The sequence below is a fragment of the Streptomyces sp. NPDC059900 genome, assembly GCF_050270335.1.
Taxonomy (GTDB): Bacteria; Actinomycetota; Actinomycetes; order Streptomycetales; family Streptomycetaceae; genus Streptomyces.
This window is the reverse complement of sequence record NZ_JBNNJZ010000013.1, coordinates 1-52,384: the sequence shown is the minus strand read 5'-3', so window position 1 is coordinate 52,384 and position 52,384 is coordinate 1. Positions and strand designations below refer to the sequence as shown.

Here is a 52,384-nt window from a genome sequence, read left to right as displayed (position 1 = left end):
GCGCGGCGTTCGACTCAGAGGTGTACTCGCCCTCGACGGGCGCCTCGGACTCGGTGGTGTACTGCTCGACGTCAACAACCTCGGTCTCTTCGACCGGCTGCTCAACGGTGGTCTCGGCCACGATTCTCCTCAGATTTCTTTACGTCTTTGGGGGTGGCCGGAACTACTGCGCGACCTGGGTGATCTCGAACGGGACCGGCTGCTGAGCGCCGTGCGGGTGCTGGTCGCCCGCGTAGACCTTCAGCTTCGAGAGCATCTGACGGCCCAGGGTGTTCTTGGGGATCATGCCCTTGATGGCCTTCTCGACGGCCTTCTCGGGGTTCTTCTCAAGAAGCTCGTCGTAACGGACGGAACGCAGACCACCCGGGTAACCGGAGTGGCGGTACGCCATCTTCTGAGTCTTCTTGTTGCCGGACAGGTGAACCTTGTCGGCGTTGATGATGATGACGAAGTCGCCCATGTCCATGTGGGGCGCGTAAATCGCCTTGTGCTTGCCGCGCAGGAGGTTGGCGGCAGTGGTCGCCAGACGGCCCAGGACGATGTCCTGAGCGTCGATGACGTGCCACTGGCGGGTCACGTCGCCGGGCTTGGGGCTGTACGTACGCACTTCGTAGCCTTCGCTTCTTCAGTGGATGGGGTCCAGACACACGGCACCCAGGAAGCGATCATGCAGCTGGGGCTCACAATGCCGGGGACGCTGCCCGTATGCGAGCCACTGGTAACTGCTCCAGGGAACCTACGTATGGGCCCTTCGCGTGAGAACGACGATGCCGATACGCATAACAAACGTCGAGACTACCCGCGCCGCACCGTACGGGTCAAAACGCGGCCCGGGAGACCGGCACCGGCGCCTCCCCCACCACAGGTGTGTCCGCTTTCTCCGGGGTGGTCCCGCCCGTCCTGACGCAGCTCCGGGCGACCGTGAAGGCCAGCACACAGAGCGTGACGCAGTCCCGGTAGGCCCGCGTGGCGCCCGGCTCGAGCCAGGGCCAGTCGAACCCCGGGACCTGCGGCAGGAGCGCAAGCCAGAACCACGGCCGCAGGGTCACCGCACCGGGCTCTCCGGCCCCGGCGAGCAGCAGCGGCACGACGACAAGGAGGTAGTGGTCGTACGAAGGCCTGGACACCAGGAAGGCCGCCAGCATCAGCATCGCGGCCGTCTCGACGACCCGCGCAGACTGCGCACCCCCGCTCCCCCACCGCCGCCAGGCACACCACACGCCCGCGGCGGCGGCCACGAGGGCCAGCAGCGTCGCCGCCCCCTGCGGCACCCCGAGCCGCGGCAGCACAGCCGCGGGCGAGGCCTCATAGAGCCGTACGAAGCTGTCGTCGCCCCGCAGCAGGAACGGCAGCGTCCGCGTGAAGAACCCCGCCGGGTCCGGCATGACGACCGCCACCCCGGCCGATACCGCCGCGGGCACGAGCACCGCACTCCCGAGCGCCCGCCACCGCCGCGCGAAGACGAAGAGCAGCACCACCGGCGCGAGCAGCGGTTTCACGGCGACGGCGGCTCCGATCACCAGACCGGCGGCCACCCACTTCCCCCGGCACACGAGGAGCAGCGCGAGCGGCAGCGCGGCCGCCGACGCCACCGTCCAGTTGCCGAGCTCGACGAGGTGCACGAACGGCGCGAAGCCCAGGGCGAGCGCGAGCAGCCCGAGCGCCGCGAACCGGCTGCGCCACGAAACCGCGTGGATCCGCAGGGCGCACCCCCACCCGAAGACCAGCGAGGCCGTGACCCCGGTCGGCATGAGCCACCGCACGACGGACTCCGGAAGCAGCGCCTGCGGCACCGCGGCGAGCACGGCCCCCGGCAGATAGAGGAAGTGCCGGTCGGCATAGGGCGAGCGGCCCTCCAGCCAGGCCTCGGCGGCCCGCACCACGATGGCGTTGTCCATCCCGCCGCCCGAGTGCCGCAGCCCCACCCGGACGACCGTGGCGAGCAGCACGAGACCGAGCGCCGCCCAGGCATGCCAGGTGGCCGGCCGCAGCCACCACCCGTTAACAGCTACTTTGCCGGTATTCATGCGAATCAGGCTAGGTCGAGACCCTCTCCTGGCCCCCGCTCAACATCCCCGACTCCCCGTCTAAGATGCGGCGCATGAGCTTTGGGCAAGGGGGACCTCAGTGGGGTCCAGGGGATTCGCGTACGCCTGACTGGGCGGCGCTCGCCGAGGCGTCCGAATCGCGCACCCGGCGCCGCAAATGGCTGATGATCGGCGGCGGCGCGCTCGCCACCGTCGTCGTCGCGGCCGCGGTCGCCGTCGGCGTCGTCTCCGCGAACAGCGACAACTCCTCCGCCTCGAACAAACCGGCGAGCGAGCTGCCCTCGACCGCGGACATCCCCGGCGCCAGCGAGAAGCCGGGCCCCTCCTTCGAGGAGACGACGCCGCCGCCCCCGCCGGACCCCAAGGAGTTCATCTCCAGCGCCAAGAAGGACAAGGCGCCGCTCAGCGCCGACACGCTCTTCCCCGGCAAGACGCTGACCTCGGGCGAGCGCGTCTACAAGAAGGGCGACACGGACAGCACGAAGAAGTGCGCGAGCGTCACCCAGCCCGCGCTCGGCACGATCCTCACGAAGAACGACTGCACGCGGCTCTACCGCGCCAGTTACGTGCGGGACAACATCGCCGTGACGGTCGGCGTCGCCGTCTTCGACACGGAGGCCCAGGCCAAGAAGGTGAACGACCAGGCGAAGAAGGGCCTGGTCATCTCACTGCCCGGCAAGGGCGTGCCCAGCTTCTGCCGCACGGCGGTCTGCCGCGGCACGTACAACGCCTACGGCCGCTACGCCTACTTCACGACCTCCGGCTTCACCAGCGACAAGGACGTCACGGAGAAGGAGCGCAAGGTCTACACGGTCGGCGACGACCTGGGCCGCTTCGCCTTCGGCCAGATCCACCGGCGGGGCGAGGCCCAGGCTTCCGCCGCGGCCAACGCCCCCGAGTAGTCCGGCAGTCGGGAGTCCGGCGGCCGGGGCTCAGCAGCACCCGGCGCCGGGCAGCGTCCGCTTGTTGCGCGCTTCCTTGCTGCGCGCGGCCAGCAACTCGTCGGCGGGATAGCCGACTTCCTCCAGCGTGAGCCCGTGCGGCCGTACGACGTGCACGGCGGAGTCCCGCACTCCCGCGGCAAGGACCTTCGCGGGCCACTCCACGGGCCGGTGCCCGTCGCCCACGAACAGCATGGCGCCGACCAGCGAGCGCACCATGTTGTGGCAGAACGCGTCGGCCCGCACGGTCGCTTCGAGAATCCCGTCGGACCGCCGCTCCCAGTGCAACTCCTGGAGCGTACGAATGGTCGTGGCGCCCTCGCGCTTCTTGCAGTAGGCCGCGAAATCGTGCTCACCGAGCAGCTTCTCGGCAGCCGCGTTCATGGCGTCGAGATCCAACTCCCAGTCGTGCCAAAGGACATGACTGCGCAGCAGCGGGTCGACGCCGCCGGGGTGGTCGGTCACGCGGTAGGCGTAGCGCCGCCACACGGCCGCGAACCGCGCGTTGAACCCCGCGGGAGCCTCGGCCACCTTCCAGACCCGCACATCGTGCGGCAGCCGCCCCGCGAGCCTGCGCAGCAGCTTGTCGCTGTGCTCGGCCCACACGCCCTCGGGCAGATCGACGTGGGCGACCTGCCCCCGCGCGTGCACCCCGCTGTCGGTCCGTCCGGCGACGGTCAGCTCGTACGTCTCCTGCGACCGCGTCACGGTCCGCAGCGCGCTCTCGATCTCCCCCTGGACGGTCCGCTGCCCCTGCTTCTGCTTGGCCCAGCCGGAGAAGTCCTTGCCGTCGTACGAAAGGTCAAGCCGCACCCGCACGAACCCGGGCTCTACTTCATCGCTCACAGAACAGATCCTCTCAGGAGGCCGCCCATGCGAAAGCGGGCCCGCCCCGAAGGGCGGACCCGCTCACAGCAAGGCAGAGCCTCAGGCGTCCTTGGACTCCTCGGCAGCGTCCTCAGCCGGCTTCGCGTCCTCGACGGGCGCGTCGTCCTTCTTGAGGGCGTCTTCCTTGACGGCACGCTTCGTGGCCGCCTCGGCCTCACCGGTGGCAGCCTGCGCCACGGTCAGGGCCTCCACCAGCTCGATGACAGCCATGGGCGCGTTGTCGCCACGGCGGTTACCGATCTTGGTGATACGGGTGTAGCCACCCGGGCGGTTCTCGTAGCGCGGGCCGATCTCCGTGAAGAGCGTGTGCACGATGCTCTTGTCGGTGATGACGGACAGCACCTGGCGGCGGTTGTGAAGGTCGCCCTTCTTCGCCTTGGTGACCAGACGCTCCGCGTAGGGACGCAGACGACGGGCCTTCGCCTCGGTGGTGGTGATGCGGCCGTGCTCGAAGAGCTGCTTGGCGAGGTTCGCCAGCAGAAGCTTCTCGTGCGCGGCGCTGCCGCCCATACGGGCACCCTTGGTGGGCTTCGGCATGGTGTTTCTCCTTCATCGCTGCACCGGCCGTATGAGGTACCGATGACAGTGTCCGAGCAGGCGGTCGCCCGTCGGAGACCCGCGCCCCGTAAGGGGCGCGGGGAACTGCGCGACCAGCCGAAGCCGGCCCGCAGCCAAAATCAGACCGATCAGTACTGCTCGGTCTCGACGAAGCCGGCGTCGGCATCGTCATCCGCGCCGAAGGCGTCGGCGGCAGCGGTCGGGTCGAAGCCGGGAGGCGAGTCCTTGAGCGCAAGACCCATGCCGTTGAGCTTCATCTTGACCTCGTCGATCGACTTCGCACCGAAGTTGCGGATGTCGAGCAGGTCCGCCTCGGAGCGGGCCACGAGCTCACCCACGGAGTGGATGCCCTCGCGCTTGAGGCAGTTGTACGACCGAACGGTGAGCTCGAGCTCCTCGATCGGCAGGGCGAGATCGGCGGCCAGGGCCGCGTCCGTCGGCGAGGGGCCCATGTCGATGCCCTCGGCGTCGATGTTGAGCTCGCGCGCCAGACCGAACAGCTCGACCAGGGTCTTGCCTGCGGACGCCATGGCGTCACGCGGGCGCATGGCCTGCTTGGTCTCGACGTCGACGATCAGCTTGTCGAAGTCGGTGCGCTGCTCGACACGCGTGGCCTCGACCTTGTACGTGACCTTCAGGACCGGCGAGTAGATCGAGTCGACCGGGATGCGCCCGATCTCCTGACCGACCTGCTTGTTCTGAACGGCGGAGACGTAGCCGCGACCGCGCTCGACGGTCAGCTCCATCTCCAGCTTGCCCTTGCCGTTGAGCGTGGCGAGGACCAGGTCGGGGTTGTGCACCTCGACACCGGCCGGGGGCGCGATGTCGGCGGCGGTGACCAGACCCGGGCCCTGCTTGCGCAGGTACATCACGACGGGCTCGTCGTGCTCACTGCTCACGACGAGCTGCTTGATGTTGAGGATGAGGTCGGTGACGTCTTCCTTGACGCCCGGCACGGTGGTGAACTCGTGCAGGACACCGTCGATACGGATGGACGTGACGGCCGCACCCGGGATCGAGGAGAGAAGGGTCCGACGCAGGGAGTTGCCGAGGGTGTAACCGAAGCCCGGCTCCAGCGGCTCGATCACGAACCGGGAGCGGAATTCGTCGACGACCTCTTCGGTCAACGAGGGACGCTGAGCGATCAGCATGAAGTGTTTCCTTCAGTCATGGGCACCCACTATTTGATGCCCTTGAGTACTACAAGGGTACGGGCGGTACGGCTCCGGAGAGCCGCACCGCCCGAAAATCCCTGGGTCAAGCGACGTGCGTCAGACGCGGCGACGCTTGGGGGGACGGCAGCCGTTGTGCGGCGTGGGGGTGACGTCCTGGATCGAGCCGACCTCGAGGCCGGTGGCCTGGAGGGAGCGGATCGCGGTCTCACGGCCGGAGCCGGGACCCTTGACGAAGACGTCGACCTTGCGCATGCCGTGCTCCTGGGCGCGACGCGCGGCCGACTCGGCGGCCATCTGCGCGGCGAACGGAGTCGACTTGCGCGAGCCCTTGAAGCCGACGTGGCCGGCGGAGGCCCAGCTGATCACGTTGCCCGTGGGGTCCGTGATCGAGACGATCGTGTTGTTGAACGTGCTCTTGATGTGGGCGTGCCCGTGAGCGACGTTCTTCTTTTCCTTGCGGCGCACCTTCTTGGCAGCGCCCTGACGACCCTTGGGGGGCATCTATTAACTCCTACGCGAGGTGGTCGGTCCTGCAGCGACAGCTGTCGATCGACCGCTGAGGACTACTTCTTGCCCGGCTTCTTCTTACCGGCGATGGCGCGACGCGGGCCCTTACGGGTGCGGGCGTTGGTGCTGGTGCGCTGACCGCGGACGGGCAGACCACGACGGTGACGGATACCCGCGTAGCAGCCGATCTCGACCTTGCGGCGGATGTCGGCCTGGATCTCGCGACGGAGGTCACCCTCGGTCTGGATGTTGGCGTCCACGTACTCGCGGATCTTGATCAGGTCCTCTTCGGACAGATCACGAACACGGGTGTTGCGGTCCACACCGGTGGCGTCCAGCGTCTGCTGGGACAGCGTGCGGCCAATGCCGAACACGTACGTGAGGGCAACCTCAACACGCTTATCGCGCGGGAGGTCAACACCTTCAAGGCGTGCCATTCAAGGCTCCTGTTGATTTTCGGAGGTCTTCAGCAGGACCGGTCCCGGGTGCCGTACGAGGTACATCCCGGGTCCCCGGCCTCCGACCGGGGGTGTCGCCCTCCATTACCGATGGATCTGAAGAGGGACGGGTCCTGCACATGTGCTTTACGTGCGTCGCGCGAAAATCTGCGAACTGCAGTCGTGCGTCAGCCCTGGCGCTGCTTGTGGCGCGGGTTGTCGCAGATAACCATGACCCGGCCGTGACGGCGGATCACCCTGCACTTGTCGCAGATCTTCTTGACGCTCGGCTTGACCTTCATTGGGTGAGGTTCTCCGGGTCAGTGCCATCACCCCACGCGAATGGGGTGCGGGCAAGATCTACTTGTACCGGTAGACGATCCGGCCACGCGTCAGGTCGTACGGAGACAGCTCCACCACGACCCGGTCGTCAGGGAGGATGCGGATGTAGTGCATACGCATCTTGCCGCTGATGTGTGCCAGGACCTGGTGGCCGTTCTGGAGCTCAACCTTGAACATGGCGTTCGGAAGAGACTCAACGACAGTGCCCTCGATCTCGATGGCACCTTGCTTCTTGGCCACGCTTTGCCCTTCGAATCGACTACCTTGATCGACTTCGCTCACCGCATGCAGACACACGGATGCACGAGAGCCGACGCGTCAGTCTACGTCAGGCCACCCGGAAAGACGAATCGAGGAAGAATGCCCCACGACGAAGATCCTTAAGCAAGGGGTTCACTTCGCCAGCGGGTCCGGCGCAGTGGTGACCCCGTACTCCGCCAGCTTCGCCTTGCCGCAGGACCACTCTTGAACGCCCCTCTCGCGGGATCGGCGCCAGGGCGCCTCACAAGCTTCGAGCGGCTGCGCCGGACTCCGTCCGTCGGAGCTGGGCCCGGCGAGCGCGTCAGCCCAGCGGGTCCGGCGCCGCCGTAACCCCATACTCCGCCAGCTTCGCCTTGCCTCCGTCAGGAGCCGTCAGCACGATCGGGCCCTCCTCCGTCAGCGCGACGGAGTGCTCCCAGTGCGAGGACCAGGTGCCGTCGGTCGTGATGACCGTCCAGTCGTCCTCCAGGACCTCCGTGCGGGGCGTGCCGAGGGAGACCATGGGCTCGATGGCCAGGCAGAAGCCGGGGACCAGCTTGGGGCCCTTGCCGCGGCGGCGCTCGACGTAGTTCAGGAGATGCGGGTCCATGTGCATCTCGGTCCCGATGCCGTGGCCGCCGTAGTCCTCGACGATGCCGTACTTGCCGCCGCCGGGCTTCGGCTGCCGCCGGATGTACGACTCGATGGCGCGGGAGATGTCCACGAGCCGATTGCCCTGCTTCATCGCGGCGAGGCCGGCCCACATCGACTCCTCGGTCACCCGGGAGAGCTCGATCAGCTCCGGAGCGTGACCGGTGCCCACGAACGCGGTGTAGGCCGCGTCGCCGTGCCAGCCGTCGATGATGGCGCCCGCGTCGATGGAGATGATGTCGCCGTCCTTCAGGACGGTCTTCTCGTCCGGGATGCCGTGCACGACGACCTCGTTGACCGAGGTACAGATCGTCGCGGGGAAGCCGCCGTACCCCAGGAAGTTGGACTTCGCGCCGTGCTCGGCGATCACCTTGCGCGCGACGTCGTCCAGGTCCTTCGTGGTCGCGCCCGGCACCGCAGCCTCACGCGTCGCGGCGTGCACGGCTGCGACGACAAGGCCCGCCTCACGCATCTTCGCGATCTGCTCGGGGGTCTTGATCTGCACCATGGGGCTTCCGCTCTCCGTCATCCGTCCAACAACCGGCCACGTACACGAACCGACTACGTACACAACACTACGGCCGCGGTCCCCCGAGGGGCACCGCGGCCGTAGCAGCGTACTGGACTGCGCAGGGGCTACTTGTCGCCCTTGAGCGCGTCCATCGCGCGCTTGGTGACCTCGTCCACCTTGCCGAGCGCCGAGATCGTCACGACGAGGCCCTGGGCCTTGTAGTGGTCGATGATCGGCTCGGTCTCGCGGTGGTACACGTCGAGCCGCTTGCGCACGGTCTCTTCCTTGTCGTCACCGCGCTGGTAGAGCTCGCCGCCGCAGACGTCACAGACGCCCTCGGCCTTCGGCTTGCTGTACGTCACGTGGAAGACGTGGCTGGAATCGTTCCGGCAGATACGGCGGCCGGCGATGCGCTTGACCACCTCGTCCTCGGGGACCTCGAGGTCGAGCACCGCGTCGAGCTTCTGGCCGTCCGCCTTGAGCGACTCGTCCAGGGCCTCGGCCTGCGACACGTTCCGCGGGAAGCCGTCGAGCAGGAAGCCGTTCTCGGCGTCCGGCTGCTCCATGCGGTCCTTCGCCATGCCGATGGTGACCTCGTCGGGGACGAGGTTGCCGTCGTCCATGTAGGCCTTCGCCCGCTTGCCCAGCTCCGTGCCCTGGCTGATGTTGGCGCGGAACAGGTCGCCCGTGGAGATGTGCGGAATCTGCAGGTTCTTGGCGAGGAACGCGGCCTGCGTTCCCTTGCCCGCACCGGGCGGCCCGACGAGGACGATTCGCATCAGCGGAGGAACCCTTCGTAATTGCGCTGCTGGAGCTGGCTCTCGATCTGCTTCACGGTCTCCAGACCCACACCCACGATGATCAGGATGCTTGTCCCGCCGAACGGGAAGTTCTGGTTCGCGCCGAAGCCCACCAACGCCATCGTCGGTACAAGAGCGATCAGACCCAGATACAGCGAGCCCGGCCACGTGATCCGGTTGAGTACGTAGCTCAGGTACTCAGCGGTCGGACGGCCAGCCCGGATGCCCGGGATGAAGCCACCATACTTCTTCATGTTGTCCGCGACTTCCTCGGGGTTGAACGAGATAGCCACGTAGAAGAAGGCGAAGAACACGATCAACAAGAAGTACGTCGCGATGTAGATCGGGTGGTCGCCCTTGGTCAGGTTCGCCTCGATCCACTGCTTCCACCCGGAATTGCCACCCGCGAACTGGGCGACGAGAGCGGGAATGTAGAGAAGCGAAGAGGCGAAGATCACAGGGATGATGCCCGCCTGATTGACCTTCAGCGGAATGTACGTCGAAGTACCGCCATAGGAACGGCGGCCGATCATGCGCTTCGCGTACTGGACGGGAATGCGGCGCTGAGCCTGCTCCACGAAGACGACCAGAGCGACCATGACGAGACCGACCGCGATGACCGTGCCGAACTCGATCCAGCCACCGGCGAGCGAGCCCTGCTCCTTGATGGCCCACAGGGCGCCGGGGAAGGTGGCCGCGATCGAGATGAACATCAGGATCGACATGCCGTTGCCGATGCCGCGGTCGGTGATGAGCTCACCGAGCCACATGACGCAGGCCGTGCCCGCGGTCATCGTGATGACCATGGTGACGGTGACGAAGATGGACTGGTCCGGAACGATCTCGGTGGCGACGGGGCAGCCGGAGAACAGCGAGCCCGTACGAGCCGTGGCCACGAGGCCGGTCCCCTGGAGGATCGCGAGCGCGACGGTCAGATAACGCGTGTACTGCGTGATCTTCGCCGTGCCGGCCTGGCCCTCCTTCTTCAGGGCCTCGAGCCGCGGGATCACCACGGTCAGCAGCTGCAGGATGATGCTCGCCGTGATGTACGGCATGATGCCGAGCGCGAAGATCGTGATCTGCAGCAGCGCCCCGCCACTCATCATGTTGACCAGACCGAACAACCCCTGGTTGGAGTTGGCCTGGTCCATGCAGACCTGGACGTTCTTATAGCTGACGCCGGGGATCGGAATGTGCGTTCCGAGCCGGTAGATCACGATGATGCCGAGAGTGAAGAGCAGCTTCTTGCGCAGGTCGGGCGTCTTGAACGCCCGGGCGAACGCGGTGAGCACGGTGCCTCCTGCGACCCCCGCGCGCGTGCGTCAGAGGTAGTGGTCTGAGGATCGACGAATACGTATCAGTCAGAAAAACCGCACGGCAAGACCGCACGGAGCTTAGACAGTGCACGCCACCTTACCGGCGACCGTGCCCCCCTTGGAACGACCAACCGGGGATGCCCCATATGTGGGGCATCCCCGGCTGGGAATCGCTCAAGTCATCGAGGTGCCTGAAGAATTCAGACGAGCTCGGTGACGGTACCGCCGGCGGCGGTGATCTTCTCCTTGGCGGAGCCGGAGACGGCGTCGACCGTCACCTGCAGCGCCACGGTGACCTCACCCTGGCCGAGGACCTTGACGAGGCTGTTCTTGCGAACGGCACCCTTGGCGACGAGACCCTCGACGGTGACCTCGCCACCCTCGGGGTACAGCGCGCTCAGCTTGTCGAGGTTCACGACCTGGAACTCGGTCTTGAACGGGTTCTTGAAGCCCTTGAGCTTCGGGAGACGCATGTGGAGGGGCATCTGGCCACCCTCGAAGCGCTCCGGAACCTGGTAACGGGCCTTGGTGCCCTTGGTACCACGACCAGCGGTCTTACCCTTGGACGCCTCACCACGACCCACACGGGTCTTGGCGGTCTTGGCGCCCGGGGCGGGCCGGAGGTTGTGGACCTTCAGCGGGTTCTGCTCCGCCATGTCAGTCGACCTCCTCAACCGTCACGAGGTGGCGGACGGTGTGCACCATTCCGCGGAACTCGGGGCGGTCTTCCTTGACGACCACGTCGTTGACCCGCTTGAGGCCAAGCGAACGCAGCGTGTCGCGGTGGTTCTGCTTGCTGCCGATGTACGACTTCACCTGCGTGACCTTGAGCTGCGCCATTACGCACCAGCCCCGGCACGCGCACGGAGAAGAGCCGCGGGGGCGACGTCCTCGAGGGGCAGACCACGGCGAGCCGCGATCTCCTCGGGACGCTGCAGGCCCTTCAGGGCCTCCACGGTCGCGTGCACGATGTTGATCGCGTTCGACGAACCGAGCGACTTCGACAGGATGTCGTGCACGCCCGCGCACTCGAGCACGGCACGCACCGGGCCACCGGCGATAACACCGGTACCGGGGGAAGCAGGCTTGAGCAGGACGACGCCTGCGGCCTTCTCGCCCGTGATCGGGTGCGGGATGGTGCCCTGGATACGCGGAACCTTGAAGAAGTTCTTCTTGGCCTCTTCAACGCCCTTGGCGATGGCCGCGGGAACTTCCTTGGCCTTGCCGTATCCGACACCTACGGTGCCGTCACCGTCGCCCACCACGACCAGCGCGGTGAAGCTGAAGCGGCGACCACCCTTGACAACCTTGGCGACACGGTTGATCGCGACAACGCGCTCAACGTATGCGGTCTTCTCGGCGGCAGCGCCACCGTCGCGACCCTTCCGGTCCCGCCGCTCGCCGCCACCGGCACCGCTTCCGCGGCGCTGGGGTCCAGCCATTGGAATTACCTCTCTCTGTTACGTCCGCTAGCTCCGGAACCGGGGCTTAGAACTTCAGCCCGGCTTCGCGGGCGGCGTCCGCCAGAGCGGCAATGCGCCCGGCGTACTTGTTGCCACCGCGGTCGAACACGACGGCCTCGACACCCGCGGCCTTGGCACGCTCGGCAACGAGCGCGCCGACCTGCTTGGCCTGCGCGGACTTGTCGGCCTCGCCACCGCGGATCGTGGTGTCCAGGGTCGACGCCGACGCAAGGGTGTGACCCTTGAGGTCGTCGATGACCTGAGCAACGATGTTGCGGTTCGAGCGAGTCACGACGAGGCGCGGACGCTCCGCCGTACCCGACACGTTCTTGCGGATGCGGATGTGGCGGCGGGCCTTGGCGGCACGCTTGTAAGCGTCACCCTTGGCGATCTTCACACCGTATGCCATGGCTTACTTACCTGCCTTTCCGACCTTGCGCCGGATGACTTCGCCCTCGTACTTGACGCCCTTGGCCTTGTACGGGTCGGGCTTGCGCAGCTTGCGGATGTTGGCCGCAACCTCGCCGACCTTCTGCTTGTCGATGCCCTCGACCGAAAGCTTGGTCGCGGACTCCACCTTGAAGGTGATGCCCTCGGGGGCCTCGACCAGGATCGGGTGGCTGTAACCCAGCGAGAACTCCAGGTTGGAGCCCTTCGCGAGCACGCGGTAACCGACACCGCTGATCTCGAGCTTCTTCACGTAACCCGTGGTCACGCCGGTGATCATGTTCGCCACCAGCGTGCGGGACAGGCCGTGCAGGGCCTTGTTCTGACGCTCGTCGTTGGGGCGGGTGACGCTCAGGACGCCGTCCTCACCCTTAGCGATGTCGATCGGCGCGACGACGGTGTGGGAAAGGGAGCCCTTGGGACCCTTAACCGAAACCGTCCGGCCGTCGATGGTGACGTCCACGCCGGCGGGAACCGTGATGGGGAGCTTGCCAATACGCGACATTAGCTATTCCTCCGTTCCCGACTACCAGACGTAGGCGAGGACTTCCCCACCTACGCCCTTCTTGCCTGCCTGCTGGCCGGTGAGCAGACCGTGCGACGTGGAGATAACCGCCACGCCCAGGCCGCCGAGCACCTTCGGCAGGTTGGTGGACTTCGCGTAAACCCGGAGACCGGGCTTGGAGATCCGCTTGATGCCCGCAATGGAGCGCTCACGGTTCGGGCCGAACTTCAGCTCGAGAACGAGGTTCTTGCCGACCTCGGCGTCCTCGACCTTCCAGCCCGTGATGAAGCCCTCCTGCTGGAGGATCTCCGCGATGTGAGACTTGATCTTGCTGTGCGGCATCGCCACGGTGTCGTGGTACGCCGAGTTCGCGTTACGCAGACGAGTCAGCATGTCCGCGATCGGATCAGTCATGGTCATGAATTGGCCTTCGGCCTCTCTCGCCGTGGTTTCCTATCTGCGCCATCCCTCTCCCCACTCAGAGGCAGGACGGGTGCGGCGCGGGGACCTACGGCGTAGTAAGTCGGTCAGGGCGGCAGGCGCCCAACCCTCCTAGCCTAAGGCATGGAGAGGTGGGCCACCTACCGACCAGATACTTACCGAGAGCCTCCGGTAATTCCCAAGTCCCTGAGGACAGGGGGAATTACCAGGAGCTCTTGGTCACGCCCGGCAGCTCGCCACGGTGAGCCATCTCACGAAGGCAGACGCGGCACAGGCCGAACTTGCGGTACACGGAGTGCGGACGGCCACAGCGCTGGCAGCGGGTGTAGCCGCGCACACCGAACTTGGGCTTACGAGCAGCCTTGGCAATAAGAGCCTTCTTCGCCATCTCGCTTACGCCTCCTTGAACGGGAAGCCGAGGTGACGGAGAAGGGCACGGCCCTCAGCGTCGTTGGTCGCCGTGGTGACCACGGTGATGTCCATACCCCGGACGCGGTCGATCTTGTCCTGGTCGATCTCGTGGAACATGACCTGCTCCGTGAGACCGAAGGTGTAGTTGCCACGGCCGTCGAACTGCTTGGGGGACAGACCACGGAAGTCGCGGATGCGCGGCAGCGCGAGCGACAGGGTGCGGTCCAGGAACTCCCACATGCGGTCGCCACGAAGCGTGACGTGGCAGCCGATCGGCTGACCCTCGCGCAGCTTGAACTGCGCGATGGACTTCCGGGCCTTGGTGATGGCCGGCTTCTGACCCGTGATGGTGGTCAGGTCACGGACGGCACCGTCCATGAGCTTGGAGTCACGGGCGGCGTCGCCGACACCCATGTTGACCACGATCTTGATGAGGCCGGGGGTCTGCATGACGTTCTCGTACGAGAACTCTTCCTGCAGCTTGCCCGCGATCTCCTCGCGGTACTTCGTCTTCAGACGCGGAGTGGTGGTGGTCGTCATCAGATGTCCTCACCCGTCCGCTTGGCAACGCGGATCTTGTTGCCGTCATCGTCGAAGCGGAAACCGACACGCGTGACGACCTTGTTGCCGTCCTTCTCCACGACCAGCTGGACGTTGGAGACGTGGACAGGGGCTTCGGTGGTCACGATGCCGCCGGCCTGCGAACCGCTGGCGGTCGGGCCGGCCTTCGTGTGCTTCTTGACCCGGTTGACACCCTCGACCAGGACGCGCTCGTCGCGCGGGTAAGCGGCAATGACCTTGCCCTGCTTGCCCTTGTCCTTACCGGTGATGACCTGAACCAGGTCGCCCTTCTTGATCTTCATGCTTACAGCACCTCCGGCGCGAGCGAGATGATCTTCATGAACTTCTTCTCGCGCAGCTCACGGCCGACCGGGCCGAAGATACGGGTGCCGCGAGGGTCGCCGTCGTTCTTCAGAATGACGGCGGCGTTCTCGTCGAAGCGGATGTACGAGCCGTCGGGACGGCGGCGCTCCTTGACGGTGCGAACGATGACGGCCTTGACGACGTCACCCTTCTTCACGTTGCCACCGGGGATCGCGTCCTTGACGGTGGCGACGATGACGTCACCGATGCCCGCGTAGCGGCGACCCGAGCCACCGAGAACACGAATGGTGAGAATTTCCTTCGCACCCGTGTTGTCGGCGATCCGAAGTCGCGACTCCTGCTGGATCACGTCTATCTCCTGTTTGTCTGCCGGTTCCCCCGGGGCAATTCAGCGAACTGCCCCGGGAGCCTGGCGGAACGAACTCTGGGGAAAACCCCTCAGAGGTTTACTTGGCCTTCTCGAGGATCTCGACGATGCGCCAACGCTTGGTCGCCGACAGCGGACGCGTCTCCATGAGGAGGACACGGTCGCCGACGCCGGCAGCGTTCTGCTCGTCGTGCGCCTTGAGCTTGTTCGTACGGCGGATGACCTTGCCGTACAGCGCGTGCTTCACGCGGTCCTCGACAGCGACGACGACGGTCTTGTCCATCTTGTCGCTGACGACCAGGCCCTCACGGGTCTTGCGGAAACCGCGGTCGGTCTTGGTCTCAGTCACGTTGCTCTCGCTCATCAGGCGCTCTCCACCGTCTCGATGCCCAGCTCGCGCTCACGCATCAGGGTGTAGATCCGCGCGATGTCCTTGCGGACGGCCTTGAGCCGCCCGTGGTTCTCGAGCTGACCGGTCGCCGCCTGGAAGCGGAGGTTGAACAGCTCTTCCTTGGCTTCGCGAAGCTTCGCGAGAAGCTCCTCGTCGCCCAGTTCGCGCAGCTCGGACGCCTTGGTACCGGCCGACATCACGACTCACCTGCCTCGCGCCGAACAATCCGGCACTTCATCGGAAGCTTGTGAGCAGCGCGGGTAAGCGCCTCACGCGCAGTCTTCTCATTCGGGTAGGACAGCTCGAACATCACCCGTCCGGGCTTGACGTTCGCGACCCACCACTCGGGGGAACCCTTACCGGAACCCATGCGGGTCTCGGCGGGCTTCTTCGTCAGCGGACGGTCCGGGTAGATGTTGATCCAGACCTTGCCGCCACGCTTGATGTGGCGGGTCATCGCGATACGAGCCGCCTCGATCTGGCGGTTGGTCACGTACGCCGGAGTGAGGGCCTGAATCCCGTACTCGCCGAACGCAACCTGCGTACCACCCTTGCTCATACCGCTGCGCTTGGGGTGGTGCTGCTTGCGGTGCTTGACCCTACGAGGGATCAGCATGTCGGTCAGGCCTCCGTTCCGGTGCTCTCAGCCGGAGCGGCAGCTGCGGCGGGAGCGTCGGCCTTGGGGGCCTCGGCAGCCGGCGCGGACTGCTGCTGCGGCTTGCGGCCGCGGCCGCCACGCTCGCCACCACGGCCACCACGGGCCGGGCGGTCGTTGCCGCCACCACGGGCCGGGCGGTTACCCGCACGGGCCGCGGCGTTCTCGGCGCGGACCTCGGCGATGTTCTTGACGTCGCCCTTGTAGATCCAGACCTTCACGCCGATACGGCCGAAGGTCGTCTTGGCCTCGAAGAAGCCGTAGTCGACGTTCGCACGGAGGGTGTGCAGGGGCACGCGGCCCTCGCGGTAGAACTCCGAGCGGGACATCTCGGCGCCGCCGAGACGGCCACCACACTGGATCTTGATGCCCTTGGCGCCGGCCTTCATCGTCGACTGCATGCTCTTGCGCATGGCGCGACGGAAGGAGACGCGGGAGGACAGCTGCTCCGCAACGGCCTGCGCGACCAGCTGAGCGTCGACCTCGGGGTTCTTGACCTCGAGGATGTTCAGCTGAACCTGCTTGCCCGTGAGCTTCTCGAGGTCACCGCGGATGCGGTCGGCCTCGGCGCCACGGCGGCCGATGACGATGCCGGGACGCGCGGTGTGGATGTCCACCCGCACGCGGTCACGGGTGCGCTCGATCTCAACCTTCGAGATGCCGGCGCGCTCCATGCCGGACGTCATCATCCGACGGATGGCGACGTCTTCCTTGACGTAGTCCTTGTACAGCTTGTCGGCGTACCAACGCGACTTGAAGTCGGTGGTAATGCCGAGCCGGAACCCGTGCGGGTTTACCTTCTGGCCCATTACCGGGTTCCTTCCTTGCTGCTGACGACCACGGTGATGTGGCTGGTCCGCTTACGGATCCGGTAGGCACGGCCCTGAGCACGCGGACGGAACCGCTTCAGGGTCGGGCCCTCATCCACGTACGCCTCGCTGATGACCAGCGAAGAGGCGTCACTGTGGTCGTAGTTGTGCGCGGCATTGGCAATGGCGCTGTCCAGCACCTTGCCAACCGGCACGCTCGCGGCCTGCGGGGCGAAACGCAGGACCGCCTGAGCCTCCGTGGCATCCATGCCACGGATGAGGTCCACCACTCGGCGGGCCTTCATGGGCGTGACGCGGATGTACCGCGCCTGGGCCCTGGCTTCCATGGTTGTCCCTTCGGTGTAAGTCATAGTCGTTCCACCCCGCGCTAGCGGCGCTTCGACTTCCGGTCGTCCTTGACGTGGCCGCGGAAGGTGCGAGTCGGCGAGAACTCGCCGAGCTTGTGGCCGACCATCGCCTCGGTGACGAACACCGGGATGTGGGTCTTGCCGTTGTGCACCGCGATCGTGTGGCCCAGCATGGCCGGGACGATCATCGAGCGACGGGACCAGGTCTTGATGACGTTCTTGGAACCTGCTTCGTTCTGAGCGTCCACCTTCTTTACGAGGTGGCCGTCAACGAAGGGTCCCTTCTTGAGACTGCGCGGCATCTAAACCCGCTCCTAGCGCTTCTTGTTCGTCTTGCGGCGGCGGACGATGTACTTGTTGCTCGCCTTCTTCGGCGAACGAGTACGACCCTCCTTCTGACCCCACGGCGAGACCGGGTGGCGACCACCGGAAGTCTTGCCTTCACCACCACCGTGCGGGTGGTCGACCGGGTTCATCGCCACACCGCGAACGGTCGGGCGAACGCCCAGCCAGCGCTTGCGGCCGGCCTTGCCCCAGTTGATGTTCGACTGCTCGGCGTTGCCGACCTCACCGATGGTGGCGCGGCAGCGGACGTCGACCAGACGAATTTCACCGGACGGCATACGAAGGTGGGCCATGGAGCCCTCCTTCGCCAGCAGCTGCACGGAGGCACCCGCGGAGCGGGCGAACTTCGCGCCGCCGCCGGGCCGCAGCTCGATGGCGTGGATGGTCGTACCGACCGGGATGTTGCGGAGGGCCAGGTTGTTGCCCGGCTTGATGTCCGCGCCCGGTCCGTTCTCGACCCGGTCACCCTGCGACAGGTTGCGGGGGGCCAGGATGTAGCGCTTCTCGCCGTCCGCGTAGTGCAGGAGCGCGATGCGCGCGGTGCGGTTCGGGTCGTACTCGATGTGCGCGACCTTCGCCGGCACGCCGTCCTTGTCGTGACGACGGAAGTCGATCACTCGGTAGGCGCGCTTGTGTCCGCCACCCTGGTGGCGAACGGTCACACGACCGGCGTTGTTACGGCCGCCCTTGCTGTGCAGCGGGCGGACCAGCGACTTCTCCGGCGTGGACCGCGTTACCTCGACGAAGTCGGCGACGCTGGAGCCACGACGGCCCGGCGTAGTCGGCTTGTACTTGCGGATTCCCATTTCTCAGTCCTCGTCCGATATTCGGACCAGGGCGCTCCGTTAGGAGGCCTGGCCGAAGATGTCGATACGGTCGCCCTCAGCGAGGGTCACGATCGCGCGCTTGGTGTCAGCGCGCTTACCGAAGCCCGTGCGGGTGCGCTTGCGCTTGCCCTGGCGGTTGATCGTGTTGACCCCAGTGACCTTGACCGAGAAGACCGCCTCGACGGCCTGCTTGATCTGGGTCTTGTTGGCGCCGGGCGCAACGATGAAGGTGTACTTGCCCTCGTCGAGGAGCGCGTAGCTCTTCTCGGAGACGACCGGCTTGACGAGGACGTCACGGGGGTCCGTGAAGCTCTTGCTCAGCGGCGTCTCGACGGTGTTCTTGCCCTCGGTGGCGTGGCGCTTCGCCTTGGCGATGCGCGCTGCCTTGGCGGCCTTGGCCGCCTTGGGGGCGATGCTCGGGTGACGCGTAGCCATCAGGCTTCGCTCCCTTCGGTCTCAACGGCCTGGGGGCCAGACACGAAGGACTCGAAGGCGGCCTTGGTGAAGACCACGTCGTCCGAGACGAGCACGTCGTACGTGTTCAGCTGGCCCGGCTCCAGGATGTGCACCTGGGGCAGGTTGCGGGCGGAGAGCAGCGAAGTCTCGTCCGCGCGGTCGATGACCAGGAGCACGTTCTTGCGCTCGCTGACCTTGCCGAGCAGCGTCTTCGCGGCCTTCGTGGAGATGTCGCCCTCGACCACGTTGGTGACAACGTGGATACGAGCGTTGCGGGCCCGGTCGGTGAGGGCGTGGCGCAGGGCCGCGGCCTTCATCTTCTTCGGGGTCCGCTGCGAGTAGTCACGCGGCTGCGGGCCGTGGACGACGCCACCGCCTGCGAACTGCGGCGCACGGGTCGAACCCTGGCGCGCGCGGCCGGTGCCCTTCTGGCGGTACGGCTTCTTACCACCACCGCGGACTTCACCGCGGCGCTTGGTCTTGTGCGTGCCCTGACGGGCAGCGGCCAGCTGTGCGACAACGACCTGGTGGATCAGCGGGATGCTGATCTTCTCGACGTCGAAGATCTCCGAGGGGAGCTCGACGGTCCCGGCCTTGTCGCCTGCCGGCGAAAGGATGTCAATGGTGCTCATCGGTTCCTCAAGCCCCCTTGGCCGCGGTACGGACCAGGACGAGGCCGCCGTTCGGACCGGGAACTGCGCCCTTGATGAGGAGCAGGCCCTTCTCCGCGTCAACGGCGTGAACGGTCAGGTTCTGGGTGGTGACCCGCTCGTTGCCCATACGGCCCGCCATGCGGAGGCCCTTGAACACACGGCCCGGGGTGGCGCAGCCACCGATGGAACCGGGAGAGCGGTGCTTGCGCTGGGTGCCGTGACCGGCGCCGAGTCCCTTGAAGTTGTGACGCTTCATGACACCGGCGAAGCCCTTGCCCTTGCTCTTGCCCGTGACGTCAACCTTGACGCCGGACTCGAACACCTCGGCAGTCACCTCCTGGCCCAGCGTGTACTCGCTGGCGTCAGGGGTGCGGATCTCCACCAGGTGGCGGCGGGGAGTCACGTCGGCCTTGGCGAAGTGACCCTTGAGGGGCTTGTTCACCTTGCGAGGGTCGATCTCGCCGAAGGCGATCTGGACCGACTCGTAGCCGTCGGAGTCATTCGTACGGACCTGGGTAACGACGCAGGGCCCGGCCTTGACGACGGTGACCGGGACGACACGGTTGTTCTCGTCCCAGACCTGGGTCATGCCGAGCTTCTCGCCCAGGACGCCCTTGATCTGCTTAGTCATCTGTCCGCGCCTCTCAGAGCTTGATCTCGATGTCGACGCCGGCCGGAAGGTCCAGGCGCATCAACGAGTCAACGGTCTTGGGCGTCGGGTCGAGGATGTCGATCAGGCGCTTGTGCGTGCGCATCTCGAAGTGCTCGCGCGAGTCCTTGTACTTGTGCGGCGACTTGATGACGCAGTACACGTTCTTCTCAGTGGGCAGCGGCACCGGGCCCGCGACCGACGCACCAGTGCGAGTCACCGTCTCGACGATCTTCTTCGCCGAGGAGTCGATGACCTCGTGGTCGTAGGCCTTGAGCCGGATGCGGATCTTCTGTCCCGCCATGGCTACTTGGTAGTCCTTTGTCTCGAACGCTCTGGCTCCCGGGAGGCCCTTTTTTCTACTTCCTCCGACCCACGCGGTCGGGCGTGTCGCAGTCCCGCTCACGGAGATTTCCCGAAGGATTCCCTGCTAGGGGCTGCGGCCCAGATGACCGCGAGTCCGGGGGAAGAAACCCACCGGGCGCCTGGCTGGGCATCCGCACTGCACTTCCCAGAAGATTCCCGTACGTCCGCTCCAGCGCTGCCTTACGGCAGATGGGGCGACGAGTACTGTGGGACTCGCTTCCGGTCCTCCCGGCGGGAGGCGCGCAGCATCGGCACTCAACCGAGCAACCTGAACAGTGTGCCACAGGTGGGATGCCGAAGGCCAATCGGGCCGAACTGTCAAGCTGCCACGGCGGTCCTTCACGTACGCAAAGAGCCCCGCACACCCAGAAGGCGTGCGGGGCTCTTCGCTGCGCTCAGTTCAGAGCGACCGGGTTACCCCGATCTCCAAGCAAGCGGAGCTTACTTGTTGATCTTGGTGACCTGGCCGGCGCCGACGGTCCGGCCACCCTCACGGATGGCGAACTTCAGGCCCTCTTCCATCGCGACGGGCTGGATGAGCTCAACGGTCATCTCAGTGTTGTCGCCCGGCATGACCATCTCGGTGCCCTCGGGGAGGGTCACGACGCCGGTCACGTCGGTGGTGCGGAAGTAGAACTGCGGGCGGTAGTTGTTGAAGAACGGGGTGTGACGGCCACCCTCGTCCTTCGACAGGATGTAGGCCTGGGCCTCGAACTCGGTGTGCGGCGTGACCGAACCGGGCTTGATGATGACCTGGCCGCGCTCGACGTCCTCGCGCTTGATGCCACGGAGGAGCAGACCGACGTTCTCACCGGCCTGGCCCTCGTCGAGCAGCTTGCGGAACATCTCGATGCCGGTGACCGTGGTGGTGGTCTTCTCGGTCTTGATGCCGATGATGTCGACGGTCTCGTTGACCTTGAGGACACCACGCTCGATACGACCGGTGACGACGGTGCCACGACCGGTGATCGTGAAGACGTCCTCGATCGGCATCAGGAACGGCTTGTCGACGTCACGCTCGGGCTCCGGGATGGACTCGTCGACAGCCTTCATCAGGTTGAGGACGGACTCACCCCACTCCTTGTCGCCCTCGAGCGCCTTGAGCGCCGAGACCTTGACGACCGGCAGGTCGTCGCCCGGGAACTCGTACTCGGAGAGGAGCTCACGGACCTCGAGCTCGACGAGCTCCAGGATCTCCTCGTCGTCCACCATGTCGGCCTTGTTCAGGGCGACGACGATGTACGGAACGCCGACCTGGCGGGCCAGGAGCACGTGCTCCTTGGTCTGCGGCATCGGGCCGTCGGTGGCGGCAACCACGAGGATCGCGCCGTCCATCTGCGCGGCACCCGTGATCATGTTCTTGATGTAGTCCGCGTGACCGGGGCAGTCGACGTGGGCGTAGTGACGCGTCTCGGTCTGGTACTCGACGTGCGCGATGGAGATGGTGATACCGCGCTGGCGCTCTTCCGGCGCCTTGTCGATCATGTCGAAGGCCGAGGCCTCGTTCAGGTCCGGGTACGCGTCGTGCAGCACCTTGGTAATGGCGGCCGTGAGGGTCGTCTTACCGTGGTCAATGTGACCGATGGTGCCGATGTTGACGTGCGGCTTAGTCCGCTCGAACTTTGCCTTCGCCACTGAATCCTCCTGCGGAGTGGTTCTGTACGCCTTGCTTCATCGGCGCCAGGTGATCTTTGCTGGGATACCCGGGGCCCGGGGCACCCGGCCCGAAGAGGGTCGGAATGCCCCGGAGACTCCGGAGTCAAGCCTAAAGCGTCAACTCGGGTGAGTTACTCGCCCTTGGCCTTCGCGATGATCTCCTCGGCGACGTTCCGCGGAACCTCGGCGTAGGAGTCGAACTGCATTGAGTAGCTTGCGCGACCCGACGTCTTGCTGCGGAGGTCTCCGACGTAGCCGAACATCTCCGAGAGGGGCACGAGGCCCTTCACGACGCGAGCGCCGCTGCGCTCCTCCATGGCCTGGATCTGGCCACGACGGGAGTTGATGTCACCGATGACATCGCCCATGTAGTCCTCGGGCGTGGTGACCTCGACGGCCATCATCGGCTCGAGCAGCACGGGCTTTGCCTGGCGCGCGGCCTCCTTGAAGGCCTGCGAACCGGCGATCTTGAACGCCAGCTCGGAGGAGTCGACCTCGTGGTAGGCGCCGTCGAGAAGCGTGATGCGAACACCAGTCATCTCGTAGCCGGCCAGGATGCCGAACTGCATGGCCTCCTGCGCACCGGCGTCCACCGAGGGGATGTACTCCCGCGGGATACGGCCACCGGTGACCTTGTTCACGAACTCGTACGACGCCTCGCCGCCCTCGATGGGCTCGATCGCGATCTGCACCTTGGCGAACTGACCGGTACCACCGGTCTGCTTCTTGTGGGTGTAGTCCACGCGCTCGACGGCCCGACGGATCGTCTCGCGGTACGCGACCTGGGGCTTGCCGACGTTCGCCTCGACGCGGAACTCGCGCTTCATGCGGTCGACGAGCACCTCGAGGTGAAGCTCGCCCATACCACCGATGATGGTCTGGCCGGTCTCCTCGTCCGAGTGCACCTGGAAGGAGGGGTCCTCCTCCGAGAGGCGCTGGATGGCGACACCCAGCTTCTCCTGGTCACCCTTGGACTTCGGCTCGATGGCGACCTGGATGACCGGCGCCGGGAAGTCCATGGACTCCAGGATCACCGGCTGCTTGTCGTCACAGAGCGTCTCGCCCGTGGTGGTCTGCTTCAGACCCATGACGGCGACGATGTCACCGGCGCCCACCGACTCGATCTCCTCACGCTTGTTCGCGTGCATGCGGTAGATCTTGCCGATGCGCTCCTTCTTGCCCTTGACGGAGTTCAGCACCGCGGTGCCGGAGTCAAGGCGACCGGAGTAGATCCGGACGAAGGTGAGCTTGCCGAGGTGCGGGTCGCTCGCGATCTTGAACGCGAGGGCCGACAGCGGCTCGTCGTCGGACGGCTTGCGCTTGACGACCGTCTCCGGGTCCTTGACGTCGTGGCCTTCGATGGCCTCGACGTCCAGGGGAGAGGGCAGGTAGCGCACGACGGCGTCGAGCAGGGGCTGGACGCCCTTGTTCTTGAACGCGGTGCCGCAGAAGACGGGGGTCACCGTGGTGTCCCCGCCCTTGCCGGAGGCGATGGTGATGCGGCGGATGGCCTCGTACAGCTGCTCCTCGCTGGGCTCCTGGCCCTCGAGGTACAGCTCCATCATCTGCTCGTCGTTCTCCGCGACGGCCTCGAGGAGCTTGCCGCGGTACTCCTCGGCAGCCTCGGTGTGCGTGTCGGGGATGTCGACGATGTCGTAGGCCTCGCCCATCTTGGTCTCTGCGGACCAGACGAACGCCTTCATGGTGACGAGGTCGACGACGCCCTTGAAGTCAGCCTCTGCGCCGATGGGCAGCTGCATGACGATCGGGGTCGCACCGAGGCGCTCGACGATCATGTCGACGCAGCGGTGGAACTCGGCACCCGTACGGTCGAGCTTGTTGACGAAGCAGATGCGGGGGACGCCGTAGCGGTCCGCCTGACGCCACACGGTCTCGGACTGGGGCTCAACACCGGCGACGCCGTCGAACACCGTCACGGCACCGTCGAGTACACGGAGCGAACGCTCTACCTCGACGGTGAAGTCGACGTGACCCGGGGTGTCGATGATGTTGATGGTGTGGTCGACGTCGTTCATCGGCCAGTGACAGGTGGTGGCAGCAGAGGTGATCGTGATGCCACGCTCCTGCTCCTGCTCCATCCAGTCCATGGTCGCGGCGCCGTCGTGGACCTCACCGATCTTGTACGACACACCCGTGTAGAACAGGATCCGCTCGGTGGTCGTCGTCTTGCCCGCGTCGATGTGGGCCATGATGCCGATGTTGCGCACCTTGGCCAGGTCAAGTGAAGTGGTAGCCATATCGGCTCAGTCTTCTCTCGGTCTCGATGGGGGTAGCGACTACCAGCGGTAGTGCGCGAAGGCCTTGTTGGACTCGGCCATCTTGTGGGTGTCCTCGCGCTTCTTCACAGCGGCACCAAGGCCGTTGGAGGCGTCGAGGAGCTCGTTGAGCAGACGCTCGGTCATGGTCTTCTCGCGACGGGCGCGGGAGTAACCGACCAGCCAGCGCAGGGCGAGCGTGTTCGCACGGCCCGGCTTGACCTCGATCGGGACCTGGTAGGTCGCGCCACCGACACGGCGGGACTTGACCTCGAGGGTCGGCTTGATGTTTTCCAGCGCGCGCTTGAGCGTGATGACCGGGTCGTTGCCGGTCTTCTCGCGCAGGCCCTCCATGGCGCCGTACACGATGCGCTCGGCGGTGGAGCGCTTGCCGTTCAGCAGCACCTTGTTGATGAGGGAGGTCACCAGAGGAGAACCGTAGACCGGGTCGATGATGACCGGGCGCTTCGGGGCGGGGCCCTTACGAGGCATTCTTACTTCTCCTTCTTGGCGCCGTAGCGGCTGCGGGCCTGCTTGCGGTTCTTGACGCCCTGGGTGTCAAGGGAGCCGCGGATGATCTTGTAACGAACACCCGGCAGGTCCTTCACACGGCCACCACGCACGAGCACGATGGAGTGCTCCTGCAGGTTGTGTCCCTCACCCGGAATGTAGGCCGTGACCTCGATCCCGGAGGTCAGACGCACACGCGCGACCTTACGGAGTGCCGAGTTCGGCTTCTTCGGGGTGGTCGTGAACACACGCGTGCAGACGCCGCGGCGCTGGGGCGATCCCTCGAGCGCGGGCGTCTTGTTCTTCTCGACCTTGTCCTGCCGGCCCTTCCGGACCAGCTGCTGGATCGTAGGCACTACTTCTCCGGTTTCTGTGTGCCGAATAGTAAAGCTAACCTGAAACGTCGCCGACCCACGCGGTCGGGTGTGTCGAATGCTGCAGACTCCCGCCGCAAGACGGAAAGGAGCGCAGATTACGGTGGCCGTTCTCGGACTCGCGCAGCGGCTGAAGACACGCGCACGAGCCCAGGCACACCCCAGGCACAAGGTCTGAGCGTACCTACCTCATCGGGTTCGGTCAAAACAAATGCAGGCCACCCCGACACGCCGGGCATCTGAACGCATCGTGGACGCCTCCCGGAAAGGCTTGACAGCGACCCTGACGGCCACTAAGCGACCTGGGACCACAAGCCCCGGACCAGCGATTTTCACCCCCGGGAGCGCCCGCTCAGGCCCGTCGCGCACCCATCTCCGGGGTCGCGCCGCACGCCGTCAGAACCGTGTCGTACGTCATACCGCCGGGCAACGCCGAAGGGCGGCCACCCCACAGGGTGACCGCCCTTCAACAAACCCGGGTCCTACTGGTTGTAAGGCCCGTAGTCGTAGTCCTCCAGCGGAACAGCCTGGCCCGACCCCGTCCCGAAGGGCGAGTAGTCGATGTCGTCGTACCCGACGGCCGAGTACATCGCGGCCTTGGCCTCCTCGGTCGGCTCCACCCGGATGTTGCGGTAGCGGGAGAGACCCGTACCGGCCGGGATGAGCTTACCGATGATGACGTTCTCCTTGAGGCCGATGAGCGAGTCGGACTTGGCGTTGATCGCCGCATCCGTGAGGACTCGCGTCGTCTCCTGGAAGGACGCCGCCGACAGCCAGGACTCCGTTGCCAGCGAGGCCTTGGTGATACCCATCAGCTGCGGACGGCCGGAGGCCGGGTGGCCGCCTTCCGTGACCACACGACGGTTCTCGGTCTCGAACTTCGAGCGCTCGACGAGCTCGCCCGGCAGCAGCTCCGCGTCGCCGGACTCGATGATCGTCACGCGGCGCAGCATCTGCCGGATGATGATCTCGATGTGCTTGTCGTGGATCGACACGCCCTGGCTGTTGTAGACCTTCTGGACTTCGCCGACCAGGTGGACCTGGACCGCGCGCTGACCGAGGATCCGCAGCACGTCGTGCGGGTTGGTGGCACCGAAGGTGAGCTTCTGGCCCACCTCGACGTGGTCACCCTCACGCACGAGGACCTTGGCACGCTTCGAGATCGGGAAGGGAGTCTCGTCGCTGCCGTCGTCCGGCGTGACGACGATCTTCTTGGTCTTCTCGGTCTCCTCGATACGGACGCGGCCTGCCGCCTCCGAGATCGGGGCGACACCCTTGGGCGTACGAGCCTCGAAGAGCTCGACGACACGGGGCAGACCCTGGGTGATGTCGTCACCGGCCACACCACCGGTGTGGAAGGTACGCATCGTCAGCTGCGTGCCGGGCTCACCGATGGACTGGGCGGCGATGATGCCGACCGCCTCACCGATGTCGACCAGCTTGCCGGTGGCGAGCGAACGGCCGTAGCAGAAGGCACAGGTGCCGACCGCGGACTCACAGGTCAGGACCGAACGGGTCTTGACCTCCTCGACGCCGTTGGCGACCAGGGCGTCGATCAGGACGTCACCGAGGTCGACGTTCGCCGGCGCGATGACCTTGCCGTCGATGACGACGTCCTCGGCCAGCATGCGGGCGTACACCGAGGTCTCGACGTTCTCCGTCTTGCGGAGCACACCGTCCTCGCCCTTGACCGCGATCTTCAGCTTCAGACCGCGCTCGGTGCCACAGTCCTCCTCGCGAATGATGACGTCCTGCGAGACGTCGACCAGACGACGGGTGAGGTAACCGGAGTCAGCGGTACGCAGAGCCGTGTCCGCAAGACCCTTACGAGCACCGTGCGTCGAGATGAAGTACTCCAGGACGGAGAGACCCTCGCGGAACGACGCCTTGATCGGGCGCGGGATCGTCTCGTTCTTGGCGTTCGACACCAGACCACGCATACCGGCGATCTGACGCATCTGCATCATGTTTCCTCGGGCACCCGAGTCAACCATCATGAAGATGGGGTTGGTCTTGGGGAAGTTCGCGTTCATCGCCTCGGCAACCTCGTTGGTCGCCTTGGTCCAGATCGCGATGAGCTCCTGCGTGCGCTCGTCCTTGGTGATCAGACCGCGCTCGTACTGCTTCTGGACCTTCTCGTCCTGGGCCTCGTAGCCCGCGACGATCTCCTTCTTGGCCTCGGGGACCACGACGTCGGAGATGGCCACGGTGACGCCGGAACGGGTCGCCCAGAAGAAGCCCGCCGCCTTCAGGTTGTCGAGCGTCGCCGCCACGATGACCTTGGGGTAGCGCTCGGCGAGGTCGTTGACGATCTCGGAGAGCTGCTTCTTGCCGACCGAGTAGTCGACGAAGGGGTAGTCCTCGGGCAGCAGCTCGTTGAAGAGCGCGCGGCCCAGGGTCGTACGCAGACGGAAGCTGTCGCCCTGCTGGTACTCGGGCTCGCCCTCTTCGACGGCCGGCGGGGTCCAGCCGCGCGGCGGGATGGTGCCCACCGGGAAGCGGATGTCGACCTTCGCCTGGAGCGAGAGCTCCTTGGCGTCGAACGCCATGGTCGCCTCGGCGGAGGAGCCGAAGGAACGGCCCTCACCGATGACCTTGCGCTCTTCCTCGTCCGTGGTGAGGAAGAAGAGACCGAGAACCATGTCCTGGGTCGGCATGGTGACGGGACGACCGTCGGCCGGCTTCAGGATGTTGTTCGAGGACAGCATCAGGATGCGGGCCTCGGCCTGCGCCTCTGCCGACAGCGGCAGGTGCACGGCCATCTGGTCACCGTCGAAGTCCGCGTTGAACGCGGTGCAGACGAGCGGGTGGATCTGAATGGCCTTGCCCTCGACCAGCTGCGGCTCGAAGGCCTGGATGCCGAGGCGGTGCAGCGTGGGCGCACGGTTCAGGAGAACCGGGTGCTCCGCGATGACCTCTTCCAGGACGTCGTACACGACCGTGCGGCCGCGCTCGACCATGCGCTTCGCCGACTTGATGTTCTGCGCGTGGTTCAGGTCGACCAGGCGCTTCATCACGAACGGCTTGAAGAGCTCCAGTGCCATGGCCTTGGGAAGACCACACTGGTGCAGCTTCAGCTGCGGGCCGACGACGATCACGGAACGCGCGGAGTAGTCCACACGCTTACCGAGAAGGTTCTGACGGAAACGACCCTGCTTGCCCTTGAGCATGTCGCTCAGGGACTTCAGCGGGCGGTTACCGGGACCGGTGACCGGGCGACCACGACGACCGTTGTCGAAGAGGGCGTCCACGGCCTCCTGGAGCATGCGCTTCTCGTTGTTCACGATGATCTCGGGAGCACCGAGGTCGAGAAGCCGCTTCAGGCGGTTGTTGCGGTTGATCACGCGGCGGTACAGGTCGTTCAGGTCGGAGGTCGCGAAGCGGCCACCGTCCAGCTGCACCATCGGACGCAGGTCCGGCGGGATGACCGGCACGCAGTCCAGCACCATGCCCTTGGGGCTGTTGCTGGTCTGCAGGAACGCGGAGACGACCTTGAGGCGCTTGAGCGCACGGGTCTTCTTCTGGCCCTTGCCGGTACGGATGATCTCGCGGAGGCGCTCGGCCTCCTCGTCGAGGTCGAACGACTCAAGGCGCTTCTGCAGGGCAGCGGCACCCATCGAACCGTCGAAGTACGTGCCGAAGCGGTCACGCAGCTCGCGGTAGAGCAGCTCGTCACCCTCCAGGTCCTGGACCTTGAGGTTCTTGAAGCGGTTCCAGACCTCGTCGAGACGGTCGATCTCGCGCTGCGCACGGTCGCGCAGCTGCTTCATCTCCCGCTCGGCACCTTCGCGCACCTTGCGGCGCACGTCGGCCTTGGCACCCTCGGCCTCGAGCTCGGCCAGGTCGGTCTCGAGCTTCTTGGCGCGGGCCTCCAGGTCGGAGTCGCGACGGTTCTCGACCTGCTGACGCTCCACGGAGACGTGCGCCTCCAGGGAGGGCAGGTCGCGCGTACGGCGCTCCTCGTCCACGAACGTGATCATGTACGCCGCGAAGTAGATGACCTTCTCGAGGTCCTTCGGGGCGAGATCAAGCAGGTAGCCGAGGCGCGACGGGACGCCCTTGAAGTACCAGATGTGCGTGACAGGGGCGGCCAGCTCAATGTGGCCCATCCGCTCACGACGCACCTTGGCGCGAGTGACCTCGACGCCGCAGCGCTCGCAGATGATGCCCTTGAAGCGGACACGCTTGTACTTACCGCAGTAGCACTCCCAGTCCCTGGTCGGACCGAAGATCTTCTCGCAGAAGAGTCCGTCCTTTTCGGGCTTGAGCGTGCGGTAGTTGATGGTCTCCGGCTTCTTGACCTCGCCGTGCGACCACTGTCGGATGTCGTCCGCGGTGGCAAGGCCGATCCGCAGCTCGTCGAAGAAGTTGACGTCGAGCACTTGTCGTCAATCCCTCTTTCGGGGTCGTGTCTCAATCATGGTCTGAACGGGTCCGGGGAGAGCCGGCCGGATACGAGATCCGGCCGGCCAACCCGTCAGACCTCTTCGACGCTGCTCGGCTCGCGCCGGGACAGGTCGATACCGAGCTCCTCCGCCGCGCGGAAGACGTCCTCGTCGGTGTCGCGCATCTCGATGGACATGCCGTCCGAGGACAGCACCTCCACGTTGAGGCAGAGCGACTGCATTTCCTTGATGAGCACCTTGAAGGACTCGGGAATGCCCGGCTCGGGGATGTTCTCGCCCTTGACGATGGCCTCGTAGACCTTCACGCGGCCGGTCACGTCGTCGGACTTGATCGTCAGCAGCTCCTGGAGGGCGTAAGCGGCGCCGTATGCCTCCAGCGCCCACACCTCCATCTCACCGAAGCGCTGACCACCGAACTGAGCCTTACCACCCAGCGGCTGCTGGGTGATCATGGAGTACGGACCGGTCGAGCGAGCGTGCAGCTTGTCGTCGACCAGGTGGTGCAGCTTGAGGATGTACATGTACCCGATCGAGATCGGGTCCGGGAACGGCTCGCCCGAGCGACCGTCGAACAGCCGCGCCTTGCCGGACGGCAGGACCATGCGGTCGCCGTCGCGGTTCGGGACGGTGTGCTCGAGGAGACCGGCCAGCTCGTCCTCACGGGCACCGTCGAAGACCGGAGTCGCGACGTTCGTCCGCGGGGCCACCTGGTCGGCGCCGATGCGCTGCAGGCTCTGCGCCCACTCCTCGCTGAGACCGGAGACGTCCCAGCCCTGGCTGGCGAGCCAGCCGAGGTGGATCTCCAGGACCTGGCCCGGGTTCATTCGGGACGGGACACCCAGCGGGTTGAGGATGATGTCGACCGGAGTTCCGTCCTCGAGGAACGGCATGTCCTCGATGGGCAGGATCTTCGAGATGACGCCCTTGTTGCCGTGACGGCCGGCGAGCTTGTCACCGTCCGTGATCTTGCGCTTCTGCGCCACGTAGACACGAACCAGCTGGTTCACGCCCGGCGGCAGCTCGTCGCCCTCTTCACGGTCGAAGACGCGTACGCCGATGACCTTGCCGATCTCGCCGTGCGGCACCTTCAGCGAGGTGTCGCGCACCTCGCGCGCCTTCTCACCGAAGATCGCGCGGAGCAGGCGCTCTTCCGGCGTCAGCTCGGTCTCACCCTTGGGCGTGACCTTGCCGACGAGGATGTCGCCGGCGACGACCTCGGCACCGATACGGATGATGCCGCGCTCGTCGAGGTCGGCGAGGACCTCTTCGGAGACGTTCGGGATGTCCCGGGTGATCTCCTCCGGGCCGAGCTTGGTGTCACGGGCGTCGACCTCGTGCTCCTCGATGTGGATCGAGGAGAGGACGTCGTCCTGCACGAGGCGCTGCGACAGGATGATCGCGTCCTCGTAGTTGTGACCCTCCCACGGCATGAACGCCACGAGCAGGTTCTTGCCGAGGGCCATCTCGCCCTCTTCGGTCGCGGGACCGTCGGCCAGGACCTGGCCCTCGATCACGCGGGCGCCCTCGTCGACGACAACCTTCTGGTTGACGGAGGTGCCCTGGTTCGACCGGGAGAACTTGGCGATGCGGTACGTGGTGTACGTGCCGTCGTCGTTCGTGACCGTGACGTAGTCCGCGGAGACCTCCTGGACCACACCCGCCTTCTCGGCCTTGATCACGTCACCGGCGTCGACCGCACAGCGGTACTCCATGCCGGTGCCGACGAGGGGAGCCTCGGCGGTGATCAGCGGCACGGCCTGACGCATCATGTTCGCGCCCATGAGGGCACGGTTGGCGTCGTCGTGCTCGAGGAAGGGGATCATCGCGGTCGCGACCGACACCATCTGGCGCGGCGAGACGTCCATGTAGTCGACGTCGTCACCGGGGATGTAGTCGATCTCGCCGCCACGACGGCGGACCAGGACGCGCGACTCGGTGAAGCGCATGTCCTCGCCGAGCACGGCGTTGGCCTGGGCGATCACGAAGCGGTCTTCTTCGTCGGCCGTGAGGTAGTCGACGTCGTCGGTGACGACGCCCTCGACGACCTTGCGGTACGGCGTCTCGACGAAGCCGAACGCGTTCACGCGGCCGTAGGAGGCCAGCGAACCGATCAGACCAATGTTGGGACCTTCAGGCGTCTCAATGGGGCACATACGGCCGTAGTGAGACGGGTGCACGTCACGGACCTCGAAGCCGGCCCGCTCACGGGAGAGACCACCCGGGCCAAGCGCCGACAGACGGCGCTTGTGGGTGAGACCCGACAGCGGGTTGTTCTGGTCCATGAACTGCGACAGCTGCGAGGTGCCGAAGAATTCCTTGATCGACGCCACGACCGGGCGGATGTTGATCAGGGTCTGCGGCGTGATCGCCTCGACGTCCTGGGTCGTCATGCGCTCGCGGACGACGCGCTCCATACGAGCCAGACCCGTGCGGACCTGGTTCTGGATGAGCTCGCCGACGTTACGCAGACGACGGTTGCCGAAGTGGTCGATGTCGTCGGTCTCGACGACGATCGACGTGCCGCTGTCGCCAACGGTCTCGACCTCACCGGCGTGCAGCTTCACCAGGTACTTGATCGAGGCGATGATGTCCTCGACCGTGAGGATGCCCGCGTCGAGCGGAGCGTCCGCACCCAGCTTCTTGTTGACCTTGTAGCGGCCGACCTTCGCGAGGTCGTAGCGCTTCGGGTTGAAGTAGAGGTTCTCAAGCAGGGTCTGAGCGGCCTCACGGGTCGGCGGCTCGCCCGGACGGAGCTTGCGGTAGATGTCGAGCAGCGCGTCGTCCTGGCCCTGGGTGTGGTCCTTCTCCAGGGTGGCGCGCATGGACTCGTACTCGCCGAACTCCTCGAGGATCTGCTCGGTCGTCCAACCGAGAGCCTTGAGCAGAACGGTGACCGACTGCTTGCGCTTGCGGTCGATGCGGACACCGACCATGTCGCGCTTGTCGATCTCCATCTCCAGCCAGGCACCCCGGGACGGGATGATCTTGGCGGAGAAGATGTCCTTGTCGGACGTCTTGTCGATGGAGGAATCGAAGTAAACACCCGGCGAACGGACCAGCTGCGACACGACGACACGCTCGGTGCCGTTGATGACGAAGGTGCCCTTGTTCGTCATGAGCGGGAAGTCGCCCATGAAGACCGTCTGGGACTTGATCTCGCCGGTCTCGTTGTTGGTGAACTCGGCGGTGACGAAGAGCGGGGCGGCGAACGTGAAGTCGCGCTCCTTGCACTCGTCGATGGAGTTCTTCGGAGGCTCAAAACGGTGGTCGCGGAAAGTCAGCGACATCGACCCAGAGAAGTCCTCGATCGGGGAGATCTCCTCGAAGATCTCCTCCAGACCGGACTTGGTGGGGACGTCCTGTCCGCTGTCCAGAGCCGCCTCGACACGAGCCTTCCACGCTTCATTGCCGAGCAGCCAGTCAAAGCTCTCGGTCTGCAGCGCAAGAAGGTTCGGAACCTCGAGGGGCTCCTTGATCTTTGCAAAGGAGATGCGCAGCGGGGCGGTGCTTGCGCCGTTGTTCGTATTCGCGGTCGAGGCAGTGCGCGAGGCGGCCAAGAGGGGGTCCTTCCGAGGGCTCGGACTCACTACGCGCGTACCGGTCCCAGGTTGGGCACAGAGACAGAATTCCCTGGTCAGGGAGGATTCGGTCCACGGTGCTCAAGCATGGGCATGCCCCTGGTGACGGGCAGGAGGCAGCTAACAGGCAGCGCAAAGGGTCAGTGTAGCCAGTTGGCCCACTGATGTCCAGTGCGGGTTCTGGGAGACCCTCGTTGTTCTCAACCCCTGCTGCAAGCCACGCCCTCGATGCACATCGATACTGCCCTCTTCGCCGCCGATCCATGCCTCGGATGCGGATCGTTGTGACGACGCGTCCTGAGAATTGCGCGCTGCGTGCGGTTCGTCAAGGCCCCCCTGCCCCGACTTGGCCCTCGGATCGTCACCGTCACGGCCGTACCGAGGCACGACGAAGATCACCATACTCGTCGGGACCGACAGCGCAAGGCAGCCGTCTGGGTGCGCCGGAGAACGCCGAAGGGCGACCACCCAGATGGGTGATCGCCCTTGACGAGGCGCTGCCTGAGCAGCGCCTGAAAGGAGTCGGAAGACTCGCGAGGTTACTTGACCTCGACCGAGGCGCCGGCAGCCTTGAGGGACTCGGCAGCCTTGTCAGCGGCCTCCTTGGCGACCTTCTCGAGGACCGGCTTCGGGGTGCCGTCGACGAGGTCCTTGGCCTCCTTGAGACCCAGGGAGGTGAGCTCGCGCACGACCTTGATGACCTGGATCTTCTTCTCGCCGGCGCCGGTGAGGATGACGTCGAACTCGTCCTGCTCCTCGGCGGCCTCGACCGGGGCGCCCGGGCCGGCCGGGGCGGCGGCGACGGCCGCGGCGGCGGTGACGTCGAACTTCTCCTCGAAGGCCTTCACGAACTCGGAGAGCTCGATGAGGGTGAGCTCCTCGAACTGGGCAAGCAGGTCTTCCTGGCTGAGCTTCGCCATGATGGGCGATCCTTCCACTAATTCGGCTGGTGCCGGGTGTATATGAAGGCGGGCGTACGTGCGGCCCGCTGCGACCGTCGCCCTAGCGGGCGTCGATCAATGCGCGAGCCGAATTACTCGGCACCGCCCTGCTCGGCCTTCTTGGCACGAAGCGCTTCCGCGGTGCGGACGAACTTCGACGGCAGAGCCTGGAAGAGCTGCGCAGTCTGCGTCTGCTTGCCCTTCAGCGCGCCGGCCAGCTTGGCGAGCAGAACCTCGCGGGACTCGAGGTCCGCGAGCTTCTTGAACTCATCGGCGGACAGCGCCTTGCCGTCAAGGACACCGCCCTTGATGATGAGGTTCGGGTTGTCCTTGGCGAAGTCACGAAGACCCTTCGCCGACTCCACCGGGTCACCGGTGACGAAGGCAACCGCCGTCGGACCCGAGAACAGGTCGTCCAGCGTGTTGATCCCGGCCTCGTTGGCCGCGATCTTGGTCAGCGTGTTCTTCACCACGGCGTACTCGGAGTTCTCACCGAGGGAGCGGCGCAGCTGCTTGAGCTGCGCCACGGTGAGACCCCGGTACTCGGTCAGCACGGCGGCGTTCGAGCTGCGGAACTTGTCCGTGAGCTCGGCTACCGCGGCAGCCTTGTCGGGCGTCGGCATAGAGCGTCAGCCTCCTTCCGGGTGATGAGGACCGCTCAGAAGGGGCTGACAAAACAAAACGCCCCGGCGCAGGCGCACGGGGCGTGAGCTCGACCCGACGGAATCCCGTCCGGGAGCACTTCCACAGTCACCTGCGCGGGTCGTCCGCAGTTTCAGCGGATCCTTCGGCCACCGCACTCTCTTGCGAGCACACGGCAACGACCAGCGGTCTTTGGCTTCTGTGGAAGAGTACGCGAACGGGTTCGCGTCAGGCAAATCCGGTCACAGGCCGCTGTCGGAACCCGAGCCGCCGGCCTTGCCGATCTCCTTGAACATCTCCATGAGGTCGAAGGTCTTCCCGGCCGGCGGAGGGCTCACCTTGGCCTCGGCGCCGTAGTCGGAGAAGGTCTGCGACGTCTTCATCGTGCCCTCGGGGGACTTGATGTCGATGTCCATGCGGACCGGGTAGTCGTCCTCGTTGACCCAGACCTCGGTGTCGTAGCCCTTGATACCCGCCTTCTCGATGCCCTTGAGGAGCTCCTCGCGCTCGCTCTTGCCGAGCATCTTGTCGAGGCCCTTGTTGGACTCCATCATTTCCTTGACGGTGAGCCGGCCCTGGTAACGCTGGGTCTGGGCGCCGTCCACCTTCGCGGAACCGACGTGCTTCAGGTTCGGCGAGTCCAGGAGCATGGCGAGCTGCTGCGCCGGGTCCTGGTTCATGCTGTCCAGGCCGCCGGTCATCTGCTTGGCGAGCTTCTCGTCACCGGCCTGCTCGGCGATGGAGTTCAGGTCCATCTTCATCCACTGCTTGCCGTCCATGTCCTTGGCGGCCGCGGCCCCCATGTCCATGTACATGACGTTGTCCAGCCACAGCATCCGGACCTTCTCCGGCGCCTCGGGGTCGCCCTCCGTGAGCGCCGAACCGGACATCGTCATATCCATGACGGTCGGGTCCCAGCCCATGACGCCGGACATCTTCATGTCACCGGCGCCGCCGCCCATCGACTTCGGCGCGGTCATCGTCATCTCGACCTTGGCCGACTTGGCCTTCGAGGTCTTCTCGTACGCGGCAGTGATGACCTCGGTCACCTTCGACCGGGACTGCGTCTCCCCCGAGTCCGCCCCTTCGGTCTTCTTGCCGTCGTCGCCTCCGCAGGCCACCGCACCGGTACACAGCAGCGCGGTTGCGAGCACTGCGCCCGCCACTCTCTTCACAGTCATGACCCCACCCCTAGGAACAAGAGATCGACCAGGAACACATGATCGACACAATTCGGTTTGGCGAGAATACCTGACAGCCGAGGTCAGGCTTGCGGCTGCTGATTCATGAGGTCCTTGAAGCTCATGGTGTCCGAGGCCGGCGGCTTCTCGGCGGAGACCTCGGTGCCGTAGTCGCTGTAGTACACCGTCTGCGAGAAGGAGCCGGTCTTCATGTCCGCCTTCTCGGTCTTCTTGACCAGCAGGTCGTCGCCGTTGACCCAGATGTCGATCGTCTCGGTGCTCATGCCGGCCTGCTTGAACTGCTTCTCCAGCTCGGCCATCTGCCCGGCGTCGAGGTCGGTGTTCTTGCCGGTGAAGTCCGCGACGTCGACCTTCCCCGCGTAGTGGGTCGTCTTGGTGCCCCGTACGGTCTCCTCGCCCACGCGCTTCACGTCGCCGGACGCCAGGAGCATCTTCACCGACTGGTTGGGCGTGGTGTTCTGCATCTGGTCCTTGAAGGCTTCGCCCGCGGCGCCGCCCATCTCGGCCAGCGTGGCGTAGTCGTACTCGATCCAGTGCTTGCCGCCGGACTGGGAGGCGAACTTGTCGCCCATGTTCGCGTAGTACGCGTCGGGCAGATAGCGGTACTCGATGGTGGACTGGCCCAGCTGTTCCATCTGGTCGGCCGCGGTGCCGCCGGTGAGGGTCGCCTCCACCTCGCCGGTCACGCCGTCCTTCCAGCCCATGACGCCCTTCATGTCCATCGACATCTGGGTGCCCATGACCGTCTTGCCCTCGACCCTGGCCGATTCGGCGTCGTCGGTCTTGCTCTCTATGCTGCGCAGGGCGGCTATCGGGCTCAGGGCCACGGAGCCCTTCCCCTTGCCCTCCCCGCCGCCGGAGGAGCCACAGGCCGCGACCCCGGTCAGCGCGGCGGCCACCGCGATCGACAGGCCCGCGCGACGCATGGTCGTGCTGTTCATGACATCCCACCCCTTGCACTCGTGTGAATCCCGCACGCTAATGCAGTCCCCCCGAAAGCGCTGAGGAACACGCACTAATACGAGGACGGGCCCCGCACCTCGAAAGGTTGCGGGGCCCGCCATCACAAACGCGTGCACGACGCGACTGCCGTCAGATTCAGACGGCGGCCGGGTCCTCCTCGACGAGGAGGTTGCGGGTGCGGTTGCTGTCCAGCGGAATGCCGGGGCCCATCGTGGTGGTGAGCGCGGCCTTCTTGATGTAGCGACCCTTGGCGGCCGACGGCTTCAGACGGAGGATCTCCTCCAGGGCCGCGGCGTAGTTCTCCACCAGCTTGGTGTCGTCGAAGGACACCTTGCCGATGATGAAGTGCAGGTTCGAGTGCTTGTCGACGCGGAACTCGATCTTGCCGCCCTTGATGTCGTTGACAGCCTTCACGACGTCGGGGGTCACGGTGCCGGTCTTCGGGTTCGGCATCAGACCACGCGGACCGAGCACGCGGCCGAGGCGGCCGACCTTGCCCATGAGGTCCGGGGTGGCGACGACGGCGTCGAAGTCCAGGCGACCCTTGGCGACCTCGTCGATGAGCTCGTCGGCGCCGACGATGTCGGCCCCAGCGGCTTCCGCGGCCGCAGCACGGTCACCGGTCGCGAAGACCAGGACCCGGGCGGTCTTGCCGGTGCCGTGCGGGAGGTTCACGGTGCCACGGACCATCTGGTCGGCCTTGCGCGGGTCGACACCCAGGCGGAAGGCGACCTCGACGGTGCCGTCGAACTTGGTCGAGGAGGTCTCCTTGGCGAGACGGACGGCCTCGAGCGGGGCGTAGAGCTTCTCCCGGTCGATCTTGGCGTCCGCAGCGCGGAGAGTCTTGCTGCGCTTCACTTCTGCTCCTGTGGGGTTTCAGGTGTGGAGTCGTGGTGTGGACCAGCGCTTGGCCCTACCACTGAGAAAGGTCAGACGGGGAAAGCTCTTAGCCCTCGACCGTGATGCCCATGGAACGGGCGGTGCCGGCGATGATCTTCGACGCGGCGTCCAGGTCGTTGGCGTTGAGGTCTTCCATCTTGGTGGTGGCGATCTCGCGGACCTGCGCCTCGGTGATCTTGGCGACCTTGGTCTTGTGCGGCTCGCCGGAGCCCTTCTCGACACCCGCGGCCTTGAGGATCATCTTGGCGGCCGGCGGAGTCTTGGTCACGAAGGTGAAGGAGCGGTCTTCGTAGACCGTGATCTCCACCGGGATGACCCAGCCACGCTGCGACTCGGTCGCGGCGTTGTAGGCCTTGCAGAACTCCATGATGTTGACGCCGTGCTGGCCCAGCGCGGGGCCGACCGGCGGGGCCGGGTTGGCTGCGCCGGCCTGGATCTGGAGCTTGATAAGCCCCGTGACCTTCTTCTTCTTGGGAGGCATTGCTCTCTCCGGGTCCTAGTGAGAGTTTCCAGCCGCCATCCAGTCATCCGGATGGAGGCATACCGCACCACGATAACGGGTATCGTCACGCGGCCAAAAACCGAGCAGGTCAGACAGGCTTTGGCAGCCCGTCTGACCTGGTCGGAGGCGTGTGTTCCAGAGGAAGCCGCGGAGGCTAGTTCTTCTGGATCTGGTCGAAGCTGAGCTCGACCGGGGTCTCGCGGCCGAAGATCTCGACGAGACCCTTGACCTTCTTCGAGTCGGCGTTGATCTCGTTGATCGTCGCCTGAAGCGTCGCGAACGGACCGTCGGTGACGGTGACCGAGTCGCCCACCTCGAAGTCCAGGACCTGGACCTCGACCTTGCGGGACGGAGCAGGCTTGCCCTCGGCCTCAGCGGCCTCGCGGGCGGCCTTCTCCTCGGCCTCCGGGGCGAGCATCTTGACGATCTCGTCCAGGGTCAGCGGGTACGGGTCGTAGGCGTTGCCCACGAAGCCGGTGACGCCGGGGGTGTTGCGGACGACGCCCCAGGACTCGTTCGTCAGGTCCATGCGCACCAGGACGTATCCGGGGAGCTTGTTCTGACGGATGGTCTTGCGCTCGCCGTTCTTGATCTGCGCGACCTCTTCCTGCGGCACCTCGGCCTGGAAGATGAAGTCCTCGACGTTCAGCGAGACGGCGCGCTGCTCGAGGTTGGTCTTCACGCGGTTCTCGTAACCGGCGTAGGTGTGGATGACGTACCACTCGCCGGGCAGGGTGCGCAGCTCGTCGCGCAGGGCCACGATCGGGTCGACCGGCTCGGCCTCCTCCTCGTCCTCCGCGGACTCGGCGGCCTCTTCGGTCTCGTCCTCTGCGGCGGTCTCGACGTCCTCGTCGGCGTCCGCGGACTCGGCGCCGGGCTCGACGTGCAGGGCCGACTCTTCGGCGGGTACGTCCGCGGCGGCGTCAGCAGCCTCGGCCTGGTCCGGGTCCTCGGCGTCCGCTGCCTCGACGATGTCGAGCTGGTCCTCCACGGACTCCGCGGAGTCCACGCGCGGCTCAACGGCGTCGTTCAGGTTCGGGTCAGACACGGTGGCTGCTTCTTCCTGGATACAGAGGGGTGGAACGCGCGAAACGGGCGCCGGGTACGGCGCCCTTCGCTCTCGGCTGTGCCATCGGCTCAGCCGAAGACGTACTTGACGGCCTGGTTGAACCCATAGTCAATCACGGTCACCAGACCGATCATGATGACGACGAAGACAATCACCACGGTGGTGTACGTCGTGAGCTGACTGCGAGTCGGCCAGACGACCTTGCGGAGTTCCGCGACGATCTGGCGGTAGAAGAGCGCGAGACGGCCGAAGGGGCCCTTCTTGCCGCGCTTGCCGCCCTTGCGGGCCTTCTTCTTGGACTCCGGCGCCTCGTCCTGGGCATCAGGCATGTCGATGGAGCCCACGGCGTCCGTCACTCGTCCTCACCTGATTCCGGGTCGTGGCCGTGCCGCGCCCGGTATGAGCCGCACGGCGGTGCAATGCAGTACGTACATGCGCACACATCCGAGAGGAGTGTGTAGCAGGGCCGGAGGGACTTGAACCCCCAACCGCTGGTTTTGGAGACCAGTGCTCTACCAATTGAGCTACGACCCTTTGATTTCCCCCAACCTACCGCATCCGCCCGGCTGCACAGAGTGCGAGGAGAGGGTGCGGCCGGTGAGGGCCAACGAGCAGTGAGTGTACGTGTTCTGCGGCGCCCCGTCGAACAGAAACAGATCCGGTGGCCCCGACAAACACCGAAACCCGCGTGCCGGGGGTCTTTCAGGTCTGGAACGATGGGGCGATGAGCGCTTCCACTTCTCCCACCGAGCGCCGGGTCTCCGCCCGCATCGGCGCGATCTCCGAGTCCGCGACCCTCGCCGTCGACGCCAAGGCGAAGGCCCTCAAGGCCGCCGGGCGGCCGGTGATCGGTTTCGGCGCGGGTGAGCCCGATTTCCCGACGCCCGACTACATCGTCGAAGCCGCCGTCGAGGCCTGCAAGAACCCGAAGTACCACCGCTACACCCCGGCCGGCGGGCTCCCCGAGCTCAAGGCCGCGATCGCCGCGAAGACGCTGCGCGACTCCGGGTACGAGGTCGAGACCTCGCAGATCCTGGTGACGAACGGCGGCAAGCAGGCCATCTACCAGGCGTTTGCCGCGATCCTCGACCCGGGCGACGAGGTCATCGTCCCGGCTCCCTACTGGACGACGTACCCGGAGTCGATCCGTCTCGCGGGCGGTGTGCCGGTCGAGGTCGTCGCCGACGAGACCACGGGCTACCGCGTGTCGGTGGAGCAGCTGGAGGCCGCTCGCACGGAGCGCACGAAGGTCGTCCTCTTCGTGTCGCCGTCCAACCCGACGGGTGCCGTGTACAGCGAGGCCGACGCCGAGGCGATCGGCCGCTGGGCCGTCGAGCACGGCCTGTGGGTGATGACCGACGAGATCTACGAACACCTCGTCTACGGAGACGCGAAGTTCACCTCGCTCCCCGCGATCCTGCCCGAGCTGCGCGACAAGTGCATCGTGGTCAACGGCGTGGCCAAGACGTACGCGATGACCGGCTGGCGCGTCGGGTGGATCATCGGCCCGAAGGACGTCGTGAAGGCCGCGACGAACCTCCAGTCGCACGCCACGTCGAACGTCTCCAATGTCGCGCAGGTCGCCGCCATCGCGGCCGTCTCCGGCGATCTGACCGCCGTCGAGAAGATGCGCGAGGCCTTCGACCGGCGCCGCAAGACCATCGTGCGGATGCTGAACGAGATCGACGGCGTGCTCTGCCCCGAGCCGGAGGGCGCCTTCTACGCCTACCCCTCGGTGAAGGCCCTCATCGGCAAGGAGATCCGCGGCAAGCGCCCGCAGAACTCGGTCGAGCTCGCCGCGCTGATCCTGGAGGAGGCCGAGGTCGCGGTCGTCCCTGGTGAGGCCTTCGGGACGCCGGGTTACCTGCGCCTTTCGTACGCCCTGGGTGACGAGGACCTCGTCGAGGGCGTCTCGCGGGTGCAGAAGCTGCTTGCCGAAGCTCGCGACTGACTTACTCACCTGCCGTTTTCGGTAGGTCCACGCGCGCGTGCGGGCCGTCTCCCCCTCTCCGGGGAGGCGGCCCGTTTCTTCGTTCGGGCATGTGCACGATGTGGGGAAGTGGCTTCCGGGAGGCCGTCCACGTACGGCAAGATCCTCCAATGGAGCGTGTACGTGACGTAAGAGAGCTGCCGAAGGCCCATCTGCATCTGCACTTCACCGGGTCGATGCGGCCCACGACTCTGCTGGAACTCGCCGACAAGTACGGCGTGCGGCTGCCCCCGGCGCTGACCGGCGGTGAGCCTCCGCAGCTGCGGGCGACCGACGAGCGCGGGTGGTTCCGTTTCCAGCGGCTCTACGACATGGCGCGGTCCTGTCTGCGGGAGCCCGAGGACATCCAGCGCCTGGTGCGGGAGGCCGCGGAGGAGGATCTGCGGGACGGCTCGGGGTGGCTGGAGATCCAGGTGGACCCGACGTCGTACGCCCCTCGGCTCGGCGGGCTCATCCCGGCCCTGGAAATCATCCTGGACGCCGTCGAGAGCGCCTCGCGGGACACCGGCCTCGGGATACGCGTGCTCGTCGCCGCGAACCGCATGAAGCACCCGCTGGACGCCCGCACGCTGGCCCGGCTCGCCGTGCGGTACGCCGATCGCGGCATCGTCGGCTTCGGGCTCTCCAACGACGAACGCCGGGGATTCGCACGGGACTTCGACCGGGCCTTCTCGATCGCGCGGGACGGCGGCCTGCTCGCGGCGCCGCACGGCGGTGAGCTCAGCGGGCCCTCCTCGGTGCGGGACTGCCTCGACGACCTGCACGCGGGGCGGATCGGGCACGGGGTGCGGGCCGCCGAGGACCCCCGGCTCCTGAAGCGGCTCGCCGACCGGGGCGTGACCTGCGAGGTGTGCCCCGCGTCGAACGTGGCCCTCGGCGTCTACGAGAAGCCCGAGGACGTGCCGCTGCGGACCTTGTACGACGCCGGGGTGCCGATGGCCCTCGGGGCCGACGATCCGCTGCTCTTCGGGTCACGGCTGGCCGCGCAGTACGAGATCGCGCGCAGGCACCACGACTTCGACGACAGCGACCTGGCCGAACTCGCCCGGCAGTCGGTGCGCGGCTCGGCCGCCCCCGTCGACGTACAGGCGAAGCTGCTGTCCGGGATCGAGGAGTGGCTCAGCGCCTGATGCCCGCAAGGAGCGTGCGGGCAAGGGCGGCGGCGAACTCGTCGACGGGCTGCGGGGGCTGCTTGCCGACCGTGGAGTCGTAGGCGAAGGCACGCTGGGCGCAGGCCCCCAGGAGGAGCGAGGCGGCGGCGAAGGTGTCGGCGTCGGGGGCGATCCGGCCTGCGTCGCGTTCGGCGCGGAGGTAGGTGTCGAGGGCCTCGATGGGTACGTGCGGGCCCGTGCCCATCTCCTGCATGGAGTCTTCGTGGCGGCGCTTGAGCTTGGTCTCGGCGTAGAGGGACGCGGCGATCGGGAAGCTCTGGGCGTAGAAGTGGCAGGCCAGGCGGGCGATCTCGGCGAGGTTGTCCGCCACGGAGCGCTCCCCCGGGTCTTCGGCGAGGCGGCGCAGGAGCGGGCCGAGGCGCGGCAGCCGCTCCTGGAGTACGGCCACGAAGAGCTCCTCCTTGCTCGCGAAGTGCTTGTAGAGCGCGGCTTCGGAGCAGCCCGCCGCTTTGGCGATCTCCTTGGTGGTGGCACGGGCGAGGCCGATGGTGAGCATGAGGTCGTGCGCCGCGTCGAGGATGCGGGCCCGGGTGGGCTTCTGTTGCATGTGCCGTCCAACCAGCCTTGACGAATGGGTGAGTGAATACTCACCCTAGTGGTGAGTGAATACTTACCCACCTGGGGAGGGTGCGCGATGAAGCTCACGGTGTTCGGTGCCACCGGCGGTATCGGCGGGGAAATCGTCAGGCAGGCGCTCGCGGCGGGCCACGGGGTCACGGCCGTCGTGCGTGACCCCGCACGGCTGAGCGTGGCGGGCGAGGGACTTGAGATCTCCCGGGCCGACCTGGCCGATCCGGAAGAACTGCGGGCGGCGGTGACCGGGCGGGACGCGGTCCTCTCGGGCCTCGGTCCGCGCAAGAAGGCGGACGCGGGCATCGCGGCCCGGCTGACGCGGTCGGTGGTGCGCGCGATGGAGGCCGAGGGGGTGCGCAGGCTCGTGGTGGTGAGCGCGGCGCCGGTCGGGCCGCCGGCCGAGCGTCAGCCCGCTGTCGACCGGATCGTGGGGTCCCTGGTCGGCAGGATCCTCAAGCCCGTGTACGACGATCTGCGGGCCATGGAGGCCGAGCTGGCGAACAGCTCGACGGACTGGACGTCCGTGCGCCCGCCGAGGCTTCAGGACAAGCCGGTGACGGGCGTCTACCGCACGGTCGTCGGGGGCACCCCGGCCAGCGGTCGGTTCATCGGCAGGGCCGATGTGGCGCACGCGATGCTGGCGGCGGTCGACGACCTGTCGACGGTGAAGCAGGGCGTGGGCGTGGCCTACTAGCCCTGCGTGGACATGTCCTGGGGGCTGACGCCCACCGGGTCTCAGAGGCTGACGCCCACCGTCACCGGCTCGTTGACCAGCGTGACCCCGAAGGCGTCCCGTACTCCGGCGACGACCTCACGGGCGAGGGCGAGCAGGTCCTCCGTGGTCGCGCCGCCGCGGTTGGTGAGGGCGAGGGTGTGCTTGGTGGAGATGCGGGCCGGGCCCGTTCCGTAGCCCTTGGTGAAGCCCGCCTTGTCGATGAGCCAGGCCGCGGAGGTCTTCACGCGGCCGTCGTCGGTCGGGAAGGCGGGCGGTGCCGTGTCCGGGCCCAGGCGGTCCGCCACGCGCGCGTGGAAGGCCGCGAACTCCTCCTCCGTGAGGATCGGGTTGGTGAAGAAGGACCCGGCCGACCAGCTGTCGTGGTCCTCGGGGTCGAGCACCATGCCCTTGCCCGCGCGCAGCTTCAGGACGGTCTCGCGGGCGACGGCGGCCGGGACCCGGTCTCCGGCGGCGACACCGAGGGTGCGTGCCGTCTCCGGGTACTTGAGGGGGGCGCTCATTCCCTGGGCGTCCTCAAGGGCGAAGCGGACACGCAGCACCACGAAGCGGTCGGGTTCGGCCTTGAAGCGGCTGTGGCGGTACGAGAAGGCGCACTCGGCGTTCGTGACGGCGACCGTCTCGTGCGTCTTCCTGTCGTACGCGATCACTTCGGTGATGGTCGACGAGACCTCCTGGCCGTACGCCCCCACGTTCTGGATCGGCGTCGCTCCCGCGGAGCCGGGGATTCCGGCGAGGCACTCGATGCCCGCGAGACCGGCCTCCACCACGCGGGCCACCGCGTCGGTCCACACCTCGCCGGCCGCCAGTTCAAGCTTCGTTCCGTCGAGTTCGAAGCCCTTCGTGGCGATGCGCAGCGCGGTGCCGTCGAAGCCCTTGTCTCCGATGACGAGGTTCGAGCCGCCGCCGATGATCAGCAGCGGGGTCCCGGAGTCGTCGGCTTCGCGGACGGCGGCGATCACCTCGGCGTCGGTCGTCGCGGTGATCAGACGGGCCGCGGGACCGCCGAGCCGGAAGGTGGTCAGCGGGGCGAGGGGGGCATCGTGGAGTTCCTGCACGTGCTCAAGAGTACGGTCCGTGGCCCCGCCGCTCGGGCGGGGCCACGGACCGTGGGGTGAGAGGGGTGCGGCCGGTTCAGACAACGGCGGGCGCAGGCGCCTCGGTCTCGGTCTCGGTCTCGGTTGCAGTCTCGGTCTCGGTTGCAGTCTCGGCGGCAACAGTGACCTCGGCCGGTACGGCGGCGGCCGGCTGCCCGGCGGCCGTCAGCACCTTGCGGCCCTTGTGCCCCTCGCGCCCCGGAAGCAGCGCGGCGGCGACCGCGCCCACGCCGACCACGGCGGCGCCGACCCACAGGGCGGGTGCGAGGCCGTCCACGAAGTACTGGGCGGGCCCGTATCCGCCCTGCGCGGAGAAGACCGAGGCGAGGATCGCGATGCCGAGTGCGCCGCCGACCTCCCGCAGGGCGTTGTTGGCGCCGGACGCGATGCCCTGCTCGGACGGGCGGACGCTGGACATCACCAGGTTCGCGGCGGGGGCGAAGTACAGGGCCATGCCGACCCCGCTGATGATCAGGGCGGGCAGCTGGGCGGCGTACGACACATCCGGTTCGACGACGGCCGCGAACCAGGCGAGGCCGATGGCCTGGAGCGCGAGGCCCGCGGTCACCACGGGGCGGCCGCCGATCTTGTCCGAGAGGTAGCCCGCGATGGGCGCGACGATCATCGGCATACCGGTCCAGGGGAGCATCCGCAGACCCGCCTCGGTGGGCGAGTAGCCGACGACGATCTGCAGGAACTGGCTGAGCAGGAAGATCGAGCCGAACATTCCGACGAACATCAGCAGGCTCGCGGCGTTGATCGCCGCGAATGCCCGGTTACGGAAGAGCCGCATCGGCAGCATCGGGTTCTTGGCACGGAGTCCGTGGCGCACGAAGAGGGCCAGGAGCGCACCGCCGCCGATCAGACCGGTGAGGACGGTCGCGCTGGTCCAGCCGTCGATGTTGCCGCGGATCAGGCCGTACACGATGCCGAAGAGGCCGCCGCTGGCCAGCAGCGTTCCGGTGATGTCGAGCGGTGCGCCCGTGCCGTACGACTCGGAGAGGCGCAGCCGGGCGAGCGGCAGAAGCGCGAGGCCGAGCGGGACGTTCAGCCAGAAGATCCACTGCCAGGACACGTGTTCGGTGAGGCTGCCTCCGATGAGCGGTCCGCTGGCGACCGCGAGGCCGTTGACCGCGCCCCAAATCCCGTACATCATCCCGCGCTTGGCCGCCGGGACAGCCGCCGTGAGCAGGGTCAGCGTCAGCGGCATCATGATCGCGGCGCCGACGCCCTGGACCGCGCGGGCGGCGACCAGTGCCTCGATGCCGGGTGCGAGGGCCGCGGCGGCGGAGGCTCCGGTGAAGATCGTGAGGCCGGTGATGAAGAGCTTGCGGCGTCCGAAGCGGTCGCCGAGGGCCGCGCCGAACATCAGCAGCACGGCGAAGGTGAGGGTGTAGGCGCTCACCGTCCATTCGAGGTCGTGCAGCGCTCCCCCGAAGTCCTCGCGGATGGCGGGCAGGGCCGTGGTGACGACGAGGTTGTCGAGTGCCGCCATGAATCCGGCGACGCTGGTGATGGCGAGGGCCCAGCCTGCTCCCCCGCGCCGTGCTGTCTGCTGTGACATTGCTTCCCCTGTGGTTAGTTATTGATGACTAACTTCTGTGGGCGCAAAAAAACGCACCCCCCATGACACACGCGACTCACTGCTTACTTCTTGGGCTGCGCCGATTCATAGAAGCCGGTCCACACCCGGTGATCGGCCCGGAACCCCATCGACACCAGGACATTGACCAGCATCCCGTACGCGAGAAACTGCGTCGTCTCGTCGACCTCCGCACCCAGCGCGAGGTGGGCCGTGTCGTACATCTCCATCCAGCCGGCCCGCAGCGCCTCGCCGAACTCCCGGTCACCGGACGCCTCCGCGGAGGCGATGGCGACGTACGTCTGCATCTGCATGAGCAGCATGTCCGGGTCGTCGGCGATGAGCCCCTGATAGGCCTTGCCCATGGCGTGCAGGGCATCCTGGCCCGTCAGGCCCTCGGACGCCTTCCTGAAGACCTCCTTGACCTCTTCGAGGCAGCGCTTGGACGCGGCGAGGAAGATGGCTTCCTTCCCCGGGAAGAGACGGAAGAGATACGGCTGCGAGACGCCCACCCGCTTGGCGATCACCTCGGTGGAGGTGCCGTTGAAGCCGCCGCGGGCGAACTCGATCATCGCCGCGCGGATGACGCTCTCGCGTCGCTCTTCTGCGCTCATCCTGACCATGCAAGTAAGTTAGTGGCCAATCACTACCTACGTCAAGGGCCTGCGACCGCCCGGTATTTCGGCCGACAGGAAGGCCGACAGGTAGGGCCGACAGGTAGGGCCGACAGGTAGGGCCGACAGGTAAGCGGCACCCGTCCATGACGGGTGCCCCTTACGGCACTGCCCCTTACCGCTTGACGCGGTACCGAAGATCAAGCGAGCTGGACCACGGCGCGGGACATGCCGAGCACCTTCTGGTCGCCGCTCTTGGCCACCAGATCCACCCGGACCCGGTTGTCGTCGAGCTTCTGGGCGACCTTGGCGCTGACCTCGATCAGCGCGCCCTTGTCGTCGTTCGGGACCACGACGGGCTTGGTGAAGCGCACGCCGTACTCGACGACGGCAGCCGGGTCGCCCGTCCAGTCCGTTACCACGCGGATCGCCTCGGCCATGGTGAACATGCCGTGCGCGATGACGTCGGGCAGGCCGACCTCGACCGCGAACTTCTCGTTCCAGTGGATCGGGTTGAAGTCACCGGAAGCGCCCGCGTACCGCACGAGTGTGGCTCGGGTCACCGGGAAGCTCTGGGCCGTCAGCTCGGTGCCGACCTCGACGCTGTCGTACGAAATCTTGGCGGTCATCGACTCACGCTCCCTCTGCCGCGGGGTCCGCCGCACGCGCGACGAGCTTGGTCCAGGCGGTCACGACGTGCTCGCCGGCCTCGTCGTGGACCTCGCCGCGGATGTCCAGGATGTCGTTGCCCGCCAGCGACTTGATGGCCTCGATGGTCGAGGTGACCGTGAGCCGGTCCCCCGCGCGCACCGGGCGGGTGTACGCGAACTTCTGGTCCCCGTGCACGACGCGGCTGTAGTCGAGCCCCAGCTGCGGGTCCTCGACGACCTGGCCGGCGGCCTTGAACGAGATGGCGAACACAAAGGTCGGCGGGGCGATCACATCGGGGTGCCCGTACGCCTTGGCGGCCTCCGCGTCGGTGTACGCGGGATTGGTGTCGCCGACCGCCTCGGCGAACTCACGGATCTTCTCCCGGCCGACCTCATAGGGGTCGGTGGGCGGGTAGGACCGCCCCACGAAGGACTGGTCGAGCGCCATGAACTCCGTACCTCCTGAAGGTATGGGTGAACGACGCGAGGCCGCCCCCGAAGACGGGGACGGCCTCGTGTACGAGCCTGTGTCTAGCGCGTTTCGCGGTGCGCAGTGTGCGCGTTGCAGCGCGGGCAGTGCTTCTTCATCTCAAGACGGTCCGGGTCGTTACGCCGGTTCTTCTTGGTGATGTAGTTCCGCTCCTTGCACTCCACGCAGGCCAGCGTGATCTTCGGGCGGACGTCTGTGGCAGCCACGTGAGTGCTCCTTGACGGACGGATGGACGGATGAACGCAAAAAAATAGTAGCCGATCGAAGGTCCGACCCCACAATCGGCTACCAATTAGTAGCGGTGACCGGACTTGAACCGGTGACACAGCGATTATGAGCCGCTTGCTCTACCGACTGAGCTACACCGCTGCGATGCCGGATCCCCCGCCCGGAGGTGAGGATCAACCGACATCAGAGCCCCAATGCGGAATCGAACCGCAGACCTTCTCCTTACCATGGAGACGCTCTACCGACTGAGCTATTGGGGCGAGCGATGAAGACATTACACGGTCGGTCGCCGATCGCCCAAATCCGTTTCGCCGGGGCTGTCCGGGGGCAGTTCGGCACCCGTCCCAGCGGCCTCACCACGTCACTTCGGTGCCTCCCGCCACACCGGTTCGGCCCCTTGGGGTGTGCCGGTTCGACACGACGTGGTCTGCCGGTTCGACACGTCGTGGTCTGCCGGTTCGGCACGTCGTGTTCAGCCGGTAGGCACGTCGTGTTCAGCCGGTAGGCACGTCGTGGTCTGTCGGTTCCGGGCCCGCGCCGCGCCTGTCCGGGATCTCTGCACGGCCCCTCCCCGGCCTCTCCTCGGCCTCTCCGGGGCCTCGCACCACGCCGGTACGACTATTTCGCTCCTCCTCGAAGAGGGCCGGTCACCGTCCTAGGCTCGACCCACTCTGCGTGATCTTGGACGTCGTGATCCCGGGCGCCCCCACCCGGGATGCCTCCGCCCCGGACGACGCCACGTCCCGCAGCCGCCCCCGAACCTCAGGAGCGCGATGCCCGACAGTCAGCCGCAGCAGCCCCACTCCTCCGGCTCTTCCGGCTCCTCCGGCTCCTCGGGCGACGACGCCGACGCCACCTCGCTGCTCCTGTGCGGCGCCCGGCTCACCGACGGCCGGACCGTGGACGTGCGGCTCGGCTCCGGGCGCATCGAAGCGGTCGGCACGGCGGGCAGCCTGACCACCCACACCGCGCGCGTGGACCTCGACGGCTACCTCCTGCTGCCGGCCGCCGCCGAACCGCACGCACACAGCGACACGGCCCTGTCCGCGGACGTGGAGGGGCCGGTCTCGTACGAACTCGCCGACGTCCAGCGCAGGACCACCGAGGCCGCCCTGCTGCAACTCGGGCACGGCGCAACGGCGCTGCGCTCGCACGTGCGGATCGGCGACGTACCGGGGCTCACCTCGATGGAGGCGGTGCTTCAGGCGCGGCGTTCGCTGCGCGGTCTGGTCGACCTGACGGCCGTGGCCGTGCCGCGGCTGCTGACCGGGGCGGCCGGCGCCGACGGCCTCGCGATGCTCAGGGACGCGGTGAAAATGGGCGCCTCCGTAGTGGGCGGCTGCCCCGACCTCGACCCCGATCCCACCGGGTACGTGGAGGCGGTGCTCGAGGTCGCCGCCGAGCACGGCTGCCCCGTCGACCTGCATACGGACGGCAGCGATCCGGCGCGGCTCGGGCGGCTCGCGGCGATGGCGGGCGGGCTGCGGCCGGGGGTGACGATCGGGCCGTGCGGCGGGCTCGGTCGGCTGCCGTCTGACGTGGCCGCGCGGACGGCGGAACAGCTGGCGGCGGCCGGCGTGACGGTGGTGTGCCTGCCGCAGGGCGGGTGCGGAAGCGTGGACCGGCGGGGCGCCGTGGCGCCGGTGCGGCTGCTTCGGGCGGCCGGGGTGCGGGTGGCCGCGGGCAGCGGGGCGATGCGGGACGTGTCGAACCCCGTGGGGCGCGGGGACCCGCTGGAGGCCGCCTATCTGCTGGCCTCGCGGTGCGGGCTGCGCCCCCAGGAGGCGTACGGCGCCGTGAGCGGGGCGGCGCGGGCCGCCATGGGGCTTCCGCAGGTGCGGGTGGAGGCGGGCTTTCCCGCCGAGTTGCTCGCGGTGCGGGGCGACCGTCTCGCGGGGGCGCTCTCGCTCGCGTACAGCCGCATCGTGGTGCACCGGGGGCGCGTGGTGGCACGGACGAGCGCGGTACGGGAGTACTGCGACTCGGCAGCTGCCGTGGCCCTCGACCTGCCGCGGCAGGGCCGCTCGAACGGAGCGGGGCCGGGTCGGGCGAAGGGTGCGGAACCGTCCTGAGGGCGTGCCGGCACTTCCCGGCGTGCCCCCGCGTGCGCGGGGCGATCTTGCGGGAGCTGCCGTACGGTCGGAGGCATGCGCATTGTCATCGCTGGTGGTCATGGTCAGATCGCGCTGCGGCTCGAGCGGTTGCTCGCCGCGCGGGGTGACGAGGTCGTCGGGCTCATCCGCAGAGACGGGCAGGAAGGCGACCTGCGGGCGGCGGGCGCCGAGGCGGCGCTGTGCGACCTGGAGTCGGCATCGGTCGACGAGGTGGCCGGACATCTGGAAGGCGCCGACGCGGCCGTCTTCGCGGCGGGCGCGGGCCCCGGCAGCGGAGCCGACCGCAAGAACACCGTGGACCGTGACGCCGCCGTTCTCTTCGCCGACGCGGCGGAGCGCGCGGGCGTGCGGCGCTACGTCGTCGTGTCGTCGATGGGCGCCGACCCCGCGCACGAGGGCGACGAGATCTTCGACGCCTATCTGCGGGCCAAGGGCGAGGCCGACGCATCCGTACGCGGTCGCGCGTCCCTGGACTGGACGATCCTGCGCCCCGGCATGCTGACGGACGACGCGGGCACCGGTCTCGTACGCCTGGAGGCGTCGACGGGACGCGGGCCGATCCCGCGTGACGACGTGGCCGCGGTGCTCGCGGAACTCGTCGATTCGTCGGCGACGTCGGGCCTGACACTGGAGTTGGTCAGCGGGTCCACGCCGGTTTCGGTGGCGGTCAAGTCGGTCGCGGGCAACTGACGTCCGTACGGGGATGCCGGTTTCCTGTCCTTGCAGGATGTCGGTACAGGATGTCGGCCTCCTGAGGGATGCCACGCGCGCGGGGCGGTGTTTGGCTTGAGTTGCCGCCTGCTTGAGCTGCCGCCTACGTGAGGAACGCCATGTCTGCTTCCCATGTGCCCTCCGCCGTGCCCGCCGCGCAGGAATCCCTGTTGCGGCAGATGTACGCCGTCTTCAGTACCGAAGAGCGCGAGGCGTTCATCCCCCGCTCCCTGGCACCTGACGTGGACTGGCCGAACCTCCTGGACAACACCCGCGCCCGCGGCATCGCGGCGGTACGCGCCTACTGGGCACGGCAGTTCGCGGTGATGCACCCGCTGGTGCACCTGGAGAGGCTGCGGCTCGACGACGACGGGCGGCGGGTCGTGGCGACCGTGCGGCCGGGACTGCGCGACGAGACGGGCGACCACTGGGCACCGACGACGGTCGAGCACGTCTACACGTTCCGCGCCGACGGCCTGGTGAGCCGGATGGACGTACGCCAGCCGTAGCCGCCCCCACGCGCCCCAGGCGCCCTGGAGGGCCGCTGGAGCGCCCTGGAGCGCCTCAGAACAGCGGGAGCTGGCCGGGGAAGTCCGGGACCGCGTAGCCGTCCAGAGCGGGCTGTGCGGCGCCCAGCATGGCCTGCCTGCGCGATCCGGGACAGGAGACGAGATCACCGCTGCCGCGCTGGCCCGGCGGATCGTGGCGCGCAAAACGACCCGCGACGACGGCAATTTCACGACGGCACTCGGGACAGTTCCTGCGGCGCGATGACGTGGAGGGCGCTGACGACGCTGACGACATGGACGACATGATCCCAGCGTACGAAAAGACCCCCTCCGCCTCGCGTTTCCGCAAGACCGGAGAGGGTCTCCTTCGTGTGGCGGCGCCAGGATTCGAACCTGGGAAGGCTGAGCCGGCAGATTTACAGTCGCCTCATGACCGTCGCACTTTGATCC

At 66.9% G+C, this 52,384-nt stretch carries 62 protein-coding genes, 3 tRNA genes and 1 pseudogene; 7 read left to right on the top strand and 59 right to left on the bottom strand.

Going from position 1 to position 52,384, the window contains the following annotated elements:
• The 3 genes and pseudogenes from ACQKIP_RS04375 to ACQKIP_RS04365 form a co-directional block, all read right to left on the bottom strand.
• Positions 1-121: pseudogene (locus ACQKIP_RS04375) on the bottom strand (30S ribosomal protein S9); the annotation flags it as partial.
• Positions 122-163: 42 nt separating this feature from the next.
• Positions 164-607, bottom strand: coding sequence for a 50S ribosomal protein L13 (rplM, locus tag ACQKIP_RS04370; protein WP_361182318.1), 444 nt, complete (start codon positions 605-607; stop codon positions 164-166).
• A gap of 211 nt (positions 608-818) precedes the next feature.
• Positions 819-2,027, bottom strand: a complete 1,209-nt coding sequence (locus ACQKIP_RS04365; protein WP_365862717.1) for a glycosyltransferase family 87 protein — start codon at positions 2,025-2,027, stop codon at positions 819-821.
• Between the two features lie 74 nt (positions 2,028-2,101).
• On the opposite strand from ACQKIP_RS04365, the gene ACQKIP_RS04360 reads away from it, so the two are divergent.
• Positions 2,102-2,950, top strand: a complete 849-nt coding sequence (locus ACQKIP_RS04360) for a hypothetical protein (protein ID WP_365862719.1) — start codon at positions 2,102-2,104, stop codon at positions 2,948-2,950.
• A 30-nt stretch (positions 2,951-2,980) separates the two neighbouring features.
• On the opposite strand, the gene truA is transcribed toward ACQKIP_RS04360, so the two are convergent.
• The 46 genes from truA to ACQKIP_RS04130 form a co-directional block, all read right to left on the bottom strand.
• Entirely contained in the window at positions 2,981-3,835 is an 855-nt protein-coding gene (gene truA / locus ACQKIP_RS04355; RefSeq protein WP_365862721.1) for a tRNA pseudouridine(38-40) synthase TruA, read from the bottom strand.
• Positions 3,836-3,916: 81 nt separating this feature from the next.
• Positions 3,917-4,414, bottom strand: coding sequence for a 50S ribosomal protein L17 (gene rplQ, locus ACQKIP_RS04350; protein ID WP_361182324.1), 498 nt, complete (start codon positions 4,412-4,414; stop codon positions 3,917-3,919).
• A 149-nt stretch (positions 4,415-4,563) separates the two neighbouring features.
• Positions 4,564-5,586, bottom strand: a complete 1,023-nt coding sequence (locus ACQKIP_RS04345; RefSeq protein WP_016645160.1) for a DNA-directed RNA polymerase subunit alpha — start codon at positions 5,584-5,586, stop codon at positions 4,564-4,566.
• Positions 5,587-5,706: 120 nt separating this feature from the next.
• Positions 5,707-6,111: a 30S ribosomal protein S11 gene (gene rpsK / locus ACQKIP_RS04340; protein WP_003948617.1), complete on the bottom strand. Its 405-nt coding sequence runs from the start codon at positions 6,109-6,111 to the stop codon at positions 5,707-5,709.
• Between the two features lie 62 nt (positions 6,112-6,173).
• Positions 6,174-6,554 carry a 30S ribosomal protein S13 gene (rpsM, locus tag ACQKIP_RS04335; RefSeq protein ID WP_190084427.1) on the bottom strand — a complete coding sequence of 127 codons (381 nt, stop codon included), beginning with the start codon at positions 6,552-6,554 and terminating at the stop codon, positions 6,174-6,176.
• Positions 6,555-6,742: 188 nt separating this feature from the next.
• Positions 6,743-6,856 (bottom strand): 50S ribosomal protein L36, encoded by a 114-nt coding sequence (gene rpmJ / locus ACQKIP_RS04330; protein WP_003974245.1) that lies wholly within the window; start codon positions 6,854-6,856, stop codon positions 6,743-6,745.
• Between the two features lie 58 nt (positions 6,857-6,914).
• A complete protein-coding gene (infA, locus tag ACQKIP_RS04325) occupies positions 6,915-7,136 on the bottom strand; it encodes a translation initiation factor IF-1 (protein WP_003948620.1) in 222 nt (73 codons plus the stop codon).
• A 322-nt stretch (positions 7,137-7,458) separates the two neighbouring features.
• Complete coding sequence (gene map, locus ACQKIP_RS04320; RefSeq protein ID WP_365862724.1) at positions 7,459-8,295, bottom strand: type I methionyl aminopeptidase; 837 nt, start codon at positions 8,293-8,295, stop codon at positions 7,459-7,461.
• A gap of 128 nt (positions 8,296-8,423) precedes the next feature.
• Positions 8,424-9,077: an adenylate kinase gene (locus tag ACQKIP_RS04315; RefSeq protein ID WP_365862726.1), complete on the bottom strand. Its 654-nt coding sequence runs from the start codon at positions 9,075-9,077 to the stop codon at positions 8,424-8,426.
• Entirely contained in the window at positions 9,077-10,390 is a 1,314-nt protein-coding gene (gene secY / locus ACQKIP_RS04310) for a preprotein translocase subunit SecY (RefSeq protein WP_365862728.1), read from the bottom strand. Before secY ends, ACQKIP_RS04315 begins: the two co-directional genes overlap by 1 nt.
• Before the next feature lie 224 nt (positions 10,391-10,614).
• Positions 10,615-11,070, bottom strand: a complete 456-nt coding sequence (rplO, locus tag ACQKIP_RS04305; RefSeq protein ID WP_055564835.1) for a 50S ribosomal protein L15 — start codon at positions 11,068-11,070, stop codon at positions 10,615-10,617.
• A gap of 1 nt (position 11,071) precedes the next feature.
• A complete protein-coding gene (rpmD, locus tag ACQKIP_RS04300) occupies positions 11,072-11,254 on the bottom strand; it encodes a 50S ribosomal protein L30 (RefSeq protein WP_190084424.1) in 183 nt (60 codons plus the stop codon).
• Entirely contained in the window at positions 11,254-11,856 is a 603-nt protein-coding gene (gene rpsE, locus ACQKIP_RS04295) for a 30S ribosomal protein S5 (RefSeq protein WP_006126891.1), read from the bottom strand. The genes rpmD and rpsE overlap by 1 nt, the downstream gene beginning before the upstream one ends.
• Before the next feature lie 46 nt (positions 11,857-11,902).
• Positions 11,903-12,286: a 50S ribosomal protein L18 gene (gene rplR, locus ACQKIP_RS04290; RefSeq protein ID WP_365862731.1), complete on the bottom strand. Its 384-nt coding sequence runs from the start codon at positions 12,284-12,286 to the stop codon at positions 11,903-11,905.
• 3 nt (positions 12,287-12,289) lie between these two features.
• The gene (gene rplF, locus ACQKIP_RS04285; protein WP_249588331.1) at positions 12,290-12,829 is read right to left on the bottom strand and encodes a 50S ribosomal protein L6; all 540 of its coding nucleotides are present in this window, start codon (positions 12,827-12,829) and stop codon (positions 12,290-12,292) included.
• Between the two features lie 21 nt (positions 12,830-12,850).
• Positions 12,851-13,249, bottom strand: a complete 399-nt coding sequence (gene rpsH, locus ACQKIP_RS04280; protein WP_361716660.1) for a 30S ribosomal protein S8 — start codon at positions 13,247-13,249, stop codon at positions 12,851-12,853.
• A 223-nt stretch (positions 13,250-13,472) separates the two neighbouring features.
• The gene (locus ACQKIP_RS04275; RefSeq protein ID WP_003948630.1) at positions 13,473-13,658 is read right to left on the bottom strand and encodes a type Z 30S ribosomal protein S14; all 186 of its coding nucleotides are present in this window, start codon (positions 13,656-13,658) and stop codon (positions 13,473-13,475) included.
• A 5-nt stretch (positions 13,659-13,663) separates the two neighbouring features.
• Positions 13,664-14,221, bottom strand: coding sequence for a 50S ribosomal protein L5 (gene rplE / locus ACQKIP_RS04270; protein WP_361182332.1), 558 nt, complete (start codon positions 14,219-14,221; stop codon positions 13,664-13,666).
• Positions 14,221-14,544, bottom strand: a complete 324-nt coding sequence (gene rplX / locus ACQKIP_RS04265) for a 50S ribosomal protein L24 (RefSeq protein WP_160506664.1) — start codon at positions 14,542-14,544, stop codon at positions 14,221-14,223. The genes rplE and rplX overlap by 1 nt, the downstream gene beginning before the upstream one ends.
• Before the next feature lie 2 nt (positions 14,545-14,546).
• Entirely contained in the window at positions 14,547-14,915 is a 369-nt protein-coding gene (gene rplN / locus ACQKIP_RS04260; RefSeq protein WP_073768975.1) for a 50S ribosomal protein L14, read from the bottom strand.
• Between the two features lie 97 nt (positions 14,916-15,012).
• Positions 15,013-15,297: a 30S ribosomal protein S17 gene (gene rpsQ / locus ACQKIP_RS04255; protein ID WP_055564830.1), complete on the bottom strand. Its 285-nt coding sequence runs from the start codon at positions 15,295-15,297 to the stop codon at positions 15,013-15,015.
• A complete protein-coding gene (gene rpmC, locus ACQKIP_RS04250; RefSeq protein ID WP_003998824.1) occupies positions 15,297-15,521 on the bottom strand; it encodes a 50S ribosomal protein L29 in 225 nt (74 codons plus the stop codon). The genes rpsQ and rpmC overlap by 1 nt, the downstream gene beginning before the upstream one ends.
• The gene (rplP, locus tag ACQKIP_RS04245; RefSeq protein WP_135332557.1) at positions 15,521-15,940 is read right to left on the bottom strand and encodes a 50S ribosomal protein L16; all 420 of its coding nucleotides are present in this window, start codon (positions 15,938-15,940) and stop codon (positions 15,521-15,523) included. The genes rpmC and rplP overlap by 1 nt, the downstream gene beginning before the upstream one ends.
• A gap of 5 nt (positions 15,941-15,945) precedes the next feature.
• Positions 15,946-16,788, bottom strand: a complete 843-nt coding sequence (rpsC, locus tag ACQKIP_RS04240) for a 30S ribosomal protein S3 (RefSeq protein ID WP_160506663.1) — start codon at positions 16,786-16,788, stop codon at positions 15,946-15,948.
• The gene (rplV, locus tag ACQKIP_RS04235; protein WP_016645177.1) at positions 16,788-17,135 is read right to left on the bottom strand and encodes a 50S ribosomal protein L22; all 348 of its coding nucleotides are present in this window, start codon (positions 17,133-17,135) and stop codon (positions 16,788-16,790) included. Before rplV ends, rpsC begins: the two co-directional genes overlap by 1 nt.
• A 41-nt stretch (positions 17,136-17,176) precedes the next feature.
• Positions 17,177-17,458: a 30S ribosomal protein S19 gene (gene rpsS / locus ACQKIP_RS04230; protein WP_190084420.1), complete on the bottom strand. Its 282-nt coding sequence runs from the start codon at positions 17,456-17,458 to the stop codon at positions 17,177-17,179.
• Between the two features lie 12 nt (positions 17,459-17,470).
• Entirely contained in the window at positions 17,471-18,307 is an 837-nt protein-coding gene (rplB, locus tag ACQKIP_RS04225; protein ID WP_160506661.1) for a 50S ribosomal protein L2, read from the bottom strand.
• A gap of 39 nt (positions 18,308-18,346) precedes the next feature.
• Positions 18,347-18,763 (bottom strand): 50S ribosomal protein L23, encoded by a 417-nt coding sequence (gene rplW, locus ACQKIP_RS04220; RefSeq protein ID WP_365862735.1) that lies wholly within the window; start codon positions 18,761-18,763, stop codon positions 18,347-18,349.
• Positions 18,763-19,416, bottom strand: coding sequence for a 50S ribosomal protein L4 (rplD, locus tag ACQKIP_RS04215; RefSeq protein WP_365862737.1), 654 nt, complete (start codon positions 19,414-19,416; stop codon positions 18,763-18,765). The genes rplW and rplD overlap by 1 nt, the downstream gene beginning before the upstream one ends.
• 7 nt (positions 19,417-19,423) lie before the next feature.
• Complete coding sequence (rplC, locus tag ACQKIP_RS04210) at positions 19,424-20,068, bottom strand: 50S ribosomal protein L3 (RefSeq protein WP_361182338.1); 645 nt, start codon at positions 20,066-20,068, stop codon at positions 19,424-19,426.
• Between the two features lie 13 nt (positions 20,069-20,081).
• On the bottom strand, positions 20,082-20,390 hold the full coding sequence (rpsJ, locus tag ACQKIP_RS04205; protein WP_003948644.1) for a 30S ribosomal protein S10: 309 nt from the start codon (positions 20,388-20,390) through the stop codon (positions 20,082-20,084).
• A gap of 503 nt (positions 20,391-20,893) precedes the next feature.
• A complete protein-coding gene (gene tuf / locus ACQKIP_RS04200) occupies positions 20,894-22,087 on the bottom strand; it encodes an elongation factor Tu (protein WP_190084416.1) in 1,194 nt (397 codons plus the stop codon).
• A 152-nt stretch (positions 22,088-22,239) separates the two neighbouring features.
• On the bottom strand, positions 22,240-24,366 hold the full coding sequence (fusA, locus tag ACQKIP_RS04195; RefSeq protein ID WP_365862739.1) for an elongation factor G: 2,127 nt from the start codon (positions 24,364-24,366) through the stop codon (positions 22,240-22,242).
• 39 nt (positions 24,367-24,405) lie between these two features.
• On the bottom strand, positions 24,406-24,876 hold the full coding sequence (gene rpsG / locus ACQKIP_RS04190) for a 30S ribosomal protein S7 (protein WP_003974303.1): 471 nt from the start codon (positions 24,874-24,876) through the stop codon (positions 24,406-24,408).
• Positions 24,877-24,878: 2 nt separating this feature from the next.
• Complete coding sequence (gene rpsL, locus ACQKIP_RS04185; protein ID WP_003948652.1) at positions 24,879-25,250, bottom strand: 30S ribosomal protein S12; 372 nt, start codon at positions 25,248-25,250, stop codon at positions 24,879-24,881.
• 500 nt (positions 25,251-25,750) lie between these two features.
• The gene (locus ACQKIP_RS04180) at positions 25,751-29,650 is read right to left on the bottom strand and encodes a DNA-directed RNA polymerase subunit beta' (protein WP_361182378.1); all 3,900 of its coding nucleotides are present in this window, start codon (positions 29,648-29,650) and stop codon (positions 25,751-25,753) included.
• A gap of 95 nt (positions 29,651-29,745) precedes the next feature.
• Complete coding sequence (gene rpoB, locus ACQKIP_RS04175; RefSeq protein WP_361182380.1) at positions 29,746-33,231, bottom strand: DNA-directed RNA polymerase subunit beta; 3,486 nt, start codon at positions 33,229-33,231, stop codon at positions 29,746-29,748.
• A gap of 560 nt (positions 33,232-33,791) precedes the next feature.
• Positions 33,792-34,172, bottom strand: a complete 381-nt coding sequence (gene rplL / locus ACQKIP_RS04170; protein ID WP_361389587.1) for a 50S ribosomal protein L7/L12 — start codon at positions 34,170-34,172, stop codon at positions 33,792-33,794.
• Positions 34,173-34,285: 113 nt separating this feature from the next.
• The gene (rplJ, locus tag ACQKIP_RS04165) at positions 34,286-34,816 is read right to left on the bottom strand and encodes a 50S ribosomal protein L10 (RefSeq protein WP_361182382.1); all 531 of its coding nucleotides are present in this window, start codon (positions 34,814-34,816) and stop codon (positions 34,286-34,288) included.
• Between the two features lie 261 nt (positions 34,817-35,077).
• Positions 35,078-36,016, bottom strand: a complete 939-nt coding sequence (locus tag ACQKIP_RS04160) for a hypothetical protein (RefSeq protein ID WP_365862741.1) — start codon at positions 36,014-36,016, stop codon at positions 35,078-35,080.
• 83 nt (positions 36,017-36,099) lie between these two features.
• Positions 36,100-36,978, bottom strand: a complete 879-nt coding sequence (locus ACQKIP_RS04155) for a hypothetical protein (protein ID WP_365862743.1) — start codon at positions 36,976-36,978, stop codon at positions 36,100-36,102.
• Between the two features lie 157 nt (positions 36,979-37,135).
• Positions 37,136-37,858: a 50S ribosomal protein L1 gene (gene rplA, locus ACQKIP_RS04150; protein WP_361182387.1), complete on the bottom strand. Its 723-nt coding sequence runs from the start codon at positions 37,856-37,858 to the stop codon at positions 37,136-37,138.
• 88 nt (positions 37,859-37,946) lie between these two features.
• Complete coding sequence (gene rplK, locus ACQKIP_RS04145; protein ID WP_160506641.1) at positions 37,947-38,381, bottom strand: 50S ribosomal protein L11; 435 nt, start codon at positions 38,379-38,381, stop codon at positions 37,947-37,949.
• A 175-nt stretch (positions 38,382-38,556) separates the two neighbouring features.
• Complete coding sequence (gene nusG / locus ACQKIP_RS04140) at positions 38,557-39,450, bottom strand: transcription termination/antitermination protein NusG (RefSeq protein WP_365862745.1); 894 nt, start codon at positions 39,448-39,450, stop codon at positions 38,557-38,559.
• An 89-nt stretch (positions 39,451-39,539) separates the two neighbouring features.
• Entirely contained in the window at positions 39,540-39,827 is a 288-nt protein-coding gene (secE, locus tag ACQKIP_RS04135; protein ID WP_190084400.1) for a preprotein translocase subunit SecE, read from the bottom strand.
• Between the two features lie 105 nt (positions 39,828-39,932).
• Positions 39,933-40,005, bottom strand: a tRNA-Trp gene (locus ACQKIP_RS04130).
• Positions 40,006-40,195: 190 nt separating this feature from the next.
• Between ACQKIP_RS04130 and ACQKIP_RS04125 the strand changes: the two genes are divergently transcribed.
• Positions 40,196-41,422: a pyridoxal phosphate-dependent aminotransferase gene (locus ACQKIP_RS04125; RefSeq protein ID WP_365862747.1), complete on the top strand. Its 1,227-nt coding sequence runs from the start codon at positions 40,196-40,198 to the stop codon at positions 41,420-41,422.
• A 149-nt stretch (positions 41,423-41,571) separates the two neighbouring features.
• On the top strand, positions 41,572-42,591 hold the full coding sequence (locus ACQKIP_RS04120; RefSeq protein WP_365862749.1) for an adenosine deaminase: 1,020 nt from the start codon (positions 41,572-41,574) through the stop codon (positions 42,589-42,591).
• Here ACQKIP_RS04120 and ACQKIP_RS04115 read toward each other — a convergent pair.
• A complete protein-coding gene (locus tag ACQKIP_RS04115) occupies positions 42,581-43,180 on the bottom strand; it encodes a TetR/AcrR family transcriptional regulator (RefSeq protein ID WP_365862750.1) in 600 nt (199 codons plus the stop codon). The genes ACQKIP_RS04120 and ACQKIP_RS04115 overlap by 11 nt on opposite strands.
• 87 nt (positions 43,181-43,267) lie before the next feature.
• Between ACQKIP_RS04115 and ACQKIP_RS04110 the strand changes: the two genes are divergently transcribed.
• Positions 43,268-43,900, top strand: coding sequence for an NAD(P)-dependent oxidoreductase (locus tag ACQKIP_RS04110; RefSeq protein ID WP_365862752.1), 633 nt, complete (start codon positions 43,268-43,270; stop codon positions 43,898-43,900).
• Positions 43,901-43,941: 41 nt separating this feature from the next.
• On the opposite strand, the gene ACQKIP_RS04105 is transcribed toward ACQKIP_RS04110, so the two are convergent.
• The 8 genes from ACQKIP_RS04105 to ACQKIP_RS04070 form a co-directional block, all read right to left on the bottom strand.
• Positions 43,942-45,126: a UDP-N-acetylmuramate dehydrogenase gene (locus tag ACQKIP_RS04105; RefSeq protein ID WP_427742121.1), complete on the bottom strand. Its 1,185-nt coding sequence runs from the start codon at positions 45,124-45,126 to the stop codon at positions 43,942-43,944.
• Positions 45,074-46,600, bottom strand: coding sequence for a DHA2 family efflux MFS transporter permease subunit (locus ACQKIP_RS04100; RefSeq protein ID WP_365862756.1), 1,527 nt, complete (start codon positions 46,598-46,600; stop codon positions 45,074-45,076). Before ACQKIP_RS04100 ends, ACQKIP_RS04105 begins: the two co-directional genes overlap by 53 nt.
• Positions 46,601-46,683: 83 nt before the next feature.
• Positions 46,684-47,241 (bottom strand): TetR/AcrR family transcriptional regulator, encoded by a 558-nt coding sequence (locus ACQKIP_RS04095; RefSeq protein WP_365862758.1) that lies wholly within the window; start codon positions 47,239-47,241, stop codon positions 46,684-46,686.
• A gap of 191 nt (positions 47,242-47,432) precedes the next feature.
• Positions 47,433-47,861 (bottom strand): MaoC family dehydratase, encoded by a 429-nt coding sequence (locus ACQKIP_RS04090; RefSeq protein WP_365862760.1) that lies wholly within the window; start codon positions 47,859-47,861, stop codon positions 47,433-47,435.
• Between the two features lie 4 nt (positions 47,862-47,865).
• The gene (locus ACQKIP_RS04085; RefSeq protein ID WP_365862762.1) at positions 47,866-48,330 is read right to left on the bottom strand and encodes a MaoC family dehydratase N-terminal domain-containing protein; all 465 of its coding nucleotides are present in this window, start codon (positions 48,328-48,330) and stop codon (positions 47,866-47,868) included.
• 83 nt (positions 48,331-48,413) lie between these two features.
• Complete coding sequence (gene rpmG / locus ACQKIP_RS04080; protein ID WP_004571794.1) at positions 48,414-48,578, bottom strand: 50S ribosomal protein L33; 165 nt, start codon at positions 48,576-48,578, stop codon at positions 48,414-48,416.
• A gap of 90 nt (positions 48,579-48,668) precedes the next feature.
• A tRNA-Met gene (locus ACQKIP_RS04075) sits at positions 48,669-48,741 on the bottom strand.
• 46 nt (positions 48,742-48,787) lie between these two features.
• Positions 48,788-48,860 (bottom strand) — tRNA-Thr (locus ACQKIP_RS04070).
• 513 nt (positions 48,861-49,373) lie between these two features.
• Here ACQKIP_RS04070 and ACQKIP_RS04065 point away from each other — a divergent pair.
• From ACQKIP_RS04065 to ACQKIP_RS04055, 3 genes are all read left to right on the top strand, one after another.
• On the top strand, positions 49,374-50,672 hold the full coding sequence (locus tag ACQKIP_RS04065) for an amidohydrolase family protein (RefSeq protein WP_365862764.1): 1,299 nt from the start codon (positions 49,374-49,376) through the stop codon (positions 50,670-50,672).
• A gap of 75 nt (positions 50,673-50,747) precedes the next feature.
• Positions 50,748-51,404, top strand: a complete 657-nt coding sequence (locus ACQKIP_RS04060; RefSeq protein WP_365862766.1) for an SDR family oxidoreductase — start codon at positions 50,748-50,750, stop codon at positions 51,402-51,404.
• A gap of 140 nt (positions 51,405-51,544) precedes the next feature.
• Positions 51,545-51,934 carry a nuclear transport factor 2 family protein gene (locus ACQKIP_RS04055; RefSeq protein WP_365862768.1) on the top strand — a complete coding sequence of 130 codons (390 nt, stop codon included), beginning with the start codon at positions 51,545-51,547 and terminating at the stop codon, positions 51,932-51,934.
• Between the two features lie 55 nt (positions 51,935-51,989).
• Here the strand turns inward: ACQKIP_RS04055 and ACQKIP_RS04050 are convergent, their stop codons facing one another.
• On the bottom strand, positions 51,990-52,229 hold the full coding sequence (locus ACQKIP_RS04050) for a hypothetical protein (RefSeq protein WP_365862770.1): 240 nt from the start codon (positions 52,227-52,229) through the stop codon (positions 51,990-51,992).
• Positions 52,230-52,384: the final 155 nt, after the last annotated feature.

Bases quoted from the DNA above. Each gene is read 5' to 3' on its own strand.
- ACQKIP_RS04315 (WP_365862726.1), bottom strand. From the start codon at position 9,077: ATGCGAATCGTCCTCGTCGGGCCGCCCGGTGCGGGCAAGGGAACGCAG.
- rplO (WP_055564835.1), bottom strand. From the start codon at position 11,070: ATGGCGGAGCAGAACCCGCTGAAGGTCCACAACCTCCGGCCCGCCCCG.
- rplJ (WP_361182382.1), bottom strand. From the start codon at position 34,816: ATGCCGACGCCCGACAAGGCTGCCGCGGTAGCCGAGCTCACGGACAAG.
- ACQKIP_RS04050 (WP_365862770.1), bottom strand. From the start codon at position 52,229: ATGTCGTCAGCGTCGTCAGCGCCCTCCACGTCATCGCGCCGCAGGAAC.
- ACQKIP_RS04365 (WP_365862717.1), bottom strand. From the start codon at position 2,027: ATGAATACCGGCAAAGTAGCTGTTAACGGGTGGTGGCTGCGGCCGGCC.
- fusA (WP_365862739.1), bottom strand. From the start codon at position 24,366: ATGGCTACCACTTCACTTGACCTGGCCAAGGTGCGCAACATCGGCATC.
- ACQKIP_RS04115 (WP_365862750.1), bottom strand. From the start codon at position 43,180: ATGCAACAGAAGCCCACCCGGGCCCGCATCCTCGACGCGGCGCACGAC.
- rpsQ (WP_055564830.1), bottom strand. From the start codon at position 15,297: ATGAGCGAGAGCAACGTGACTGAGACCAAGACCGACCGCGGTTTCCGC.
- ACQKIP_RS04120 (WP_365862749.1), top strand. From the start codon at position 41,572: ATGGAGCGTGTACGTGACGTAAGAGAGCTGCCGAAGGCCCATCTGCAT.
- rplR (WP_365862731.1), bottom strand. From the start codon at position 12,286: ATGGCATACGGTGTGAAGATCGCCAAGGGTGACGCTTACAAGCGTGCC.
- rplQ (WP_361182324.1), bottom strand. From the start codon at position 4,414: ATGCCGAAGCCCACCAAGGGTGCCCGTATGGGCGGCAGCGCCGCGCAC.
- ACQKIP_RS04090 (WP_365862760.1), bottom strand. From the start codon at position 47,861: ATGACCGCCAAGATTTCGTACGACAGCGTCGAGGTCGGCACCGAGCTG.
- rplP (WP_135332557.1), bottom strand. From the start codon at position 15,940: ATGCTGATCCCTCGTAGGGTCAAGCACCGCAAGCAGCACCACCCCAAG.
- ACQKIP_RS04055 (WP_365862768.1), top strand. From the start codon at position 51,545: ATGTCTGCTTCCCATGTGCCCTCCGCCGTGCCCGCCGCGCAGGAATCC.
- rpsE (WP_006126891.1), bottom strand. From the start codon at position 11,856: ATGGCTGGACCCCAGCGCCGCGGAAGCGGTGCCGGTGGCGGCGAGCGG.
- rpsK (WP_003948617.1), bottom strand. From the start codon at position 6,111: ATGCCCCCCAAGGGTCGTCAGGGCGCTGCCAAGAAGGTGCGCCGCAAG.
- ACQKIP_RS04160 (WP_365862741.1), bottom strand. From the start codon at position 36,016: ATGACTGTGAAGAGAGTGGCGGGCGCAGTGCTCGCAACCGCGCTGCTG.
- ACQKIP_RS04155 (WP_365862743.1), bottom strand. From the start codon at position 36,978: ATGAACAGCACGACCATGCGTCGCGCGGGCCTGTCGATCGCGGTGGCC.
- ACQKIP_RS04275 (WP_003948630.1), bottom strand. From the start codon at position 13,658: ATGGCGAAGAAGGCTCTTATTGCCAAGGCTGCTCGTAAGCCCAAGTTC.
- ACQKIP_RS04110 (WP_365862752.1), top strand. From the start codon at position 43,268: ATGAAGCTCACGGTGTTCGGTGCCACCGGCGGTATCGGCGGGGAAATC.
- rplV (WP_016645177.1), bottom strand. From the start codon at position 17,135: ATGGAAGCCAGGGCCCAGGCGCGGTACATCCGCGTCACGCCCATGAAG.
- rpmD (WP_190084424.1), bottom strand. From the start codon at position 11,254: ATGGCGCAGCTCAAGGTCACGCAGGTGAAGTCGTACATCGGCAGCAAG.
- rplC (WP_361182338.1), bottom strand. From the start codon at position 20,068: ATGACTAAGCAGATCAAGGGCGTCCTGGGCGAGAAGCTCGGCATGACC.
- rplX (WP_160506664.1), bottom strand. From the start codon at position 14,544: ATGAAGATCAAGAAGGGCGACCTGGTTCAGGTCATCACCGGTAAGGAC.
- ACQKIP_RS04060 (WP_365862766.1), top strand. From the start codon at position 50,748: ATGCGCATTGTCATCGCTGGTGGTCATGGTCAGATCGCGCTGCGGCTC.
- rplW (WP_365862735.1), bottom strand. From the start codon at position 18,763: ATGGCTACGCGTCACCCGAGCATCGCCCCCAAGGCGGCCAAGGCCGCC.
- ACQKIP_RS04360 (WP_365862719.1), top strand. From the start codon at position 2,102: ATGAGCTTTGGGCAAGGGGGACCTCAGTGGGGTCCAGGGGATTCGCGT.
- rpsH (WP_361716660.1), bottom strand. From the start codon at position 13,249: ATGACCATGACTGATCCGATCGCGGACATGCTGACTCGTCTGCGTAAC.
- ACQKIP_RS04065 (WP_365862764.1), top strand. From the start codon at position 49,374: ATGCCCGACAGTCAGCCGCAGCAGCCCCACTCCTCCGGCTCTTCCGGC.
- rplK (WP_160506641.1), bottom strand. From the start codon at position 38,381: ATGCCTCCCAAGAAGAAGAAGGTCACGGGGCTTATCAAGCTCCAGATC.
- rplD (WP_365862737.1), bottom strand. From the start codon at position 19,416: ATGAGCACCATTGACATCCTTTCGCCGGCAGGCGACAAGGCCGGGACC.
- ACQKIP_RS04100 (WP_365862756.1), bottom strand. From the start codon at position 46,600: ATGTCACAGCAGACAGCACGGCGCGGGGGAGCAGGCTGGGCCCTCGCC.
- rpmC (WP_003998824.1), bottom strand. From the start codon at position 15,521: ATGTCGGCCGGTACCAAGGCGTCCGAGCTGCGCGAACTGGGCGACGAG.
- rpsC (WP_160506663.1), bottom strand. From the start codon at position 16,788: ATGGGCCAGAAGGTAAACCCGCACGGGTTCCGGCTCGGCATTACCACC.
- rplF (WP_249588331.1), bottom strand. From the start codon at position 12,829: ATGTCGCGTATTGGCAAGCTCCCCATCACGGTTCCCGCCGGCGTGGAC.
- ACQKIP_RS04095 (WP_365862758.1), bottom strand. From the start codon at position 47,241: ATGGTCAGGATGAGCGCAGAAGAGCGACGCGAGAGCGTCATCCGCGCG.
- rpmJ (WP_003974245.1), bottom strand. From the start codon at position 6,856: ATGAAGGTCAAGCCGAGCGTCAAGAAGATCTGCGACAAGTGCAGGGTG.
- rpsM (WP_190084427.1), bottom strand. From the start codon at position 6,554: ATGGCACGCCTTGAAGGTGTTGACCTCCCGCGCGATAAGCGTGTTGAG.
- rplE (WP_361182332.1), bottom strand. From the start codon at position 14,221: ATGACGACCACCACCACTCCGCGTCTGAAGACGAAGTACCGCGAGGAG.
- ACQKIP_RS04345 (WP_016645160.1), bottom strand. From the start codon at position 5,586: ATGCTGATCGCTCAGCGTCCCTCGTTGACCGAAGAGGTCGTCGACGAA.
- rplL (WP_361389587.1), bottom strand. From the start codon at position 34,172: ATGGCGAAGCTCAGCCAGGAAGACCTGCTTGCCCAGTTCGAGGAGCTC.
- rplB (WP_160506661.1), bottom strand. From the start codon at position 18,307: ATGGGAATCCGCAAGTACAAGCCGACTACGCCGGGCCGTCGTGGCTCC.
- ACQKIP_RS04125 (WP_365862747.1), top strand. From the start codon at position 40,196: ATGAGCGCTTCCACTTCTCCCACCGAGCGCCGGGTCTCCGCCCGCATC.
- rpsG (WP_003974303.1), bottom strand. From the start codon at position 24,876: ATGCCTCGTAAGGGCCCCGCCCCGAAGCGCCCGGTCATCATCGACCCG.
- rpsS (WP_190084420.1), bottom strand. From the start codon at position 17,458: ATGCCGCGCAGTCTCAAGAAGGGACCCTTCGTTGACGGCCACCTCGTA.
- rpsJ (WP_003948644.1), bottom strand. From the start codon at position 20,390: ATGGCGGGACAGAAGATCCGCATCCGGCTCAAGGCCTACGACCACGAG.
- ACQKIP_RS04085 (WP_365862762.1), bottom strand. From the start codon at position 48,330: ATGGCGCTCGACCAGTCCTTCGTGGGGCGGTCCTACCCGCCCACCGAC.
- map (WP_365862724.1), bottom strand. From the start codon at position 8,295: ATGGTGCAGATCAAGACCCCCGAGCAGATCGCGAAGATGCGTGAGGCG.